Raw genomic sequence first — 55,637 nt, 5'->3', positions numbered from 1 at the left:
ATGCTGGCCGCGTGCGACGCGCTCGGCGTGCCGCCCGCGCGGGCGGTCGCGATCGGCGACTCGGAAAACGACGCGCGCGCAGCGCGCGCCGCCGGGCTCGCGACGTTGACCGTGCCATACGGCTACAACCACGGCCAACCTGTACAATTGATCGACTCGGATGGTATAGTGGACTCGCTGCTGGAGGCGGCCCGCCGGGTAACGGCACCGTACGCCGCGCAGTAGCTTCCATCCCAGGGTATCCGCTACCATCGTCATGTTTCTGAACAGAAAACGCAGTCTTGGCAGTATCGACCGGGGAGCCTGGCCCTGGCGCCGCTGGCACGCCTAAGCGCGATCCCGCGCCGAAGCCCGTTGCTTGCCGGGTTTCGATTTCTCCCGTTTTTTGTTTTCGTTGTTGCTCCCAGCATCGCGGCGGTGTCCGCGATGCGCGCCGTGTAGCACCGCCGCGTCCCGGTACGTCGGCTTTGGCACCTACGCTGCGGCCGGGCCGCGACATCGGCTCCGTGTATGCCGCGCCGTGCACGGAGCGCCAACAGGACTTGCCAACATGACCGAGCTCGAATTCCAGTCCCTTGCCAACGAAGGCTACAACCGCATTGCGCTGATTGCCGAGGCGCTCGCCGACCTCGATACGCCGCTGTCACTGTATCTGAAACTCGCTCAACCCGAACGAGGAGGCGCAAATTCGTTCCTGCTCGAGTCGGTGGTCGGCGGCGAACGCTTCGGCCGCTATTCATTCATCGGCCTACCCGCCCGCACCTTGTTGCGCACGCGGCAAGCCGACGGCACCGGCATCACCGAAGTGGTGCGCGACGGCCAGGTCATCGAAACGCACGAAGGCGATCCGTTTGCATTCATCGCGCAGTTCCAGGCGCGCTTCAAGGTCGCGCTCCGGCCCGGCATGCCCCGTTTCTGCGGCGGCCTGGCGGGCTACTTCGGCTACGACGCGGTGCGCTTCATCGAGAAGAAGCTCGCACATTCAACGCCGAAGGACGATCTGGGCCTGCCGGACATCCAACTGCTGTTGACTGAAGAAGTAGCGGTAATCGACAACCTAGCTGGCAAGCTCTACCTCATTGTCTACGCCGATCCGGGTGCCCCGGAAGCGTACCCGCGCGCCAAGCAGCGGCTGCGCGAATTGCGCAACCGGTTACGCAGCCCGGCCCAGCCTCCGGTCACGTCGCCGACGGTGCGCACTGATACCTATCGCGAGTTCGCCAAGGATGACTATCTGGCCGCGGTGAGCAAGGCCAAGGAATACATCGCCGCCGGCGAACTGATGCAGGTGCAGGTCGGGCAGCGGATGACAAAACCGTTTCGCGACAATCCCCTATCGCTGTATCGCGCGCTGCGCTCGCTGAACCCGTCGCCGTACATGTATTTCTACAACTTCGGTGACTTCCACGTGGTCGGCGCGTCACCTGAAATCCTGGTACGACAGGAAGCGCGCGGCGACGAGCAGATCGTGACGATCCGTCCGCTGGCCGGCACGCGCGCGCGCGGCAATACGCCGGAGCGTGACGCGCAGTTGGCGACGGAATTGCTGAACGACCCGAAGGAGATCGCCGAGCACGTGATGCTGATCGATCTCGCACGCAATGACGTCGGCCGCATCGCGCAAACGGGCTCCGTGGTCGTCACCGACAAGATGGTGATCGAGAAATACTCGCACGTGCAGCACATCGTCAGTTCGGTCGAGGGCAAGCTTAAGCCTGGCACGACGCCCTTCGATGTGCTGCGCGCCACGTTCCCAGCCGGCACGCTGTCCGGCGCCCCAAAGGTGCGCGCGCTGGAGTTGATCGATGAACTCGAGCCGGTCAAACGCGGCCTGTACGGCGGCGCGGTCGGCTATCTGTCATTTTCTGGCGAGATGGATCTGGCAATCACGATCCGCACCGGCGTGATCCACGGCGGCAACTTGTACACGCAGGCAGCCGCCGGCATCGTCGCCGATTCGGTACCTGAAGCAGAATGGCAGGAAACCGAGAACAAGGCACGTGCAGTATTGCGCGCCGCCGAGCATGTACAGGACGGCCTGGATGCGCCATTCTGATAGGGCGGCTCCCAGCGCAAGGAGATTGCCGATGCCGTTGACAGATTCAGCCGTCGCCAACACGCCCGAACCGCTCGATGCGGGTCCCGTGGTCTTTGCTGTCGCTCGCGCAGCCGGTTGCGTGGACAACGTGCGCCCAGCGCGCGCCCGCGTTCATGTTCGCGCCCGTTTGCGTCGGGCGCCTGGGGCGACCCCATGCCGGGCCGCACCGCGCGGGTCCGCGGGCCAGCGGCCTCATCGCGGCGACTTTTCGTTCAATATCAGTCCATTGGGTGCCGTATGCTGCTGATGATCGATAACTATGACTCGTTCACCTACAACCTTGTCCAGTATTTCGGCGAGTTGGGTGAGCAGGTGCGGACCTACCGCAATGACGAAATCACCTGCGACGAGATCGCCGAGCTGGACCCCCAGCATATCTGCCTGTCACCCGGACCAAGCAATCCGCAGCATGCCGGCGTGACGCTCGCGGTAATCCAACGCTTCGCTGGCCGCATCCCGATGCTCGGCGTATGCCTGGGACACCAAGCGATCGGCGAGGCGTTCGGCGGCCGCATCGTGCGCGCCAAGACGATCATGCATGGTAAGGTCAGCGAAATCGAGACCGACCGGCGGGGGGTCTTCGCCGATCTGCCGCACCGCTTCAAGGTCACACGATACCACTCGCTGTCCATCGAGCGCGACACGCTGCCCGACTGCCTGGAAGTCTGCGCATGGACCGACGATGGCGAAATCATGGGCGTGCGCCACAAGACGCTGCCGATCGAGGGTGTGCAGTTCCACCCGGAATCGATCCTGTCCGAGCATGGCCATGCGCTGCTGAAGAATTTCATCACTCAAAGCCGCACTGCGGCGCTTGCCCGATGAGCGCGTCCCCTACTGGCGCGACGCCCCTGTCGGCGCCGCTCACTGGCCTGACCCGCACGGAGAACCGGATGCCCATCACCCCCCAGGAAGCGCTGCAGCGTACCATCGAGCACCGCGAGATCTTCCATGACGAGATGCTGCACTTGATGCGGATGATCATGCGCGGAGAAATGTCGCCGGTCATGGCGGCCGCCATCATCACCGGGCTACGCGTGAAGAAGGAAACGGTCGGTGAGATCGCCGCGGCGGCAACCGTCATGCGCGAGTTCGCCCACCACGTGCAGGTAGCCGACAACCGGCACTTTGTCGACATCGTGGGCACCGGTGGCGACGGCTCGCATACGTTCAATATCTCCACGGCGACGATGTTCGTGACCGCCGCAGCCGGTGCAAGGGTCGCCAAGCACGGCAATCGCGGCGTGTCATCCAAGTCCGGCAGCGCCGATGTGCTCGAGGCGCTTGGCGTCAACGTCAACCTAACGCCGGAGCAGGTGGCGCAGTCCATCGAGGCGACCGGCATGGGGTTCATGTTCGCGCCGAACCACCATCCGGCGATGAAGAACGTCGCGCCGATCCGTCGCGAAATGGGGATACGCACGATCTTTAATATACTGGGACCGTTAACCAATCCGGCTGGGGCGCCGAACCAACTGCAGGGCGTGTTCCACGAGGATCTGGTCGGCATCCAGGTCCGGGTGATGCAACGGCTTGGCGCAAACCACGTGCTGGTCGTCTACGGGCGAGATGGGATGGACGAGGTATCGCTCGGCGCGGCGACGCGGGTCGGCGAGTTGCGCGATGGCCAGGTGCACGAATACGAGATCCATCCCGAGGACTTTGGCCTGCAAATGGTGTCGAATCGCTCCCTGAAGGTCGCCAACGCGGACGAATCGAAAGCGATGCTGCTCAGCGCACTAGACAATACGCCGGGCGTCGCCCGCGAGATCGTCGCGCTCAATGCCGGTGCCGCGCTGTATGCGGCCAACGTCGCCGCCTCGATCGGCGACGGGATCCAGCAAGCGCGCGAGGCAATTGCCAGCGGGGCCGCCCGTGCAAAGGTCGATGAACTTGTCCGTTTCACGCAGCAGTTGCGTCATTGAGCCAAGCAGAGCACCACCATGACTGATATCCTCGATCGCATCATTGCCGTCAAGCGCGATGAGATTCGTGCCGCGCAGGCGAGTGCGCCCCTGGCAGAATTGCAACTGAGCGCCCACGCGCGGCGCGGCGACCTGCGTGACTTCGTTGCTGCGTTGCGTGCCAAGCACGCGCTCGAACAGCCGGCGATCATCGCCGAGGTGAAAAAGGCCAGCCCCTCCAAGGGCGTGTTGCGCGAAACCTTCGTGCCAGCCGACATCGCCCGCTCGTACGCGCAGCACGGCGCCGCATGCTTGTCGGTACTCACGGACGCACAGTTTTTCCAGGGCAGCGCGCGCTACCTCCAGCAGGCTCGCGATGCATGCACGCTGCCCGTGCTGCGCAAGGACTTCATCATCGACCCGTACCAGGTGCTGGAGGCGCGTGCGATGGGTGCGGACTGCATTCTGCTGATCGCCGCCGCGCTGGAGCCAGCGCAGATGCGCGAGCTGGAAGCGTACGCGCATTCGCTGGGGCTCGCGGTGCTGGTGGAAGTGCACAACGCGCACGAGCTGGACGTGGCGCTGACGCTGAAGACACCGCTGATCGGCGTCAACAACCGCAACCTGCGCACGTTCGCCGTCACGCTGGACACCACGCTTGGGCTCCTCGGCAGCATTCCCGACGAACGTATCGTAGTCACCGAGTCGGGGATTCTGACGCGCGACGACGTGGACCGGATGCGTGCAGCCGGCGTGCATACCTTCCTGGTCGGTGAGGCATTTATGCGCGCGGACAACCCCGGTGCCGCGCTCGCCGACATGTTTTTCGGACCGCAGCGTCCATGACGACGATGAGCATCGAACGGGAAATCAAGCTTGCGCTGCCGGCGTCGCGGGTCGAGGCCGCCCGCGCGCTGCTCGTTGAGTTGAGCGGACAGGCCGGCCAACCGGTCGCGCTCGCCAGCCTCTACTTCGATACGCCCGACGGCGGGCTCGCGCGCGCCGGCGGTGCGTTGCGATTGCGACGCACGCCCGATGGCTGGCTACAGACCTTCAAGTTTGGCGGTGGCGCGTCGGGCGGCGTGCACAGCCGCCATGAATGGGAAATGGCCGTGGCCGGTGAAGCGCTCGAACTCGACGCGCTGCTCGCCGCGTGCGGCGACGCACAAGCGCGCGCGCTCGTGCGCGACGCTGCGGCGACGCTCGTGCCACTGTTTCGCACCCACTTCACGCGCACGCTATGGCCGCTTCACTGGACCGGCACACTCATCGAAGCCGCGTTGGACATTGGCGAAGTGCAAGCCGAGGTGGACGGCGCTTTGCGGCGCGCACCAATCTGCGAAATCGAGCTTGAATTGAAAGATGCGCCAAACGCCCGCGCGCATGCAGCCCTCGACGCGCTCGCCGACGTCATCCAGCAGCGCTTGCCGGGCACCACATCCGAAGACGTCAGCAAGGCCGAACGGGGTTATCGGTTGCGTAGCGGCCAGTAAGCCATCCGTTGTGGCCGGGCGCCCCACTCTTTTCTCTGCCTTTATCGCGATCATGGCTTCCCGCACTAAAAACTCCACCACCACCGCATTGCGCGGTGCCAGCGAGCAGCGAACCGAGCGCCCGCCGGCGCCAGCCGAGCACCGGCGGGCGTCGGCCGAGCACGGGCAATCATCGTTGCCCGGCAACGCGTTGGCCGACGCTTGGCAACCATCGTTGTTCGACAATCCGCTGTCACCACCGCGTGAGTGCGCGGCGGCACCATCGTCCCGGTCAGGCCCTCCATCTTGCGCGGCGCTCACCCTCGAACAACAATTCGATAACCTGCCACCGGCGTGGCGCGCACACCTGGCGCCGTTCATCGGCAGTCCGGCATACGCGCGCCTGTGCGAGTTCGTCGACCACGAGCGCAGCAGCGGCAAGACGGTCTATCCGACGGACGTATTCCGCGCGTTGCATCTGACGTCGCCGGATGACGTCAAGGTGGTCATCCTAGGTCAGGATCCCTATCACGGCGAAGACAACGGCGTGCCACAGGCGCACGGACTGGCGTTTTCCGTGCCCCCCGGCGTCCGGCCTCCCCCATCGTTACGTAATATTTTCAAGGAAATTGCCGCGACCTTCGACCATGCGGTGCCACGCCATGGCTGCCTGGATGACTGGGCTCGGCAAGGGGTGCTGCTGCTCAATACGGTATTGACCGTGGAGCGCAACCGGGCAGCTAGCCATGCAAAGCGTGGCTGGGAGCCATGCACGGACACACTGATCGAGCACCTTGCCACGCAGCACGAAGGCCTCGTGTTCATGCTGTGGGGCTCGCATGCGCAAGCCAAACGACAGTTACTGCACGGCCGCGGCCACCAGATCCTCGAAGCGCCGCATCCGTCACCGCTGTCGGCGCACCGTGGCTTCCTCGGTTGCCGCCACTTCGCGCTCGCCAATGAACATCTGCGCCAGGTGGGTCGCGAGCCGATCGATTGGCGCGTGCCGTGAGCCGATTGGGGTCTGCTGCCGGCAACTGCGCATCACACGGCGGCAATCGCCTCGCGTGCCGCCGCCAGGCCGCTTTGCTTGGATTGCTCACCGAGGTTCAGCCCTTCGGCGAAGATGAACGTGACGTCGGTCAGGCCGATAAAGGCGAGGAACGTTTTCAAATAAGGCGTCTGCAAATCCGCCGGCGTGCCGAGGTACTTACCACCGCGCGCGGTCACGACATACACCTTCTTGCCTGTGATCAGTCCTTGTGGACCCTGCGCCGTATAGCGGAAGGTCACGCCGGCACGCGCGACGTAGTCAAAATACGCTTTCAACTGGCTCGAGATACCAAAGTTGTACATCGGCGCGCCGATGACAATGATGTCGGCAGCCTTCAACTGCGCCACCAACGCGTCGCTGCGAGCGATGATCGCCTGCTGCTGCGCATTGCGCTGTTCTGCCGGCGTGAAGAAGGCGCCCAGTACCGCCTCGTCCAGGTGCGGCAAGCTGTCGGTCAACAGATCGCGCACGACGAGCGTGGCATCCGGATGCGACTGTTGCAGCTTCGCCACCAATTCATTGGCCAACAGCGTGGATTGCGCGTCCTTGCGCGCAGCGGAATTAATCTGCAGAATCGTAGTCATTTTGGGGCTCCGTCAGGTTCAGTTCGGGCGTCATGCCCGCTTCAGGAGCCATCCTAGTTTTTTGGCGCAGTGCGAAAAAGGGCGTTGCGCGACACAGTTTGTTGCACTGGCGGAACGATCACCGGCCGGCATGCAACCACGCGTCGCGTGCGCGCTTGGCCGATGCAGGAATGGGCCGCGCCGTAAGCGTGTAGTGCGCGACCTCCGGTGCATCCAGCTTGAGTCGTACAGCGCGCAACTCATCTCGACGAAACGCGTGCACCTGCACCATGTCGCCGGGCCGATAACGGGCCAGCAGCGCATCGGGTCCGCTGCCGGGCACCCGCAACCCATCGATCGCCACCAACACGTCACCCGCGGATAAGCCGGCCTTTTGCGCCGCGCCACCATCGTAGACGCTCGCGAGCGTACAGTCACTGCCGGTACGCCAGCGCGCCCCCAACGAGGGTCTGCCGTTCGTGTCGGCAGCAGCCAATTCCACACCGAACGGCGCGAGCAGTGCGTCCAGCGGCAAGTCGCGCGTGCCGTTCACCGCATCACGAAAGAGCCGGCTCAAGTCCGCGCCGCTCGCCTCGGCAAACAACGCCGGAATATCGGCCGCCTCGACGCCGGTTGGCCGCCCTGTGTAGAAGTCGCGTCCGTAGCGTTGCCACAGCAGACGCATCACGTCATCGAGCGACTTGCGATGGCGCGTTTGTGCCCGAATCGACAAGTCGAACGCCAGCGCGATCAGCGATCCCTTCGTGTAGTAACTGACGATCGCATTGCCCGCATTCTCGTCCTGCCGGTAGTACTTGATCCATGCATCGAACGAGCTTTCGGCCACGGTTTGACGCAATCGCCCGGCGCCGCGCAGCACGGAGCCGATTGTCTTGCCCAACTGTGCGAGGTATTCGTCCTGTGAGATCAACCCTGCTCGGACCAGCATGAGGCTTTCGTAGTACGACGTGAACCCCTCGAACAGCCAAAGCAGCGGCGTATAGTTTTCCTGCGTCAGATCGTACGGCGCAAACGCCGCCGGCTTGATCCGCTTCACGTTCCAGGTATGAAAGTACTCGTGACTGCACAGGCCGAGATACGAGCGATAGCCATCCGTGGTCTGCGGCTTGCCCTTTGCCGGCAGATCATCGCGCTTGCAGATCAGCGCGGTCGACGCGCGATGCTCAAGCCCACCGTATCCGTCGCCCACCGCCAGCGTCATGAACACGTACCGATCCATCGGCGCACGTTTCGTGCGGGGTTCAAACAGCGCAATCTGCGCTTCGCATATCCGCTTCAAGTCCGCGCACAACCGCGGCATGTCCAGCGCCTGTACTCTGCCTGCGATCACGACGTCGTGCGGCACACGGTGCGCATCGAAGCGGGCCAGCTCGAACTCGCCGACCGTGACCGGATGGTCGATTAATTCATCATAGTCCTGAGCGACGTACAGGCCGAATGCATAACGACGCGTGCCGCGCGCCTCGCGCAACGCGGTGGCCACCCGCCAGCCGCGATACGCGTTGCCTTCAGGACGCCGAATCTCCACCTCACACGGCTCCTGCTCGCGTCCGGCCACGGCCAGGAATACGCTGGTACCGTTGAAAAACCCGACCGACTCGTCTAGATGCGCGGCGCGCACCGACAGGTCCCACGCGTAGACCTCGTAGGTCAGCGTCAAAGGGCCATCCACGGCGGCCGCACGCCACGTGTTCTTGTTCAGCTTGACGACGGCGACCTTGCGGCCAGCCTGGTTCGTGGCCCTCAGCGTCACAATATTGCGTGCAAATTCGCGAACCAGATAACTGCCCGGTATCCAAACCGGCAGCATAAACTGCTGGCCCTGCGGATCCGGATCCGTCACAGTCAACGTGACCTCGAACACGTGAGCGGCCGGGTGCTTCGGGATAATGGAATAACGAATCGGCTTCATCGAGATACGCAGGTAGGCGCCGGCCTGCTGGCCGGACAAATCAGGGTCACAGGCCGCCAATCAGCAAACCGTCAATGCTGCACGGACAGGGCCTTATCGAGCTGCTCGGCCGGCACTGCGCCGGGGAGCCGGCGTCCGTCGGCCAAGATGATCGTCGGCGTGCCGCTCACGTTCAACTTCTGGCCCAGCGCCAGGTTTTTCTGCAGCGCGCTGGTGTCGCAATTGCCGGCCCCGCTCGGTGACTGATGATCGAGCATCCACGCCTGCCACGCCTTCGCACGGTCCGCCGAACACCAAATCGCCTTCGCCTTCATGTCGGAGTCGGGCGAAAGTACCGGATACAGGAAGGTGTAGACGGTGATATTGTCGAACCCCTTCAGCGTCGTCTCCAGCCGCTTGCAGTATCCGCAATTCGGATCAGAGAACACCGCGAGCTTGCGCGCGCCATTACCCTTGACGACCTTGACGGCGTTGGCCAGGGGCAGGCTCGCAAAATCGACCTTGTTCAACTCGTCGTTGCGCGCCTGCGTCAGGTTCTTCCGCGTGCGAGTCTCCACCAGGTCGCCCAGCACCAGGTAATCGGCATGAGCGTCGCTATAGACGATTTCCTTGCCAAGATTAACCTCGTACAGTCCGGCGATCGGCGTCTTGGCCACGCCCTTCACGCTCGCGTCGGAACCGAGCCGGCTTTGCACCGCGGCCTTCACGCTGTTCAGGCTCGTATCGGCGAATGCGGAGTAGCTGGCCAACGCGGCGGCGGCCAGCAGCGTGCCGACCACCGAGGTCAGCGCGATCGTGCGAATTTGAAATGTCATCGTGGTTCCTTGCTGAATTGAGCGTACACGCGTCAGCCAAGCGCGGCCGACACCAGCCAGCGCTTGATGAAAGGCTGCGCACCGACCATCGCCATCCCGACATTGCGGATGCCGCGGGCCAGCCCGCCCGGCAGCGCAAACAACCGCTGCAGCCCATCGGTCGCGATGGTCAGCTTCTGAATGTCCTCGCGACGCGAACGCTCGTAACGTCTAAGCAGTGTCAGATCCCCGAGATCACGAAACGGTTCCTTGCGATTCACCACGTCCAGCAGCGCGGCAACATCGCGCAGTCCAAGGTTGACTCCCTGCCCCGCGAGCGGGTGAATCAGATGAGCCGCATCGCCGACGAGCGCCACGCGCGGCGCAATCAACCGATCCACCGTCTGCAGCGCAAGCGGAAATCCTTGCGTGGGGGACACGCCTTCGAGCGTGCCGACCTGACGCGAACTAGCACCGCCTGTGGCGGCCTCGATCCGTTCGGCCAGCGCCGGCAAATCCAGTTGCAGTAACGCATCCGCGTGCTCGGTGCGAGCGGACCAGACCAGCGACACGTGTGAGTCCGGCAACGGTAGCAACGCAAGGATCTCGCCGCCGATAAACCATTGGAATGCGGTTTCATGATGCGGCTTGCTACACCGGAAGTTCGCCACGACGCCCGTTTGCCGATAGTCGCGCCGTTTCACCTTCGCGCCGACCTGCTCCCGCACCCACGAGTATGCGCCATCCGCGCCGACAACCAGGTCGGCGGACAACACCCGCGCATCATCCAGCGTCACGCTGATGGCTTCAGGGTGATGTTGCAGCGCCTGGGCTCGCGATTCGCACCAAGTCAGTAGCGGCTGGAACCACAATGCGGCGTCGAGCGCGCGTTCAATCAAGCTCGATTCGACGATCCACGCCAACTGCGGGACCGCCGCCTGAAATGCAGAAAAATGCAATTGTGCATGCGCATCGCCGAACACACGCATGTCGTACACTGGGCACAACCGCGCCGAGTCAAGGGCTTGCCAGACCCGTAGCCGCTCCAGCAACGCTTGTGAACTGGACGACAACGCATAGATACGCGTGTCGAACCGATGTTCGCTTGGCGCGGGCGCGCGCTGCGCGAGCAACGCGACGCGCAGGCCGGTCTGGGTCAGCGCGAGCGCGGCGGCCTTGCCGACTAGCCCGCCGCCGATCACAATGACTTGATGGTTCGAGTGTGCGGAATTCATTGGCACATTATAGCGGCCGGGGCCATGCCCCTTTGGCGTGAAATGTCTCACAAGCGGGTCACCATTCACGCCGGTTCGAAACACGCAGCGTTTGTGCCGGCGCAGCCGGGGCAGTGGGGCGCAGCGGCAACGTTGGTGAGCGGTCCGCATCGCTTTCCCGGTGTGTCAGGGCTTGAGTAACATGCCTTACCGTGTCATCACTTGTTCACGTTAAAAACAGTACGCGGTTACTGGTGTCTTTTTTTATTTATTTAGCGTCTTTTTTCAAAAAAGCCTTCAACACATTGAGATGTCGACTTCGCATCCACTGACTCCGAATCGCGCAACCCAATTCATATTTAGATCAAAGTCGCTAAGGTTCGAATTCCTTCAAATTTGGCAGCCTAGCAGTATGCAATCGACGATTCATAACAGCTCATCAGCAATAGGACGCTTTGGTGCAACTGACAATCAACAATGGGCCAATAAATCAACCGGCCCCTCAAGCGCGAACACACCTGCCAAGCCCTCCGAAATGGCCGTACGAATTGCGTTTGAGCTAAAAAAACGAAGATCGAATTTGGGATCCGATTCCAGCTCAGAATCCTCCTCCATATTGGACACACATATCGCTACCAAGCAATATGCGCCAGTCAACTTGAGAGGCAACGCTAATGCAGCGTCACCCGCAAGCTCCAGTGGGAGCGAATGGGACGCCGATGACGAAAATATCGCTACCAGCGACAGTATCGTTAGCCTCCGTCCCATTTCGGTCCAACAAGATCTTCATCGTGCTGCCGAGGCTGCGCAGGATCCGCGCGCCGACAGTCCTATCAAAAAGGACGAGCAGTCCGGCATTTCCGACACGCGCTTGCAGCAAACCGTCCCCCCCTCCTCACAAAAGAAACGGTTAATTTCTGGCATAGACAAGGATAAATTTGAGGCTGCGACAAAAAATATGTCCCGCCTCAATACGCCTCCCCAGCTATTCAAATCCTCGCAAGCAAGTGCCGGAGGTCAGGACACTCGCAACAAAATCAAGGTGGTGGAGCAGCACAGCGAAGCGGAACCATTTTCGCCCAATCTGCGTACAGAGATACAAAAACAGAAGGAAGTAATAGAGAAACTAAAAAAAGAACTTGCAGAACTTAAAGAAGCCAGCAATGAGATAAAGAGTACATCGATTAAAGCGAGGAGTCCGAACCCGTCGCCAACATTGTCCACGCCGGAACTGCCCGAGCCGCCGCAGTCACTGCACGCCGAAAGCATAAGATCTTCAATGGAGTATAGGTCCTACGAGCCATGGAACCCGACGCCGCTCCCCACTGCTAAGCGGCCGGGCAGGCTCAAGCGATTATTCGGCAAGCTTCGCCTCACGCAGATCGCGCAAGCCACGCAGGTTGATACTGGACACAGCCCTTTCAAACTGGAAAAAGTCGATACGAGGACGAACGCCACTATTAAGAGCAATAAATCCACCAAATCGACGCTTAGCACCCGGACTATTGAAGGAATGAAAAATTTAAAGCGAAAGTTCAGCCTCCGGCGACAGAAGTCTAGCACCGCCCACCAGTCCGCAACCGCCTGATACAGTCGCAGGCTCGTTAGATTCAGGGTACTCCTCGCGAACGTGCCGCCACGCGGGGATCACCCTGTGCAGGATTCGAATGCCCAATCCCCGTCGATCAGCGCCCGCTCCCGGGCTGCGCCTCCAAGCATTACCCCGACCAGCGGCCCGGACGGAACAAGGAGATAGAACCTTCCATTATCGTGGCTCGCACGGAACGACTGCTGCCAGCGTGATTCTAGGGGGCTAAACGCGTTGCCAATTACGGTGTCCAAACGCGCTACAATTAGTATCTTTAGAGTACCGAGCCAGTACGGAATCGCGCGTCAAATGAGCACGTTCGTCCGGCTTGTCTCGCCCCCCGAATGCATCCTGCGGCTGCCGCGACCCAGCGACCGGGATCGCAAATGACACGGCAACTAGCCGCAAACAGTTGATCCAAAAAGGTTTTCCATGAGCCTCAAATGCGGCATCGTCGGCTTGCCCAACGTCGGCAAGTCCACGCTCTTTAACGCGCTGACCAAGGCGGGCATCGCCGCCGAGAACTATCCGTTTTGCACGATCGAGCCGAATGTCGGCGTGGTCGAGGTGCCGGATCCGCGGCTCGACGCTTTGGCCCAGATCGTCAAGCCTGAGCGCGTGCTTCCGGCAGTCGTCGAGTTCGTCGATATCGCCGGGCTCGTCGCTGGGGCGAGCAAGGGCGAAGGCCTAGGTAATCAGTTCCTCGCCAACATCCGCGAAACGGACGCGATCACGCACGTGGTTCGCTGCTTCGACGACGACAACGTGATTCACGTCGCCGGCAAGGTGGACCCGCTCGCGGACATCGAAGTGATCCATACTGAGTTGGCGCTGGCCGACCTGGCAACCGTCGAGAAGGCGCTCGCACGCTATTCAAAGGCAGCAAAATCGGGCAATGACAAGGAAGCGGTCAAGCTAGCCGCCGTGTTGGACAAGGTGCGTGCACAACTGGACCAGGCACGCCCGGTCCGTGCGATGGATCTGTCCGACGACGAGCGCGCGTTGATCAAGCCGTTCTGCCTGATTACTGCGAAGCCGACGATGTACGTAGCCAACGTGCGAGAGGACGGCTTCGAGAACAATCCGTACCTCGATGCGGTGCGTGGCTACGCAGCGCAAGAAGGCTCACCGGTCGTCGCTGTGTGCGCCGCCATCGAGGCGGAAATCGCCGAGTTGCCGGACGATGAAAAAGGCATTTTCCTGTCCGACATGGGCATGGATGAGCCTGGGCTGAATCGCGTGATTCGGGCAGGCTTCAGACTACTGGGGCTACAGACGTACTTTACCGCCGGCGTCAAGGAAGTCCGCGCGTGGACCATCCACGTCGGCGATACGGCGCCACAAGCGGCCGGTGTCATCCATACGGATTTCGAGCGCGGTTTCATCCGCGCTCAGACGATCTCGTACGATGACTACATCGTCTACAAAGGCGAGCAAGGCGCGAAGGAAGCGGGCAAGATGCGGGCCGAAGGCAAGGAGTACGTGGTCCAGGATGGAGATGTGATGAACTTCTTGTTCAACGTCTAACTGTTCAACGTCTAACGCGCTGTTGCCGGCGCGCGCTCCAGTAGCGCTGCTTTCACAACACCATGCCGCTGGTCGGACGCCGGCCACGCACCGCCGACATCATTGAACGCCCGCCGTGCCAGCCCCGCCCATGGCGGGCACACGCGAACGGAACGGTCCCGTCGTCAATGGCGAGATGTCCGCGGCTCGCTTCGTGACTCACGCATCGCCACCTCCACTGCCACCGCAGTACCCGACATTGCACCGCGGCAAGCTGCGCGCGTCACCCACGGCCATGTCCGTGCATTGTGGTCCCTGCGCCGCTACTCAGGCAACGGCAGCGACACCTCGGCATCCGGCACGCCGGCGGCCGAGGCCTGCCGGCGCCCCACCGCCGCACCAGTGGCGTCCCCTCCTCGCGTCAACGCCAGCGCCTGGCGCTCGAACAACCGCCGGTAGAAGCCGCCCTCCACGCGAATCAATTCATCGTGGCTGCCTTCCTCGACAATCCGCCCCTTATCCATCACGAGCAGCCGGTCCAGTGCTCGGACCGTCGACAGACGGTGCGCGACGACCAGCGTCGTGCGCCCCATCATCAGTCGCTCCATCGCCCGCTGGATCAGCACCTCGCTCTCGCTGTCCAGGCTGGAGGTCGCCTCGTCTAGGATGAGGATCGGCGCGTCGGCGAGGAAGGCACGCGCGATCGCCACCCGCTGGCGCTCGCCGCCGGACAGTTTGACGCCCCGCTCGCCAACCAACGTCTCGTAGCCGTCGGGCAGCGCGGTGATGAAGTCGTGAGCGCTGGCCAGCTTCGCCGCCTGCTCAATTTCCGCGCGGCTTGCGCCGGGCTTCGCATACGCGATGTTTTCGGCCAGCGAGCGATGGAACAGCAGGGGCTCCTGCTGCACGATCGCGATCTGGCTGCGCAGCGACGCCTGCTGGACGTCGGCGATGTTCTGCCCGTCGATCATGATCTGCCCGCTGCTTACGTCGTGCAGCCGCTGGATCAGCTTAATGAACGTCGTCTTGCCCGAGCCTGAATGGCCGACCAGGCCGACACGCTCGCCGGGGGCGATGCGCACAGAGAAATCCTCATACAGCGGTGTTGTGTGAGCGCCGTATCGGAACGTCACGTGCTCGAAGCAGATCTCGCCCCGGCGGATCACGATACGCCCCGCGCCCGGTTTGTCGTCGATACCCAAGGGCTGCGCCTGCAACGACACCAGTTCCTCCATGTCGTTGACTGAACGCTGCAGGTTGCGGATGTGCATGCCCACTTCGCGCAGATACCCCTGCAACATGAAGAACAGGGTCAGCGCAAAGGTGATGTCGCCCACGCTGGCCAAGTCGCGAACCCACAGCAGCAGGGCCACCCCGAGGATCGCTGCCTGCATCGCGACCAGCATGCCACCCTGCACGCCACCGTTGAGCGTACCGCGGATCCAAGTACGGCGCGTGCGTTGTCGCCACTTGACGATTACACGGGCAAGGCGCGCGTCCTCGCGCTGTTCGGCACCGAACGCCTTCACCACAGCGTTGCAGCTGACCGCGTCGGCCAACGCGCCCCCCATCCGCGTGTCCCACGCATTCCCCAGCCGCGCGGCCGGCGCCACGTAACCAAGCGATAGCACCACAGTGACCGCGACATACACAATTGATCCGATGCCAACCACGATGCCCATCACCGGCCACTGCACGCCGAGCAGTACGGTGGCACCGACGAGCATGACCAGCGACGGCAGCAGCGCGATCAGCAACGTGTCGTTAAGCAGGTCCAGCGCCCACATACCGCGCGTGACCTTGCGCACCGTCGAGCCGGCAAAGCTGTTTGCATGCCAGTCGGCGGAGAAACGCTGCACGCGATAGAACGCGCTGGACGCAATCTCGCTCATCATCTTTAGCGTGAGCACGATGATGTTCAGGAAACCAAACTGGCGCATCAACATGCCACCCAACCCTAGCGCCGCCAGGGTCCAGAAGGCCGAAACCGCCGCGCGCCATGCGGCCTGCTTGCCGGCGGCGCCGCTCGCGCTGGTGGTAAGCGCGTCGATCAGGCGTCCCGCATAAAGCGGCGTCAGCACATCGGCGAGCGCTGACAGCAACGCCAGTGATGCGATCGCCGCGATCCGCCAGGGCTGCTTGCCCCAATGCGAAAAGGTGAAACCGAGGACAGCCTTGAAGGCTTGTCCGCCAAAGTCGATTTTTTTTCGAACCATTTGCAACGGCCCGCGACTCGCTGGTCGCAGGACTGCCCAAGAGAGAAACAGAAACGGACAGACGATGCGGGCCGGATAAAACCGGCGACAAGCAGCGGATCTGTCGGGAAACCGCGCGCGGGTGCTCGGCAACCCGCGCCGGCAGCGCCTAACGGTGTTGTGGCGCCACGTGTGGGACGGCGATCTGCAGTATCAACATCACTGCGCCTCCCTCGGTGCCGGTTGATCAGAACAGGAAAGAAAAGTGGGACATGCCCGAAACCGGATCGTAGCAGCAGCGCAATGCAACTGCAAACTACGGCAATTTAGCATGCGGTGGCCACGAACGGGCGGTGTCGCGCCGCAGCACATCCCACGGCGGCATCCTGACGCATCGTAGCGGCGCATCGCCCCTCGCCTCCGGCGCACCTTGCCTCATTCTATAGCACCGTTCGCACGTCGGCCAAGCCACCACACGGCCAATGCGATCCGCCATCGGCGCCCGGAGCCGTACAATAGTGGTTTTAGGCAGCCGCGCACGCGCTTTGCGCCCGTGCCAAGCTGCCCCCTCCAGCTTCGTCTCCGTTACGCAAACCCGATGGCTCAATACGTCTTTACCATGAACCGGGTCGGCAAGATCGTGCCGCCCAAGCGACATATCCTGAAGGACATCTCGCTGTCGTTCTTTCCCGGCGCGAAGATCGGCGTGCTCGGCCTGAATGGCTCGGGCAAATCGACCTTGCTGAAAATCATGGCCGGATTGGACAAGGACATCGAGGGTGACGCAACCCCGATGTCCAACATCCAGATCGGCTACCTGCCACAGGAGCCACAACTCAACCCGCAGCACACGGTCAAGCAAGCGGTCGAGGAAGGCCTTGGCGAGCTGTTCCACGCGCAGCAGCGGCTTGATGAAATCTACGCGGCCTATGCGGAGCCGGACGCCGACTTCGACGCGCTAGCCGCCGACCAGGCCAAGTACGAGGCGATCCTGGCCACCGCCGAAGGCGGTAGCGCTGAGCAGCAACTCGAGGTGGCAGCCGACGCGCTGCGACTGCCACCATGGGACGCCCGGATCGAGCACTTATCCGGCGGCGAGAAACGCCGTGTCGCGCTGTGCAAGCTGCTGCTGCAAAAGCCCGACATGCTGCTGCTCGACGAGCCGACGAACCACCTCGACGCGGAATCGGTCGAGTGGCTCGAACAATTCCTGGTGCGCTTCCCGGGCACGGTCGTGGCCGTCACGCACGATCGCTACTTCCTGGATAACGCAGCGGAGTGGATTCTGGAGTTGGACCGGGGCCACGGCATCCCATGGAAAGGCAATTACAGCAGTTGGCTGGACCAGAAGGAAACTCGCCTGAAGCAGGAAGAGGCGGCGGAGTCCGCTCGTCAGAAGGCGATCCACAAGGAACTGGAGTGGGTACGCCAGAATCCGAAGGGCCGCCAGGCCAAGTCCAAGGCGCGTATCGCCCGCTTCGAAGAATTGAACAGCGTCGAATACCAGAAGCGCAACGAGACGCAGGAGATCTTCATCCCGGTGGGCGAGCGTCTCGGCAACGAAGTCATCGAATTTCAGAACGTCAGCAAAAGCTTCGGCGACCGCCTACTGATCGACAATCTAAGCTTTTCGGTACCACCCGGCGCGATCGTCGGCATCATCGGGCCGAACGGTGCGGGCAAGTCGACGCTGTTCCGGATGATCACGGGCCGCGAGCAACCGGACTGCGGCACCGTCAAACTCGGACCCACGGTCAAGCTCGCCTATGTGGACCAAAGCCGTGATGCGCTGGCCGCCGACAAGACGGTGTTCGAGGAAATTTCCGGCGGCGCGGACGTGCTGACGGTCGGCCGCTACGAAACGCCATCGCGTGCGTACATCGGCCGCTTCAATTTCCGCGGCGCCGATCAGCAAAAGCAGGTCGGGAACCTGTCCGGGGGCGAACGCGGACGGCTGCACATGGCCAAGACGCTGATCGCCGGGGGTAACGTGCTGCTGCTAGACGAACCGTCAAACGACCTGGATGTCGAAACGTTGCGCGCGCTCGAGGATGCGCTGCTCGAATTCGCGGGATCAGTGATGGTGATTTCGCACGACCGCTGGTTCCTGGACCGGATTGCCACGCACATCCTCGCGTTTGAAGGCGACTCGCAGGTGGTGTTCTTCAATGGCAACTACCAGGAATATGAAGCCGACAAGCGAGCGCGGCTTGGCGACGAGGCAGCCGCACCAAAGCGGCTGCGGTACAAGCCGATCACGCGTTGACATCAGATCGCGGGCCGCTTGTGCGGCTCAGATCGGCAGCCCCAGTTGCCCAATTGGCGCAGGCGTTGGCACGTCGATGCGGCATCCATGTGATGCGCGCCGCGCCAGCCGATCGCGTCGGCCGCCTGCGCGTTGTACTGGTTGTCGTCGATGAAGGCGATTTCACCCAGCTGGATGTCCGGCAGAGGCGGGGTGGGACACGGCGCGGTCAACCGGAAGATCCGCGGTTCCGGCTTGGCCGGCTTCAGGCGCCCAGAAATCGCGATGTAGCGTTAGATTGCCGTGGTGCGGGTCTCGAGCCACGCCTTCGCGTCGCCGCTCAGATGCTTGCCGACCCGCTCACGCACTTGCGCGTGATAGGCATTGAGCCAGGCCACTTCATCTTCACGCAGCAACGACCGCTCGATGCAACGGGTATCGATCGGACACAGCGTCAACGTCTCAAAGCAGAGGAACTCGCCGAACTCGCTCGTGCGCGCCGGCTGGCTCAACAGCAAGTTTTCGATGCGGATGCCCCACTGGCCGGGACGGTAAACACCAGGCTCGTTCGACGTGATCATGCCTTTTTCCATCGCCGTGTAGGACTCGGCCGGCGCGTAGTGCGAAATCACCTGCGGTCCTTCATGCACGTTCAGGAAGTAGCCGACCCCATGGCCCGTGCCGTGTCCAAAGTCCATGCATGCGTCCCAAATCGGCGCCCGTGCGATTGCATCCAGCATCGGCGAGCGCACGCCCCGCGGAAACGTCGTGCGCGACAACGCAATCATGCCCTTGAGCACCAGCGTGAAATCGCGCCGCTGCTCGGCGCGGATCCGGCCCACCGGCACAACGCGTGTGATATCGGTGGTGCCGCCCAGATACTGGCCGCCGGAGTCGATCAACAGCAGACCGTCGCCCTCGATTAGCGCATGCGACTGCGGCGTCGCGCGATAGTGCGGCATCGCGCCATTGGCGTTGAACGCGGCGATCGTCGGAAAGCTAAGGGACACGAAGCCGGGGCGGCGTGCTCGCGCGGCGGTAAGCTTTTCGTCGATTGTCAATTCGGTGAGGCGCTCGCGCCCGAGTGCCTGTTCGAACCACGCAAAAAATTCCGCAAGCGCAGCGCCGTCCTGCTCCATCGTCGCGCGCACATGGACGGCTTCCGCTTGCGTCTTGCGCGACTTTGCGAAGGTCGACGGATTCACCGCCTCGACGAGTTTCACACCAGGCTGCACGGCTTGCATCAACCCATACGTGACGCGGCGCGGATCGATCAGCAGCGTGCTATCGGGCTCAATCGCGGCTAGCGCCGCCGGCGCATCCCTGTAGGGGGCAACGTGCACGCCGTCCTGCGCCAACCGCTCGCGCAACACCGCGTCGATCTTGCCGTCGGCCACGTACAGCGTCGCGTGCTGCGGCCCAATTAACGCGTGCGCGACAAAGACCGGGTTGTAGCCCACGTCGGCGCCGCGCAGGTTGAAAATCCATGCGATGTCATCCAACGTGGAGACGAAATGCCAGTGTGCACCCTTGTCGCGCATCGCGCTGCGCACCTGATCAAGCTTTTGCGCGCGGGTCACGGGCGCGTAGGAAAGATCGTGCTCGTACACCGGCGTCCCAGGCAGCGTCGGTCGGCCGTCCCAGATTAGCTCGAGCAGGTCCACGTCGGCGCGCAGTTGCACACCAGCCGCCTGCAACGCGTCCTGCAACACACGGGCGGCGGCCAGGCCCAGCGTGCTGCCATCCACGCCGACCTGCGCACCGGGTTCCAGGTGCGTGGCGAGCCAGTCCACATGGGGCTGCGTCTGCCCCGCCTGAATCCTCATCAACTCGATGCCGCTGTCGGCCAGTTCCGCGGCAGCCTGCACCCAGTAACGGCTGTCGGTCCACAGTCCCGCAAAGTCCGACGTCACGACCAACAGACCCGCCGAGCCAGTGAAGCCAGACAGCCACGCACGGCCCTGCCAGCGTTGCGGCAGGTACTCGGACAAGTGCGGATCAGCGGACGGCACGATATACGCGGCCAGATCGGCACGCTTCATCGCATCGCGCAGCCGCGCTAGCCGCTCGGGGAAGGAGACCGCCTGATCGGCGGCGGTTTGTCGGGCGTTCATTGAGTTCACCGGCAAAAAGGATGTGAGCCAAGCGAGACGGTCACGGCCACGGCCGTCATCGCGCCAAGCACGCACAGCGACCATTCGAGCACCTCGCCATCCTCGAACAGCCCACTCGCGTTGCCGGCCAGTTTAACCGCACCGGCGGCCAACGCGCCGAGATAAGCGCGGGCAGTGCCGCCGTGCGGCGTGCCGGATGGCGCCGGCAGCCGGGGGTGGCCAACGGCCAAAAAAGTTATAATGATGGGCTACTTTTGACGGCAACCATGCACCTGCTCACCATCGGGATCAACCACCACACCGCGCCGGTCGCATTGCGCGAGCGCGTGGCGTTTCCGCTCGAGCAGATCAAGCCAGCCTTGCACACGCTCAAGGACGCGTGGGCGCGGCGCGATGAGGCGCACATCGCGGCCCCCAGTGCCGCCACGCGTATCGCGCACGCACAGCAAGCACTGGCGGAGGCCGCGATACTGTCAACCTGCAACCGGACCGAACTCTACTGTGCGACCGACGACCGCGCCGCGCGCGAACATGCGATCGCGTGGCTGTCGAGCTATCACCGGATCTCGGTCGAGGAGCTTGCCCCGCATATCTACGCGTTGCCGCAGTCCGAAGCAGTCCGTCATGCGATGCGAGTGGCATCGGGCCTAGACTCGATGGTACTCGGCGAAACCCAGATCCTGGGCCAGATGAAGGACGCCGTGCGCACCGCGTCGGAAGCCGGTGCACTCGGTACCTACCTGAACCAGTTGTTTCAGCGCACGTTCGCGGTGGCCAAGGAAGTGCGCGGGCAGACGGAGATCGGCGCGCATTCGGTATCGATGGCTGCCGCGGCAGTGCGGCTGGCACAACGCATTTTCGAGAACATCGCCGGGCAACGCGTGTTGTTCATCGGTGCCGGCGAGATGATCGAGTTGTGTGCGACGCATTTCGCCGCGCAGAATCCGCGTGAGCTGATCGTCGCCAACCGCACCGTGGAGCGGGGCAGCAAGCTAGCCGAGCGCTTCGGCGGCAAGGCGATCATGCTCGCCGAGCTGCCGTCGCGGCTGCACGAGTTCGACATCGTCGTGTCATGTACCGCGTCTACCCTGCCGCTCATCGGCCTGGGCGCGGTAGAGCGCGCGCTCAAGGCACGCAAGCACCGGCCAATGTTCATGGTGGACCTGGCGGTGCCGCGCGACATCGAGCCCGAAGTGGCCGAGCTGGACGACGTGTTCCTTTATACGGTGGACGACCTTGGCTCGATCGTGCGGGAAAGCAATGCCATCCGGCAAGCCGCCGTCGCGCAGGCCGAGGCGATTATCGAGACACGCGTGCAAGCCTTCATGCACTGGCTCGAGCAACGCAGCATCGTGCCGGTGATCCGTCACATGCACACGCAAGCCGACCGGCTGCGCCGCGTGGAGTTGGAGCGCGCCCAGAAAATGCTGGCACGCGGCGACGATCCCGCCGCCGTGCTCGAGGCACTGTCGCAGACGCTGACCAACAAGTTCATCCATGGTCCGACGCATGCGCTGACCCACGCGGCCGGCGGTGATCGCGACAAGCTGGTCGACCTGATGTCCGGCTTCTACCAGCACGCCGGCCCCTCTGAGCGTTAGTGGCGCTCGCCCCCGCCGGCACGCGCGTATCGTCGAGCGTGCCTTCGTTTTCCATTGAATGCGACCCCGTTCGCGCCCTTTGCCAGATGCGCCGATGAAACCGAGTATGCAAGCCAAGCTGGAGCAGCTTACCAAGCGACTGCCGGAGTTGAACGAACTGCTTTCGCGCGAAGATGTCACGTCCGATCTCGACCAGTACCGCAAGCTGACCCGCGAGCACGCGGAACTCGCGCCAGTGGTCGAGCAATATGCGCAGTGGAAAACCGCGCGCAACGATGAGGCGACCGCTCAGGAATTGCTGACCGATCCATCGATGCGGGATTTCGCGGAGGACGAACTTAATGCGGCGCGCAGCCGGATGGAGCAACTGGAGCGCGACTTGCAGAAAATGCTACTGCCCAAGGACCCGAACGACGAGCGCAACATCTTTGTGGAAATTCGCGCCGGCACCGGCGGCGACGAGAGCGCGCTATTCGCCGGCGATCTGCTGCGCATGTACCTGCGCTATGCGGAACGCCATCGCTGGCAGGTCGAGATGATGTCGGAAAGCGCGTCGGACCTGGGCGGTTATAAGGAAGTGATCGTTCGTATCATCGGCCAGGGCGCCTATTCGCGGCTCAAATTCGAGTCAGGCGGGCATCGCGTGCAGCGGGTGCCGGCCACCGAGACGCAGGGGCGTATCCACACGTCGGCTTGCACGGTCGCCGTGATGCCAGAAGCGGACGAGATCGCCGAAATCGAGCTTAATCCAGCCGATTTGCGCATTGACACGTTCCGCGCGTCTGGCGCCGGCGGCCAGCACATCAACAAGACCGACTCGGCGGTGCGCATCACGCACCTGCCAACCGGCATCGTAGTGGAATGCCAGGACGATCGCTCGCAGCACAAAAACAAGGACCGCGCGATGAAGGTGCTGGCCGCCCGCATTAAGGACAAGCAATATCAGGAGCAGCATGCGAAGGAGGCCGCCACCCGCAAAAGCCTCGTGGGCTCGGGCGATCGCTCCGAGCGCATTCGCACCTACAATTTCCCGCAGGGCCGGCTGACCGACCACCGGATCAACGTGACGCTGTACAAGCTGGAACAGATGATGGACGGCGACCTAGACGCGCTCATCGACGCGCTTGTCTCGGAACATCAGGCCGAGCTGCTCGCCGCGATGGGCGAGATCGAGTAAGCGCATCATGACTTGCGTCGCGCAACTGCTGCGAAACTCGCCGCTGGCCCCGCTGGAAGCCCGGATTCTGCTCGCCCACGTGCTGGATTGGCCGCGTACCGCGCTGATCACGCGTGCTGACGACACGCTGCCAAACGCGTTGTCGGCGCGCTTTCTGGCGTTGCAGGCCCGGCGAGTCGAGGGCGAGCCGATCGCGCAACTGGTCGGTTCGCGCGAATTCTTCGGGCTCGACTTCGATGTGACGCCGCACGTGCTGATCCCGCGTCCGGAGACGGAGCTGCTGGTTGAGTGCGCGCTGAACGCGGTACAGACAATCCCGTCCCCCCGCATACTCGATCTTGGCACTGGCAGCGGCGCCATCGCGATCGCGATCGCCCATACGCGCCCGGATGCGCGGATCGTCGCCACGGATCGCTGTGCTGGCGCGCTGGACGTCGCGCGGCGCAATGCGCGGCGCCTGCTCGGCGACGCGGCGCTTGCGCCGGCACTGCCGGTATCGGCCGCGCGTCATGATTTCGTCACGTCGGGCACACCGACGCAGCCCCGTCTCGCACTGCGCCACGGCACTTGGTTCGACGCGCTGAGCGAGCCGCATCGCCTCGCCCCGGCACGCTTTGACGCCATCGTCAGCAATCCGCCCTATATCGCCGCGTCGGACCCGCATCTGCGCGAGGGCGACCTGCGCTTTGAGCCGCTGGACGCGCTGACCGACCACGCAGACGGGCTCAGCGCGATTCGCGCGATCGTCACCGGTTCCGTCGCGTGGCTGGCGCCGGGCGCCACACTCTGGCTGGAACACGGGTACGACCAGGCTGAAGCCGTGCGCGCGCTGCTCGATGCGCACGGCTTTGACTCGGTACGCTCCGTGCGAGACCTGGCCGGCATCGAGCGCGTCACCTGCGGCAGCCGATAGCAGGCCGCAACGCCGGCCCGGGCAGACGAAATCCGCTATCATCTAATCCAAACCGCATTTAAAGCAAGGTCAGCCATGGATACCCAAGAGCGCATCAAACAAATCGTTAGCGACCACCCGGTCGTGCTGTTCATGAAGGGCACCGCGCAATTCCCGATGTGCGGCTTCTCCGGCCGAGCCATCCAGGTCCTGAAGGCATGCGGCGTCGATTCGGTGCATACGGTCAATGTCCTCGAGGACGAGGCAGTGCGGCAAGGCATCAAGACGTTCTCGAACTGGCCCACGATCCCGCAGTTGTACGTGAACGGTGAATTCGTCGGTGGCTCGGACATCATGATGGAGATGTACCAGTCCGGAGAATTGCAGCAGTTGTTCACGAATGCCTCATGACGCGCGGCCGTCGACACGACGGCTAATCGTCGCGATCACCGGCGCCACCGGCGCCGCCTATGGCGCCGGCGTGCTGCGCGCGCTGCGTGAGTTGGACGGCGTCGAAAGCCATCTGGTCGTCTCCAGTGCCGGCTGGCTCAATGTACGACACGAATTAGGCATCGAGCGCGCGGCGCTCGAACAGTTGGCGCATTACGTGCACAATCCGCGCGACATCGGCGCAACCCTCGCCAGCGGCTCGTTTCAGACGGACGGCATGATCGTGGCACCGTGCTCGATGAAAACGCTGGCCAGCATCGCGCATGGCCTGTCCGACAACCTAATTGCCCGGGCTGCCGATGTCACACTGAAGGAGCGGCGCCGGCTTGTGCTGATGGTTCGCGAAACGCCGCTCAATCTCGCGCATCTGCGCAACATGACGGCCGTCACTGAGATGGGTGGCATTGTGTTCCCACCGGTGCCGGCGTTCTACCACCGCCCCGCGACGATCGACGAATTGGTGGCCGATACCGTCGCGCGCGCGCTAGATATGTTCGGCCTCGCGGCAGCACGCTCGCGGGCATGGACGGGACTGGCACCGGCGCGGGATTGACAACCGGCACGACACAATCCGTTTCCCGCTGTCGCATTTATTAGACGGGCGCGCGCCCTTATAGTCGCGGTATGACTTGTTTTGCACGCCAGATGCGTGCCTGCTGCGATGCCCCGTCTACCTACCGTCTTCCTGTCCCATGGCGCGCCGACGCTGCCGATCGACCCGTCGATGCCGCGCGTCGGGTTCGCCGCCTTGGCCACGCGCTGGCCGCGTCCGCGCGCCATTCTCGTGTTGTCCGCGCATTGGACCAGCACCGAGCCAGTCGCCAGCCTCGCAACGGCACCAGAGACCCTTCACGACTTCTATGGCTTCCCCCGCGCGCTGTACGAACTGACGTATGATGCGCCCGGCGCACCGGACGTCGCGCAGCGCGCCATCGAATTGCTGATGCAAGCTGGCATCGCGGCCAGCGGCGCCGTACGCGGGTTGGATCACGGCGCCTGGGTTCCGCTGCTGTTGCTGTATCCCGCGGCCGATATCCCGGTGGTGCAGATGTCGATTCAGCCGCACCGCGATCCGGCACATCACTATCGGGTCGGGCACGCGCTCAGGCCCCTGCGCGATGACGGCGTGCTGATCGTCGGCTCCGGACAAATCACGCACAATCTACAGGCCGCGGACTTCTCGGCACGGCCCGGTGATGCAGATCCGCACGTGGCTGAGTTCACCGGATGGTTTGAAGCGAGGATGGCCACGCATGATCTGGGCGCCTTGCTCGACTACCGGCAGCAGGCACCCTACGCCGTGGCGATGCATCCGAGCGACGAGCATCTGCTACCTGTGTTTGCCGTGCTGGGCGCAGCCGACGACGACTACAAGCTGGATATCCACGCGCAAGGCACCTATCAGCGCTCGCTGGCGATGACCCATTACGTGCTGTAGCGCCGCATAAGCAATGGGGCAGCGGCCTGCGGGATGCGAGCCCGTGACACGCACCGCGTCATCGTCGCGCTGAGGCGGCTGCTTCGCGCACGGTCGCCCCATCGCGACGCATGGCATAATCGGCGCTCGTTTTCCCCGACATACGCGGACCCGGCGCCGACACCTGCCACCCGCCCCCATCCTGCCATTGCCCACACCGCGATGATGGTCGCCGTGGCTTGGTGGGCAGCCCGCCGACCGCTCCAGCCTTGATGACTATCCAAGCATTGCATCCACTTTCCGTCGCCGCCCGCGAAAACACGGCCACAACCTGTGAAGTTGCTTCGCCCATCGCCGATGCCTCGCCCCTCGCCGTTGCGCGAGCGCGCCCACGCATGGTCGTCAACCGGAGCGCGGCCCGATGACCTCGTCTCTGTCCATCATGCAGATGACCATCGCCGCCATCCAGGACGTGCTGTTCGCGATCGCCGCAGGCTCGATACTGTGCGGCGCGACGCTGGCCACCGTGTTCGCTTCGTCTCGCGACGCCGCACGGCTGCGACTACGTGGCTCGATCAAGCAAGCCATGCCTGGCATCCGATTGCCGGCCATCCTATGGTTTTCATTGTGCGCGCTGGGCATCACTCAGTTGGTGTACCTGTGGCTGCAGGCCGCCACGATGAGCGGCTCGACACTGAGCACCGCGCTGGGCATTGTGCTGCGACAGTCGCATGACGGCGCCGCATGGCTGACCGGGGCGGCTGGTATCGCGGTGGCACTCGCCGCCTCGCGCGTGCAGTTGCGCGGCAGCCAAGCACGAGGCGGCCCGCCCCCCGGGCCGGGCAGCGCCCCACCCCGTTGGCCGGTGCGCATCACGGTGCTGGGCCTCGCGCTGTATGCGGCAGGCAAGGCCGCGGCCAGTCATGCGGCAGATGCGGGCGACTTCAGCCTCACGCAGGCCGTGTACTGCGTCCATGTCGGAGCGAGCGCTGCATGGGCTGGCGGCGTGAGCATCGCAGCATTCGTGTTGCCAACGTTCGCATTGCAGACACGCGCCGACGGCGGGCGGCATCTGGCGTTTTGTGAACGACTGTCCCGCGCGTGGGCGATCGCCTTGGCGTTGGTCGCGCTCACCGGCCTATACAATGTCGCCTGGATCTGCGCCAACGCACCCGCCCCGCTGGCCGGCACCTACTATGGCCGATGGCTTGGCGCCAAGCTCGTCATCGTGGCGGCGGCCGCATTGCTCGGGATACTGAACCGTGCTGTATGGTTGCCGCGGCTGCGCGATGCGCAACGCGCTCATGGCGGAGAAAGCAATACGTTGTCGCCGCGTTATTCAGTCACGGCCGCCCATCTTGGCAGAACACTGTGGGTCAAGTCAGCACTGCTGGCGGCCGCGCTGATTACGGCGGCGACGCTATCGCACCTGCCGCCGGCGTAACGCAGTGTAGCGGCGCGAGCCGGCACGCGTGCCTCGGTGTCAATCCACGCCGATGCACGCGACGGCACGCCGATACCGATGCCCCACGCTCAAATACCGACGCCTTCCAGGATTTCCTCGCGCTGTTCCCGCTCGTCCAGATACGCGGTGCGCCAGCCGCTAGACACCCCCCACTGATAGAACCCGAGCGAGGTCACCGCGACGACCGCCATGTCCCAGCCATAGGGGAGGTAGCCGAGCCCGCCGAACGGCTTGCTGCCAATGTACGACAGCACCGCCATGACCGGCAGGTAGGTGACCATCCACCAGGCTGAGCGCCAGTCCTTAGAAAATCCTTTCCAGCCTGCCTTGGCTTGGTAGTAGAAGAAAACCGGCAGCGCAACGACCATCAGCAGAATGATCTCGCCGGTCAGCGGCCATTTTGCCCAATACAGGATCAGCGACGCACAGACAAACGCAAACGGCGCAATCAAGCCCATGCCGGGGATGCGCAGCGGCCGTTCGATGTCCCCGCTGGTGCGGCGCAGCGCCATCAGGCTAATCGGCCCCGTCAGGTACGAGATCACCGTGGCAACCGAGATGACCGCGGCCAGCGAGCTCCAGCCACGAAAAAAGAGCAGGAAGATGAACGAGACGATCAGGTTGAACCACATTGCGGGCCGCGGCACCCCATAAAGCGGATGCACGCTACTGAAAATCTTGGGCAACGTGTTGTTGCGCTCCATCGCGTAAATCATCCGGGTCGTCGTCGCCATGTAAGTGGTACCGGTGCCGCTGGGGCTCACGAACGCATCGACGTACAGCAGCATCGCGAGCCAATTCAGGTTCAGCGCGAGCGCAAGCTCGGCAAACGGTGAACTGAAGTTCAGCTTATCCCAGCCCTTGGCGACATCCGCCGGATTGATAGCGCCAATATACGCGACCTGCAGCAGCACATAGATAACTAGCGCGATCAGGATCGATCCGACCACGGCGAACGGCACGCTGCGATCCGGATTGCGCGCCTCGCCCGCCAGATTCACCGGACTTTGGAATCCATTGAAGGCGAAGACAATGCCGCTGGTGGCCACTGCGGTCAGCACCGCCGACCAGCCATAGGGCGCGAACTGCCCAGTCGCACCGGTCGCGAAGTTATCCGTATGAAAGCCGGTCAGCACGAGGCCCAGAATGGTGGCGCCTGGAATCAGAAACTTGAAGATCGTGATTGCCGAATTCGCGTGCGCGAACAGCTTTACGCCCCAATAATTCAACAGGAAGTACACGATCACGAGCACAGCCGACAGCAGGAGCCCGGGTAAGGTCAGCTCGCCGTGCACGAACAGCGCATGGGCCCAATCATAAGGCCATGAGCTCATATATTGGATCGATGCCTCTGCCTCAATCGGTATCACGGAGACGATCGCGATCCAGTTAGCCCACGCGCTGATGAAGCCGACTAGCGAACCATGGGAGTAGCGGGCATAGCGGACCATGCCGCCCGACTCGGGGAACATCGCACCGAGTTCCGCATAGGTCAGTGCGATCGCCAGGATCACCACCGCCCCAATTATCCATGCAATGATTGCCGCCGGCCCTGCAATTTTTGCCGCCTTCCAGGCCCCGAAGAGCCAGCCCGACCCGATGATCGAGCCCAAGCCGGTCAACATCAGCGCAAAGGGGCTGATGTTTCGCTTGATCGAACTATCCACAACATCTCCTAGGAACATGAGCGCGCCTTACCGCTGTGCCGTTTCCGGCTGGCACGTCTCGTGAGTACGCGTCACGCGTCGGTTGCAACCGGCGCGAAGTTTAACGATGGCACCTTTCAACTGGCCGATCAGTTGCGAATCGACGAAACATGAGGCGACCCGACGAGCGCGGAATTAACGTTGCACGTGGCATCAACCAAATGACAAATGATTAACATAAATCGCCAGCCGCGGCGTAGAAAGCGAACTCTATGCCCATTTTTGATGGCGATGCGTGACGTTGCGAGAAATGGCAGAAAAGACGAATCCGAAGCAATCCCGGTTAGAGCGCATCCGGGAAACTACTGAGTTTGCGAAAAAAACATTGACCGGGTCTGATTTTCGCAATATAAATGTGCATGCAGGATTTCAAGTGGCGAGTGTTGGTGGTTGTTCCTCTGTAGTCTCCCACGACGGTACTTCGGTAGTTCCTCTCACCCTTCCTTGATTTCATGCGCTATCGGGCCTCGGCTCTTATTCATTTTTAAGGATTTGTTTTATGGAAACCGGAACCGTCAAGTGGTTCAACGACGCCAAAGGTTTTGGCTTCATTACGCCGGACGGCGGTGGTGAAGACCTGTTTGCGCATTTCTCCGAAATTCGCATGGATGGCTTTAAGTCCCTCCAGGAAAACCAAAAGGTCACGTACGAAGTGAAGATGGGCCCGAAGGGCAAGCAAGCGGCGAATATTCGCGCGGCATAAGCCCCTCCCGCCTGGCGCGATGCGCCCATGAAAAAACCCCGCTTTATGCGGGGTTTTTTCATCCGGTGTGCGCGTCAATCAAACAGGCGCTGCGCGTGGATCCCCAGTCCGGTGGCAACGCTGGCCAGACGATCACCGAAGACCTTTTCCGCCCGCGGAAACGCGTCGCCGATCGCCTCAGTCACGCAGCGCAACCCGGTTGAGCCCCCGGTGAAGTACACCGCCCCCAAATCGGCGGCCTGCACGCCGGCCTGACGTAGCGTGTCGCGCGCCGCGTTCGCGATCCGGCGGATCTCGTCCTGCGCCACCTCCAGCAGTTCCGGCTCGGAAAAAACCACCGCCAGCTCGGGCTCGACCTGGGACAAGTCGAGCGTCGCGTCACCGCCCGCGGCCACGCCGATCTTCGCGCGCTCAGCCAGCCCGGCCAGCGCATGGCCGAGCCGCGCATCGATGACGCGCATCAATCGGTCGTGGTAGCGGGGCTGTGCATAAACGTACTTGGTCAGCCGCAGCTCGCCCACTCGCTTGGGTGCATAGACGGTGTTGATCAGGTGCCAAGTCGCGAGGTCGAAGTAAATCCGATTCGGCACCTCGCGTCCCTGTTCGTCCAGTGATTGATAGCCCAACTCACGCATGATCGCCACCAGTTCCACGCGCCGATCGAAATCGGTGCCGGCTACGTGCACGCCGTGGTGGCCAAGCACGTCCGCTTGCCGTTCGAGCTTTCGCGCCCGGTCCGGCCCGACCCGCACCAGCGAGAAGTCGGACGTACCGCCGCCGATATCGGCGACCAGCACCAGCTTCTCGGCATCGAGCCGCGCCTCGTAGTCGAACGCCGCGGCAATCGGCTCGAACTGGAACTCGATGTACCGAAAACCCACGGCATGGGCGGCTGTTTTCAACTGGTCCTGCGCCAGACGATCGGCCCGCGGATCGTCGTCGACAAAGAATACAGGACGGCCCAACACCGCCCGCTCCACCGGCCGACCCGCGGCGGCCTCCGCACACTGCTTGAGATGATGTAGGAACAGCGCAATCACATCCAGATAACGCACCGCAGTGCCGTCCCCTAATTCAGTGCTCTGCTCGGCCAGCGGCGAGCCCAGAATGCTCTTCATCGAGCGCATCAGCCGTCCGTCATAGCCATCGATATAGGATTCGATCGCAGCCCGGCCGAACACACGAATGTCCTCGTCCAGATTGAAAAACACGGCCGTGGGCAGGGTCGCATGGTTGCCCTCGACCGGGGCTAGCCGGACGCCATGCGGCGCGGCGTCCCTCGCCGGCAGCGCGACGGCAGAATTAGACGTGCCAAAATCAATTGCACAATAGTTCATTCGATGCTCCTGGGATGGCCAGCTGCAAACTCACGGTTGACACCGCCAACTCGGAAAGGGACAGGTTTTTAGCACGAAGCAGCGCCGCAGGCAAAGCCTGTGTCGCTGCATGGACCCCGTGCTGCTGCCGCCGGACTATGGGTGGCGTCTATGCTTTTTTATCGGTGCCGACTCGGGTTGCTAGTACTACTCATGCGGATGTGGATTCCGGAGAGCCCGCGCTGGCTGCTGACGCATGGGCGGCCCGACAAGGCCCATGCGATCGTCACGGCGATCGAGCAGCAGTTTCGTCGCCGCGGCGTCATGCTCGACTGCGAGGGTTTGCCAACATTGCGCTTGAAGGTGCGCCCCCACACGCCACTGCGGGAAATCTGCCACGCGCTACTCGTGCGGCATCGGCGCCGCTCGCTGGTCGGGCTGGCGCTGATGGCTGCACAAGCGTTCTTCTACAACGCGATTTTTTTCACCTATGCGATATCCGGCGTGCTGCTCGGTCGCCTAATCGATACGCACGAGCGCGCAGCGGTATTCGGCGGCTATCTGATCGGCGCCGCCGCGATGCTCGCCGCGGCCGACGCTGACAAAATCAGAACGGTTTGTTCCATGCACCGGCAAACGCAAGCTCGCTGCCCGCCAAGCGTTGGCGGGGCGCCCATTCGCGCTCCCGCAGCGCCTCATCCAGCAGCGCGGGATCACCCGGATGCCCAATCGCAATCATCGCAATCGGCAGCACGTCGTCGGGAGTCTGAAAGGTTTGCTTGAAGGCATTGACGTCAAAGCCGCTCATCTGATGCGCGCACAGGCCGAGCGCATGCGCCTGCAGCACCAGCGCCATCGCCGCCGCGCCGGTATCGTACTGCGCGCAGGGGTTCGTGTCGCCCTTTGGCGTGGTGGTCTTGGCCAGCACGGCAATCAGCACCGGCACCGGCTTGCTCCAGCCCTGGTTGAACGGCACGAGCGTGGCAAAAGCACGGTCATAGGTGGGCGCATCGGCATGCTTGTCAAAGACGATAAAACGCCAGGGCTGCAAGTTATATGACGACGGCGCCCAGCGCGCCGCCTCGAGAATTTGGTGCTGTATGTCGCGCGTCACCGGCTTGTCGGCATAGGCACGCGGGCTCCAGCGCCCGGCGAGCAGCGGGTGGATATCGACTTCGGTCGGGGCGGGTTTGGGGGTCATCGTCAGGTCTCGCCGTGAATCGTCACCATAGCAGGGAAGAACTCTAAGCATACCGAAAAGCGGGCCGGTCGTTGCAGCGTAGTGCCGCGCCCGTTGAACATTGATGAAAGCGACCGCCGATCCATTTCACTGCTGTATTCATCTGCGCCTGTCCCGTTGGTTCGACCGCAACTTCATGTTACGGGTCAGCAACATGAAGTTGCAATCTTAGTGACTGATCGGTAACATATCAAGGAATGGTATTGCGCTGCCAGACCTCCTGTATCGGTGCAGCGCAGGAAGAGTCATGAGTCGCAGCAATCAACCCTCCCCGCACGGGCGCACGCCGTCCGCCGGCACGCATCGCCGCACCCCAACAGCAGGCGCCGACGCACAGCAACAATTGCTCGACGCGGCGGCGCGGCTGTTCTACGCTCAAGGCATACGTGCGGTGGGCATCGACGCAGTTGTCGAGCAAGCAGGCGTCAACAAAATGAGCCTGTACCGCCAGTTCGCGTCGAAAGACGAGCTTGTGGTCGCGTACCTGAACCGGATGGACGCCGAGTATTGGCAACGGTTCGAGTGCAGTACCGCGCAACATCCCGGGCAGCCGGCACGCCAATTGAAGCAATTTTTTGAAGATTTGACTGCGCGCGCGCGCCGACCCGACTACCGGGGTTGTCCGTTTGTCAACGTATCGTGTGAGTTTTCGGACCGCGACCACCCGGCGCGCCAGATCGTCGCCCGTAACAAGACGGCGTTGCTCGAACGGCTGACCGATCTGGCACGACAGGCCGGCGCACACGAGCCCGCACGGCTCGGTGCATCGCTTGCGTTGCTCGTTGAAGGCGTCTACACCGCCAGTCAGACCTTCGACCCGCGCTGCGACATAATCGACTCGGCGCCGGCCCTGGCCGCCCAATTGATCGACGCGGCCACCGCACCCTGTGATGCCGATGCACGATAAACGCCAGGGCCGCGCCGCCGTCATCGGCGCCACAGTGCAATGGCTCGAACGGGCCGTCATTGGCCTGAATCTGTGCCCTTTCGCGAAGGCCGTCCACGTCAAGCAGCAGATCCGCTACACGGTCAGCGACGCCTGCACCGCCGCCGACGTGCTGGCCGCACTCGATGTCGAACTGCAAACGCTGGTCGACGCGGATCCGCAATCGATCGATACGACGTTGCTGATATTGCCGGACGCATTTGCCGACTTCTACGCGTTCAACGACTTCCTGCCACGCGCGGACAAGCTTTTGCGTCGGCGCGCGCTGGAAGGCAGCGTGCAGATCGCAAGCTTTCACCCACTGTTCCAATTCGCCGGCACCGGCGAGCACGACATCGAGAACTATACGAACCGTGCGCCGTATCCGATCCTGCATCTGCTGCGAGAAGCCAGCGTGACGCGGGCTGTTGATGCGTTTCCAGATGCGGCGCACATTTACGAACGCAACGAGCAAACGATGCGCGCACTCGGTCACGCGGGCTGGCGCCGCCTGCTGGAGGCGCACGACGAGCGTCGTTGATCACGCCGGATCGGCGATCCGCTGCTCGCTGTCGCGGGCCAGCGCCGGGATGAAGAAACGTTGCGCGAGTTCTTCTAGCCCGAGTTCGGCCAACATCGCCGTCAGCCGCTCGGACGGCTTGCGGCGTGGCAGGTTTTTGTACGTGGCAATAATCAGTTCGTTTTTCAGCGAGTGTTGCCAGCCGACCAGCTCGGTCACGCTAACGTGATACCCATGCGCCTCCAACTGCAGGCAGCGCAGCACGTTGGTCAACTGGCTGCCGAATTCGCGCGTATGCAGCGGATGGCGCCATAGTTCGCTCAACGCGGTGCGTCCGAGCGCCTTCGCCTTGTTGCGCCTCAATACGGCCGCCACCTCCGCCTGGCAGCATGGCACCAGCACGATATGGCGGGCCTGCTTGGCCAGCGCAAAGCGGATCGCATCGTCGGTCGCCGTATTGCAAGCATGCAGCGCAGTGACGATGTCCACCGCTGACGGCAGTTGGTCCGATGAGATCGATTCTGCTACGGATAATTTCAGGAACGCCATCCCAGGAAACCCGAGCCGGGCGGCCAGGTCGGCGGATTGGGTCACCAGTTCGTCGCGCGTCTCAATACCGTACAGGCGCGAGTTGTCGCCCAGGTTCTTGAAAAACAGATCGTACAGGATGAAACCGAGGTACGACTTGCCGGCACCGTGATCGACCAGCGTCACGTCGCGGCCCTGTTGCTTTAACTCGGCGAGCAGTGGTTCGATGAATTGGTACAGGTGGTAGACCTGCTTGAGCTTACGCCGGCTGTCCTGGTTAAGCTTGCCCTCGCGCGTCAGGATATGGAGTTCCTTGAGCAATTCGATGGATTGGCCGGGGCGGACGTCATACTTCTCGGACATAGCAGGTCGAAACACAGGTTCAAGCGCCACGCCGACAAGCGCGGTGGCGCACAGTTGTCACCAATCGGCCGGTAGCACAATCCGTGCTACCGGCCGATTGGTGACAGTGTACCGAAAAAGCCTGCGGCACCGCCGAGATCCATCGCCTATGGCAGCCGCGACGCCATCCGGCCGAAACTGGCCCGCTTATGCGTAAGCTATGGTATGTGGCGCTTCGATGCCCTGCCAGGCGCGCGATGAAACGACGCCGGGCCGCAACGCACAAGGCTTCCGGCACACCAGGGCGGGATTGCCGGAACCGCTGGTGCACAACGCACCGCAGTCCCAAGCGGCACGCCCGACCAGAAGGAATCAAACCCCACCGACGCACAAGTATTTAAGCTCGAGATACTCATCGATCCCGTACTTGGACCCCTCGCGCCCCAGCCCTGACTGCTTCACACCGCCGAACGGGCCGATCTCATTCGAGATCAAGCCCGTGTTGATTCCCACCATGCCGTACTCGAGCGCTTCCGCCACGCGCCACACGTGCCCCAGATCTCGGCTATAGAAGTACGCAGCCAGCCCGAATTCTGTCTCGTTGGCCAGACGGATCACTTCATCATCGGTACTGAACCGGAACAGCGGCGCGACGGGTCCAAACGTTTCCTCGCGCGCGATGCGCATGGCCTGGGTCACGCCGGCCAATACCGTCGGCTCGAAGAAAGTGCCACCCAACGCGTGCCGCTTGCCGCCTGAGAGCACGCGCGCGCCGTGGGAAAGCGCGTCGGCGATGTGCGACTCAACCTTGTCCACCGCGGACTGGTTGATCAACGGTCCCTGCGTGACCTCCGCGTCGAACCCGTTGCCCACCTTGAGCCGGCTGACCGCATCGGCAAGCTTGCGCGAGAATGCGTCGTACACCGAGTCGTGCACGTAGAAGCGGTTCGTGCACACGCAAGTCTGGCCCGCATTGCGGTACTTCGAGGCGAGCGCCCCCTCCACGGCCGCGTCCAGATCCGCATCGTCGAATACGATGAACGGCGCATTGCCGCCCAACTCCAGCGACAGCTTTTTGATCGTCGGCGCACACTGGGCCGCGAGCAGCCGTCCGACCGGCGTCGAGCCCGTGAACGACAGCTTACGCACGAGTGGATTGGACGTCATTTCCGCGCCGATCGTCTTCGGATCGCCCGTGACCACGCTAAACACACCCGCCGGCACGCCGGCGCGCTCGGCCAAGGCGGCCAGCGCGAGCGCCGACAGCGGCGTGGCTTCCGCCGGCTTGAGCACGATCGTACAGCCGGCCGCCAACGCGGGGCCCACCTTGCGCGTGATCATCGCCGCCGGGAAATTCCAGGGTGTGATCGCCGCACATACGCCCACCGGCTCCTTCAGCACGACGAGCCGCTTGTCGCCGGCGGGGCTCGCCAACATGTCGCCGTTCACCCGCTTAGCCTCTTCCGCAAACCACTCGAGGAACGATGCCGCATAGCCGATCTCGCCTTTCGCCTCAGCAAGCGGCTTGCCTTGTTCGGCCGTCATGATCATGGCCAGGTCGTGCGCATTAGCCAGCATCAAATCGTGCCAGCGACGCAGTACCGCGGCACGCTCTTTACCCGTCTTCACACGCCATGCGCGTTGTGCAAGCTGCGCCGCATCGATCGCGCGACGCGTCTCGGCCGCGCCCATCGCCGGAACGGCCGCTAGCGTGCGGCCCGTCGCCGGATCGATCACCTCGAACGCGCGCCCATCATCCGCGCCGACCCATGCCCCGTTGACGTAGGCCAGATCGCGCAGCAGTGACGAATCCTTCAACGATAACGTCTGATTGTCCGATCCCATGCTCCTGTTCCTATGCTTGCGCGACGGTGCCGTGCGTCGGCGCATGTTCAAGTATGTCCAGCTCCTCATCCAGCACTGCCGGCTCGATCGTCAGCGGGAAAAGGCAGCGAAACACATTACCATGTACGCTGCATAAGAGCAGCAACAGGCCACCTTCGAGGCATGCTGCTGGACTCGCTTTGTGAGTCAAGCACTGCATGCGCCGCCGCGCAGGCGAGCAGATTGCCCGCGTAGGTGCCCCGCCCGCCGGGTTCCACAGCATCCATCAGCGCGGCCCAGCTGACCACGCCGGACAGCGGCATGCCGCCGCTCAGGCTCTTTGCCATCGGCATCCGGGTCCGGCTGACATCGAAGCGCTGCATCGCGAACAATGTGCCGATGCGCGCAAAACCAGTCTGGATCTCATCGGCAAACAACACGATCTCATGCTCGTCGCATAGCTTGCGCAAGCCGCGCGATTTTCACCGCATTCTCAACCGCTTCGGCGCCGGTCGTAAAAAACGCGCTCTTTTCGGGCCGCTGATCGGTGCCAAAACGTTGGTTTTCTCGGCCAATTCGTTGATCTTCTCAAACGTACGACGCGTACGGAACCACCTGATACGCGGTATGCATCAAGCCTTTGTCTAATTGCCGGCGTATCGCGACTCCCCCTCGGATGACGATGGCCGGTGCGTGCGAGCCAACTTGCGCACCGACGGCAATTGCGCGCCGGCGCGAAGCCGATGTTGTTCGATCGTGTGGTCGTGTGGTCGTGTGGTCGTGTGGTCCAGTACAGTTTGGGTGACAAACAATAAAGTTAGGAGCACAGTTGCAAACTATATCTGTCCGTCGGTGACCGGGCGGCGATAGAGTGGGACAACGACTCAAGGAGCGACCATGACTTCATCCGATATCACTGGCGATCTGTCGAACTTCTGGATGCCATTCACCGCCAATCGCCAGTTCAAGGCCGCGCCGCGCCTGCTGACGTCAGCCAAGGGCATGTACTACACGGCCAGTGATGGCCGCAAGGTACTCGATGGCGTGGCCGGCCTGTGGTGCGTGAATGCGGGTCACGCGCGCGAGGAGATCGTCTCTGCAATGCAGCAATCGGCCGGCACGCTCGACTATGCGCCGCCGTTCCAAATGGGCCATCCGCTCGCTTTCCAGGCGGCGACCAAGGTGGCCCGCGTCATGCCGGACGGGCTGGACCGCATCTTTTTCACCAACTCGGGATCGGAGTCGGTCGATACCGCGCTGAAGATCGCGCTCGCCTACCACCGGGCGCGCGGCCACGGGCAGCGCACCCGGCTGATCGGCCGCGAGCGCGGCTACCATGGAGTCGGTTTCGGCGGCATCTCGGTAGGCGGCATTGTCGCCAACCGTAAGGCATTCTCCGGCGCGCTGCTGCCTGCAGTCGACCATCTGCCGCACACCCACGATCGGGCAAGGAACGCATTTTCCCGCGGACAGCCCGAACATGGCGCGCATCTGGCCGACGAACTCGAGCGGCTGGTCGCTCTGCACGACGCGTCCACGATCGCAGCCGTGATCGTCGAACCGGTGGCCGGCTCGACTGGCGTGCTGATTCCGCCAAAAGGCTACCTGCAGCGGCTGCGGGAGATCTGTTCCAAGCACGACATTTTGCTGATTTTCGACGAGGTCATCACCGCGTTCGGGCGGCTCGGCCGCGCGACGGCCGCTGAGTTCTTCGGCGTCAAGCCAGACCTGATCACGATGGCCAAAGCAATCAATAACGCCGCCGCGCCGATGGGCGCGGTAGCCACGGACAGGAAGATTTACGACACGATCGTGAATGCCAGCGCGCCGGGTGCTATCGAACTGTTTCATGGCTATACGTACTCGGCTCACCCGATCGCGGCGGCAGCGGCAGTTGCAGCGCAGGACCTGTATCAACGCGAGGGATTGTTTGAACGGGCGGCAAAGATCGCGCCTTTTTTCGAGAACGCGATCCACGCGCTGCGCGATGCGCCGTACGTGAAGGATGTACGCAACCTGGGGTTGGTCGGCGGCGTGGAACTGGAATCGCGCGACGGCGCGTTCGGCGCGCGTGCCTACGAAGCGTTCGTCAAGTGTTTCGAGCTTGGCGTATTGATCCGCTATACCGGGGACACGCTCGCATTCTCACCACCGCTGATCATCTCCGAGCAACAAATCACGCAAGTCTTTGACACGGTGCGCAACGCGTTGCAGACGCTAAAGTAACGACACCAGTCGCTGCGCAAAAAAGGAATGGACGGCCATCGTGGTTCGTCTATGCCGGACACTAAGTAGTCTTCCTCGGAATCGCATATTGGGTACGAACTGCAATCCCTAGCTGGCCATTGCCGGCACGCTCGCGGCCAGCTACCTGGTATGCCTCAAGCGCTCAAGCCGACCGAGCCCCTGTCTAACGACGGATATCAGCAACCGCACTAGTTGCCGCACAATCTGCAGAAGGCTTGACGCTGCTGGAGGCATGTGAGCCGCTGGCCGCGGTCCTGAGCAAGGAATTCGTCAAGGCTTACCTTGCGTGGAAGAAAACAGAGTACGAAGTGTTCTTCTACGTGATCAGTTCATGGGAACACAAGCACTTGCTGTTGCACGTATGACGGACATCCGACGACGTTCTCGCCCGATATTATCTTTTCAGCCACTCGCCCCATCACTTCCGACACCCACAGTGTCGGCGCGTTGCGTTTTTCTCGCTCCTCTTTCGCATGCGTGCCGGCCCCGGCGAACAAGCCTCGCTATAGTCTGAAAGTGCCGGACATCCCAAGCCGGCAGAGACGGCGGGGGGCGATAGACTCACCTGTCTGATATCTATTCGCTGTTGCTGCGGCCTCGATTGCGACATGCCAACCGACGATTTGACAAGATTTATCACTTCCGCGTTATGCCGCGGATATGATTGTCCATACAACAAAAACAATGCATCGATACGGGGTAGTCATGTCGCTAGCTAACGACAGTCAATTCACCATTTCTCGAAAACTCGTCTACTGGACGCGCGAGCCGCGTCGGGACCTGCGACAACACTTATCCCGACGTAACTGGCTCGTATCGGTCGTCGACGATGGGCAGGCCGTCCGGCACGCACTACAGCATGTCGTTCAAGCAGGCGGGATCCTCGACCTGAGCACGGTGCCCGACACCGAATGGCTCGACGCGCTGTCGCGCTGCCAGGCGTCATCGGAGGTAGCCTGGGTCGGTCTAGTCGAGCCACGGCAGCTCAGTATCGCGGCAGTCAAGGCGGTGCTTCGTGACTATTGTTTTGATTATGTAACGCTTCCCGCGTCGCAGGAGCGCGTTGCCGATGCGCTCGCACACGCGTACGGTATGCTCATGCTGCGTGCGTCTCAGGGCCCGTCACGCTCACGCGAGGGCCGGATGATCGGTACCTGCGAGACGATGCTAAAGCTGTTCGACAAGATCCCAAGGATCGCGCGCACCGACGCGCCGGTGCTCATTTCCGGCGAGTCCGGCACCGGCAAGGAGCTAACCGCGATCGCGATCCACGAGCGCTCACCGCGTGCAAATCGGCCGTTCGTCGCGATCAACTGCGGGGCAATACCATCTCACCTGGTCCAGTCCGAGTTGTTCGGCTACGAGCGCGGCGCGTTCACCGGAGCGTTGTCGCGCAAGCTCGGCCGGATCGAAACGGCCCACCACGGCACATTGTTCCTCGACGAGATCGCGGACCTGCCGCTGGAGAGTCAGACCAGTCTGTTACGCTTCCTGCAAGAGCGCACGATCCAGCGCCTGGGTGGGCGTGACACGATCCACGTTGACGTGCGAGTCATTTCAGCCACGCACGCGAACCTGGAAGAGGCGGTCAATGCCGGACGTTTTCGCGCCGATCTCTACCATCGGCTATGCGTGCTACGCGTGGAGCAGCCCGCGTTGCGCACGCGCGGCAAGGACATCGAGGTGCTCGCGCAATGCATGTTTGAACGATACAAGTCCGATGCGCCGCACGTGAAGGGTTTTTCCCCGTCGGCCATGGCCGCCATGCGTCGCTATCCGTGGCCCGGAAACGTGCGCGAGTTGATCAACCGCGTACGGCGCGCCTTGGTGATGACGGATGGCACCATCCTGACGGCTCGCGATCTGGAACTTGAGCAGTGGGTGCCGCCGGAGGCCGTGCCGATCATCAAGCCGCCCATGGTCGTCGATGACCATTTGATCGACCAGGCGCTGAAGCGGCACCGCGGCCGGCAAACCGAAGCGGCACGAGAGTTGGGTATTTCCCGCTCCACGCTGTACCGCCGACTGCGCACCCAGCGCCTTGCGGAGATGGCTACGGACGCGGGGTAACTCCCAGAGCCGGGGCGGTCATCGCGGTGCGGCGCTAGACGCCGCTCTGCCGACGCATCAAACAACCGCAACCCGCTGTCGAAACCACGCTGCAAGTTGTCCCTCATCAATCTCGCCGGAGGCAACGCCTTCCATCGTCCTAACCGCGTCAGCCGGATCAAACTGCATGCGATAACCATTGTCAGCAAGAAACAAGCGCGCGGCAATCCATGCAGTGCGCTTGTTGTCATCCGCAAAACCATGATTCCGAGCCAAGCCATACGCATACGCGGCCGCCAGTGCCGCAACGTCCGCCTCGCCGTATGTATCGAGGTTCTGCGGCTGCGCCAATGCCGACTCCACAGCGCCTATGTCGCGCACGCCATCAAGACCACCATGCTCGGCTAGCTGGCGATCATGCACGGCATAGATTAGATCCGCGCGAACCCATCGCCAAGCGGTCACTTGGCAAGCGCCCGCAAGATATTGCGGTCGTCATGCATGATCTCTTCCGCCAGCCTCATTTGACGCTCGAAATCGGGATCATAGGGTGTAATCCGATAGCCCCCCTCCGGCGCCTCCGTCAAATACACCGTATCCCCCTTCTTCACCTTGAGCCGTGCCATCGCTTCCTTGGTGAGGATGAAGCCAGCTGACGCCCCGACTGTCGTGACCTTGAACGTAAGCATTGCATTCTCGGGATTCTTTATAATTTTTATTACGTACCAGACCCTCTACCTTAACCGTAACTCAATCAGCGGCCAACCAGCACGCGCCAACCGCGTCGCAGCAAGTCACCGCGGCGCAGTTGTTAGCGTCAAAGTAATACTGACTCTTTCACACTTTGTGTGAACTGGCAAGCCAGCGGCGTGCCTGAAATGTGGTGATTAGCGGCAGGTCTCGGCCACGACTATGACGCAGCACTGCTGCCCCTACAGTAACGGTATCGTCGAAAGCTATGTCAATCGGCTCAAGTTTCTCAAGCGACAAATGTATGGCCGCGTCGACTTTTAGCTGCTTTGTACTCGCGTGTTGAATCGATGCTGATTTGTGACGTGAAACTTTACACAAAGTGGGAAAGAGCCACTTCTAAGTTGCTGTTGACACCATCGGAAACGCACATCACAAAGGCTAACCGAGCATGCCAGTGAGTTCATGAAAACCACTGACTTAAGCGAAGCCGGCGGGCAAGGAGGAGACTGCGCTTTCTGAGCCAACGTTATGAGTATTCGACACAAAACTAGCCGATGGCCGCTCGCAGTCGCGTTTAGGCATTCGTTCTTCGCTAGCCTGCTGCCCAGCAGGCAGTGAATCACCGTATGATCCGCCCTCGTCCGTCCCACGGCGGCCCATCTGTGCCCAGCTACACCCTACGCTCATCCTGGCCTCAGCGCCAGGGGCCTTCTCGCCCTGATCACCCGCTTTATGGCCCATATCTGACTCCCGGAATTGTCGATGGACTTTAACGACGCATTGGATACTGCCCCCATCGCTATTTATGCGATGAACGAACAAGCCCACCAAGCGTCGCCCGCTGCACCGCCTACGGGCGCAAAACGATCAGCGGACACCACATTCGACGCACGCCCCAAAAAGCCCAGAATCTACGACACTTTGCCAGGCGAAGTGATTCTGGAGGTCGCACGCTACCTACCGTTGGATCATATCCCCGAGTTTTCACGTGTCAATCGCAACACCTATGCCCTGATGGAGGAAAGACGATGGGCGTGGCGCTGTTACCAGCAAGCAGACAGCGTCTCCGATCTCGCGTCGCTACAACAACTGATAGGCGAGATTGAGCAGATTCAGGCCGAACCGGATCTGCGGGCCGAACCGCTCACCGCCCTGTGGGAACGGTCCCAATCAATGGAACTATCGCCAGCACACAAAACCCGCTGCGCGGCTGCGTTGAAGTCAAACGCGGCCTGCCCTCTGGCTATTGCCACGGTATTAGAGTCTTCTACTCGCTGGATGCACTCTGTTATCTGGAAAAGGGGGACGCTAAATGCCAAACGGCACACGCGCATCCAAGTGTGACAAAGCAAACCACATCATCGAATCCCAGACAGCTACGGCACAATTTTGTTTGTAAGCGATGTGTGTAAGTACGCCTGGTTATAGCTCAGATAGCGAGAGTTCTTCGTCATGCTTGGCGCTGTCGCGCTCATTGCCGGATGATATGTCCCCGTTTATCCAAGTAGGCAAGCTTGGCAAGTGTGCGTCAACCTTTTTCATTCACCTCGCCAAGATGGGCATTATCGCATCGCCAACTCAGCCGTGCTCTTATCCAATCGCCGATCGACCGGTGACGCTACCTGCATGGTCAGCCGCCTTCTGTGAGCTGGGATGGTAACCGGCTGCTGCTTCTATTGTCGGCAGGTCATGCAGCACCAACCAGCGTTAAGTGCTTCGCTGCCAGTTGGCCCTTCGGAGCGCGCTACGCGGCCTCCGCCTTGTCAGCAAAAGTAATTTTGTAGAACAAAGCGGGTTTTGTAGAACAAAAAAAAGCGGGCCCCATTCGCTGGGACCCGCGTCAGTATTGGTGCCGGCTGCAGGACTCGAACCCGCCACCTGATGATTACAAATCAACTGCTCTACCAGATGAGCTAAGCCGGCATAGCTAAACAGTATACTACAGCCTGGGTCTGCGGCAAAAGATCACTTGATCACTTTCAGATGCTTGCGACTATTGTCCTTCCGACCCTCGCCCCCGGCATCGGCAGCGTCGGGCTCTTGCACAGCCTGACCCTCTGAGTGCTGGCCGCGCTGCATGTCGCGGCCGACTACGGCCGGCCCGCTCTGTCCCACTTGCTGCAACACACGCTCTCGTAGGATGCGCTGCTTCTCCTGGGGCGTCATATCGTAAAATTCGTCTGCCGCAAGGGCCTCGAACTCGGGTGCGCCTTCGACCGGCTCATCTGGAATCCCTTCGACCGGGAACACCATTCCCTGCCCGTTCTCGCGCGCATAAATGGCCAGGACGTTGGCCACCGGCACCTCAATCTTGTGCGATTTGCCGGAGAAGCGCGCGAGGAATTCGATCACATCGTTGCCCATTTGCAACTGGCTGGTCGCATCGAAGCTGATATTAAGCACAATTTCGCCGTCACGCACGAACTGTCGCGGGACACGCGTGTGGTTGTCGACCTTTACCGCGATATGCGGCGTCAATCCATTGTCCGTGCACCACTCGTAGAGCGCGCGCAACAAATAGGGCTTGGTGGAAATCTCTTGCATTATTGTTCCTCGACCTGCCGACGCGTCGCGCCCGGCACGCGGGCGTCACACCGGCAAGCAGTTACGACTGGGGACTCAAGCCCGCCGCCGCTTAACGACGCATCACCTTCTCGGAGGGCGTCAACGCCTCGATATAGGCCGGCCGGCTAAAAATGCGTTCCGCATATTTCATCAGCGGCGCCGCGTTCTTGGACAGCTCGATGCCATAGTGATCCAGACGCCACAACAGCGGCGCGATCGCCACGTCAAGCATCGAGAACTCTTCGCCCAGCATGTACTTGTTCTTAACAAAGATCGGTGCCAATTGCGTCAGCCGGTCACGAATCGCCGCACGCGCGCGCTCGTGCGCTTTCTCGGCCGTCTTGCCCTTCTCGTTCTCGAGCGTGCCAACGTGCACGAACAGCTCTTTCTCAAAATTGAGCAGGAACAGCCGTGCACGAGCACGCTGGACCGGATCAGCAGGCATCAATTGCGGATGCGGGAAGCGCTCATCGATATACTCGTTGATGATGTTCGACTCGTATAGGATCAGATCGCGCTCCACGAGGATCGGCACCTGCCCGTACGGGTTCATCACCGAGATGTCCTCCGGTTTGTTGAACAGGTCGACATCGCGGATCTCGAAGTCCATGCCCTTTTCGAACAGCACCAGCCGGCAACGCTGGGAGAATGGGCAAGTGGTACCGGAATACAAAACCATCATTTCTACTTTCCTCAAAAAACCGAAGGGCCAGCGCTGAGAAGACCGCCCCATGCCGGTCTTCTTGGCTGCCAGCCCCACACCGCGAACGGCGTGCTTACTTGATATCTTTCCAGTACGCGGCGTTGAGCCTCCAGGCGCACAGAGTCAGTACGCCGAGAAACAGCAGCACCCACACGCCTACGCGCTCGCGCGTCTTGCGTGCCGGCTCTGACATCCAGGCAAGGTAGGAGACAAGGTCGGCGACAGACGAATCATAGTCTATCGGCGCAAGCGTCCCGTTGCTCACCTGGGTAAAGCCGTCGAACTGGTGCGTCACCTCACCGTCCTCACCTTTTTGTTCAATAAATTTCGCATCGCGCACGCCCTGCAGTTGCCACAGTACATGGGGCATTCCGACATTCGGGAACGCGAGGTTGTTCCACCCGGTTGGCCGCGTCGGGTCGCGATAGAACGTGCGCAAGTACGTGTACAGCCAGTCCACGCCTCGCGCGCGCGCCTCGAGCGACAAGTCCGGCGGCGCGACGCCGAACCACTCCTGCGCATCGGCCGGGCGCATCGCCACAGTCATCGTGTCACCGACCTTGCCGCCGCTAAAGAGCAGGTTGTCCTCGATTTCCTTCTGCGGGATGCCGATCGACTGGAGCTTGCTGTAGCGCAGCATGCTCGCACTGTGGCAGTTCAGACAGTAGTTCACAAACAACTGCGCGCCACGTTGCAGCGACGCAAGATTGTTGGTGCGGTCCGGCGCGCGATCGAGGACGATATCCTCCTCCTGGGCACGGGCCACGCCCAGCGTGCCAGCCAGTGTCGCCGCCAGCAGCGCAAGTATCGAAAGCCATTTCTTCATTGGTATTCTCCGTTCGCGTCCGATTCCCGCGTTCAATGCGGCTTGAAGGTCACGCGCTCGGGCGGCTGCTTGAATGTGCCCAGGCGGGTCCAGAACGGCATCCCGAGGAAGAAGGCGAAATACACTAGCGTGCAGGCCTGCGCGATCACGGTCGCGGCCGGCGAGGGGGGCCGGGTGCCAAGAAAGGCCAGTGTCAGGAAGACGACGACGAAGATTCCATAGAAGAATCGATGAAAACCCGGACGATAGCGGATGGACTTGACCGGGCTGCGATCAAGCCACGGTAGGAAAAACAACGTGAGGACGGCGCCACCCATGACGATGACGCCCCAGAACTTGGCCTGGGTGCTGGCCATTGCGAGAATCACGAGCACGGCAGCCACGACCGAGCCCGTCTTCTTCACGCCTCCGCGGGCCTTGATTAAGCCGAGCATGCCGAGCAGCCCGACCACGATCATCAACGCGATCTTAAAGTCGTCCGTCGTCGCACGCAGCATTGCGTAGAACGCGGTGAAGTACCAGACCGGCGCAATTTCGGTCGGCGTCTTGAGCGGGTCGGACGGCACGAAGTTGTTCGCCTCGAGGAAATAGCCGCCCATCTCGGGCGCGAAAAAGATAATCGCGCAAAATACGAGCAGGAAGACGCAGACGCCGAAGAAGTCGTGCACCGAGTAGTACGGATGGAATGGGATACCATCGAGCGGAATGCCTTTTGCGTCTTTCTTTGCCTTGATCTCGATGCCGTCCGGGTTGTTCGAGCCCACTTCGTGCAGCGCGACGATATGAGCGACGACCAGGCCGATGAGCACCAGCGGGATCGCGATCACGTGAAACGCAAAGAAGCGGTTCAACGTGACATCCGACACGACGTAGTCACCACGGATCCACAGTGCCAGGTCCGGACCGATAAACGGAATCGCGGAGAACAGGTTCACGATGACCTGTGCACCCCAAAACGACATCTGGCCCCACGGCAATAAATAACCGAAGAACGCTTCGGCCATCAGGCACAGGAAGATCAGGCAGCCGAAGATCCACACCAGTTCGCGTGGCTTGCGATAGGAGCCGTACAACAGCCCCCGGAACATGTGCAGATAGATGACGACGAAAAACATCGATGCGCCGGTCGAATGCATGTACCGGATCAGCCAGCCCCACGGCACTTCGCGCATGATGTACTCGACCGACGCAAACGCCAACTGCGAGTCAGGCTTGTAGTTCATCACCAGGAAAATGCCGGTGACGACCTGGATCACCAGCACGAGCAGGGCCAGTGAGCCGAAGAAATACCAAAAGTTGAAGTTTTTTGGTGCGTAGTACTCGGATACGTGCGCCTTCCATGTTGAACTTAGTGGAAAACGGCGATCGATCCAGCCGAGCAGACCTGTGCCTTCATCAGAGTTGTCCGTCGTCGCCATTTACGCCTCTCCCTTCTCATCCTGGCCAATCACGAGCTGCGTGGCCGTCTTGAACATGAACGGCGGTACATCCAGGTTTTGCGGTGCGGGCTTGTTCTTGAACACGCGGCCGGCCAAGTCAAAGGTCGAGCCATGGCACGGACACAGCCAACCGCCCGGCCAGTTGGCCGGCAGGTTCGGCTGGGGACCCGGTAAAAAACGCGGGCTCGGCGAGCAGCCCAAGTGCGTGCAGATGCCCACGAGCACGAGGATGTTCTTGTGCTCGGGACGGGAGCGGTATTCGTTCTGGCAATACTCGGGGAGCGGGATCGAAAATGGATTCTGCGTATGCGGATCGGCCACCTCGCCGTCAGCCTTGGTGACCTCGGCCAGCATCTGCTCGGTACGATTGATGATCCACACAGGCTTGCCACGCCATGCAACAGTCATCATTTCGCCGGGCTTCAAGGTACTAATGTCCACCTCAACCGGCGCACCTGCGGCCCTGGCCTTTTCGGACGGTGCCAGCGATGCAGCAAACGGCACCAGGGTTGTCATGCCTCCCATTCCACCCGCTACTGACGTCGCTATCAGCCAGGTACGGCGGCTGCCATCGACGCGATTGTCTTCCTTGTCTCGCATCACACGCCCCACTTCTTGGTTGGACTCCAGTCTTCCTTCGGCTACCCATTCATAGTGTGCGGGAATGCAGGCGCCATTTACAAGCCTAGGTTGCGGCCTGCCGCGTAAAGGCTTGCTACGCAAGGGTTTGGCGGCACCGATTCGTATAGCACGGCCTCTTATATTAAGCAACTACTTAACAAAAATCACGAAATCGACGTCACACGGGATCCGCGGGGGCACTGCGGCTGACGGGCGCACCCCGCTGTGGAGTCCAGCCCGGCAGTGCGATGTGCCGAATGCAGGAGCGCGATGCGCCGAATGCGGCGGCGCGATATATCAATGCGGGGCGCGATGCGCTGAATGCGGACGGTACGATGTGCCGAATGCGGGCGTTGCGGTCTGCGCAGGTGCGCGCCGCCCCTTGGCTTGGCTTGGCACGGATGCGGCACGGCACGGCACGGCACGGCACGGCACGGCACGGCACGGCACGGCACGGCACGGCACGGCACGGCACGGCACGGCACGGATGCGGCAATACGTCGCACCATTTGTTCCCCGCCGACGCATACGGATTTGTCGGCGTAGATATCGACGCAGCCCGACTAGACCGGATTGTCGATGTCGATGAATAGATGCTCCAAACCGAATGCGTCGGCCAAGTGGGCTCCGATAGCCTGCACGCCGTAACGTTCGGTCGCATGGTGGCCGGCCGATACATACGCCACGCCGGACTCCGCCGCCAAGTGGGTGGTGGGCTCGGACACTTCGCCGCTCAGGTAGACATCGGCGCCGGCCCGGATCGCCTCGTCGAAGTAGCCTTGCGCGGCGCCGGTACACCACGCGACACGGCGCACCTTGCGATCAGGATCGCCCAGCACAAGCGGCGCGCGCCCGAGCGTATTGCCGACCTGTGCGGCCAGATGCGACAGCGACGTGGGCATCGGCAGCGTGGCGAGGAAGCCGAGATCGTTGTCACCGAACCGCGCGTCGGCCTGCCACCCCATCCGCGCGCCGAGCTGCGCGTTGTTGCCCAGTTCCGCATGTGCGTCCAGTGGCAGGTGGTAAGCCAACAGGTTGATGTCGTTCTGGATCAAAAGGCGCAGTCGCCGATACTTGTGGCCCGTGATTTGCGGCGCTTCGTTTTTCCAAAAATACCCGTGATGCACGAGCACCGCGTCAGCTTTCCAGTCGATCGCCGCCTCGAGCAACGCCGCGCAAGCACTCACGCCGGTGGCGACCTTCTCGATCCGGCGACGACCTTCAACTTGCAACCCGTTGGGGCAATAGTCCCGGAACCGCGAGGTTTCGAGCAACCCGTTCAAGTACAATTCAAGTTCATTTCGATCCATGCAAGCCCCATAAGTTCAGATGCTTAGACGCTTTTGGCTGTTCTTTGCGCAGGCGGTGACGGTACTGCTCGCGTTGATGTTTATCGTCGCGACGCTGAAGCCGCAGTGGCTGCAGCGCCAAGGGAATCTCGGGCAACAGCTGGCGTCCCCCATCGTCGCGCTGCAGGAGGTCGCCCCGGGCATGGCGGGCCACGGACTGGTCACGTCATACGCAGACGCCGCCCAGCACGCGATGCCGGCAGTGGTGAACGTATTTTCCAGCAAAGACGGCTCTCAAATGCCGGATCCGCGCGCCAACGACCCGCTGTTCCGCTATTTCTTCGGCGACCGCAACTACGAGCGCAAACGCCAGGAGCCCGCGTCCAACCTCGGCTCCGGCGTCATTGTGAGCTCGGAAGGCTACATTCTAACGAACCAGCACGTGGTGGACGGCGCCGACGAGATTGAGGTCGCGTTGGCCGACGGGCGCACGGCGAGCGCGAAAATGATCGGCGTAGACCCGGAAACGGATCTGGCGGTGCTCAAGATCAGTGTACCCAATCTGCCGACGATCACGCTCGGACGGATGGAACATGCGCGCGTGGGCGACGTCGTGCTGGCGATCGGCAATCCGTTCGGGGTCGGCCAGACGGTGACGATGGGCATTATCAGCGCACTCGGACGCAATCACCTGGGGATCAACACCTTCGAAAACTTTATTCAGACCGATGCGCCAATCAATCCGGGTAATTCCGGCGGCGCACTGGTCGATGTAAACGGCAACTTGCTCGGCATCAATACCGCGATCTATTCGCGCAGCGGCGGCTCACTGGGAATCGGCTTTGCCATTCCAGTGTCGACGGCGCGCAGCGTGCTTGAGAGCATCATCACAACGGGCACGGTCACGCGCGGCTGGATCGGTGTCGAGCCTCAAGACGTGACGCCAGAAATCGCGGAATCGTTCCGTCTACAGCAGAAATCGGGCGCGATCGTGGCGGGCGTGCTGCGAGGCGGACCGGCGGACAAGGCCGGTATCAAGCCGGGCGATATCCTCGTGAAGGTCAACGATGAGGATATCACCGACACGACGCGTCTGCTCAACGTGATCGCGCTGATTCAGCCCGGCACGGTCGCGAAGGTGCACCTGTGGCGCAAGTCGCACGAAATGGACATCGACGTGACGATCGGCAAGCGCCCGCCGCCGCCCAAGCAAGCGCTGGACAACGGCGACGACGATGAATGACGAGCGCCGCCGATAATGGCGACGACGAAGTAACGGGCGCCGCCGCGCGGCGCTCAGCATAAAGGCACGTAGCACAGCCCGCCGTGCCGCTATTTTGCCTCTTCGCTTTCGGGCTCGCTGTCCGGCTGCCGAGTAACCAGCAGCCGTGCCGCAATGATCCCGAGCTCGTATAGCACGAGCAGCGGCACCGCGAGGATGAGTTGGGAGAAAACGTCGGGCGGCGTCACGATAGCGGCGACCACGAACGCGCCGACGATCACGTACGGACGCACTTCCTTGAGCTTGTTTACCGTCACCATATTCAGCTTCGCGAGCAGCACGACGACGATCGGCACTTCGAACGTCACGCCGAACGCGATGAACATCGTCAACACAAAGCTCAGGTAATTGTCGATATCCGTTGACATCTCGGCGCCGAGCGGCGCATTGTAGTGCGCCATTACGCGAAAGATGGTCGGAAAAACAACAAAATACGCGAACGCCATCCCGCACAGAAACAACACGTAGCTGCTTGAAACCAGCGGCAGCACGAGCTTTTTCTCATGTTGGTACAGGCCCGGCGCAACAAACGCCCAGATTTGGTACAGCACCACCGGCAGCGCGATCACGAACGCCACCAGCATCGTCACCTTCATTGGCACGAAGAACGAGCCTGTGACGTCGGTGACGATCATCTTGCCGCCCTTGGGCAGGTTCGCCATCAGCGGATGAGCCAGCAACCGGAAAATGTCCGGCGCCCAATAGACCAGCGACACGAACACCACCAGCACCGAGACGGCAGCGCGGATCACCCGCGTGCGCAACTCGATCAAGTGCGAAATAAACGTTTCTTCGGTGTCTTCGTTCTGCGGATTGTGCGGAGCTTCGCTCACAGCGGCCTGGGACGGAGAAAAGAAGTGGACAGGAAACGGGACAGGATCACAGGAAACGGATCGGCCGCCGCAGGTTTGGCGGCGTATGCCGCGCCACGCGAGCCGCGCCCGACTGCACATGGGTACGACGTGCAGCGACCCGTTTGTACCACACCGGTGTCGCCGTGCGCTTGACCCGCCAGTTTTTGCGCGACGATGCTCGCACCGCGCCACTGGGCGAGTCGTGCCAAATCGAATTCGGCGCGCCGGCGCTGACGCCTTGCTCGGCGCTGTCCGTGTTCGGGCCGGTGCCGTCGCGCCAGCCCTCGGTCAGCTCAGTTTGCGCTTGTTGCACGTGTTCGTGAATCGAGGTTTGCATGTTTCGCGCGGCATCCTCGAAGTCGGACTTCATCTTGCGCAACTCGTCCAACTCGATCTCGCGCATCACCTCCGCCTTGACGTCGTTCACATAGCGCTGGGCACGGCCGAACAGTGCGCCCGCGGTGCGCGCCACACCGGGCAGCTTCTTCGGGCCGATCACGATCAGCGCAACAACGCCGATCAACGCCATCTTACTGAGGCCTAAGTCGAGCATCGCGGTGAGCCGGTCAACGTGTGAGCCGGGCGCTCAACGCGCATCGTGCGAACCGGACTTTTCCTTCGCATCGACGTCGATCATGCCGGAGCGTGGCAGTTCCTTGTGCGAATCGGCGTCGGTCCCTTCCGCGTCGCGCATGCCGTCCTTGAAACCTTTGACCGCACCGCCGAGATCGCTGCCGATGTTGCGCAGCTTTTTCGTGCCGAACACCAACGCCACGATCAATAGCACGATCAGCCAGTGCCAAATACTGAATGAGCCCATAAAAACTCTCCGATTTCGATTGCGTGGGATGTCAGCCCATACGCAGCCACGGCCGCGGGCCGGCAAGGATATGCGCGTGCAGGTGGTAGACCTCCTGCCCGCCCCCCGGCCCGGTATTGATTATGGTCCGGAAACCGGTCTGCCCCCCGGTGTACGCGCAACCCAATTGCTCGGCCAGGCGCGCGACCAATATTGTCATTCTACCAAGCAGCGGCGCATCGTCTTCCGTGCAATGGGACAGTGTTTCAATATGTTTTCGAGGAATGACGAGCACGTGCACGGCAGCTGCCGGCCGCAGATCGTGGAACGCGACGAATTCGTCGTTCTCGAACACCTTTTTGCTCGGCAGTTCACCGCTCGCGATCTTGCAAAAGATACAGTCGGATTGCGTCATATCACGTTTCCAAACAGTCCACCGTCATACCGCCGCCCGCTGTCGCACCGGCAACGGCTTGTTGTCGTTCAGATACAGCCATCCCTTGATGATCCGGTAAAGCACCCAGACGCCGGCGGCAAACCAGATGGCGAAACCGATCATGATCACCATTGTGGCGAAACCCACGCCGCCCCACACTAATCCCCACCAGAAGGTGCGGATCTGCCAGGCGAAATGCGCGGCGTACGGCGTGTGCGCGACATCGTCGCGCTTGATGTAGTTGACGATGACAGCGATCAAGGCCGACACGCCGCCAGTAAACCACAACAACGCATAGAGCGCGTACAACAGATGGGTCAGCGTTCTGAGCGAACGCAGTCGCTGTTCGTCCAGCGGCACACGCTGGAGCGTGCGCACCGCACGCTCGTTGTCATCTAACGGATCATTCATCGCATCGCTCCACAGTACTGCCGCACGGCTCAATCACCATTCTGTTCGCGCTCGCGCCGTTTGCGCAACGCCTTTTCTTCAATGCCCGACAGGCCCTCGCGGCGTTGCAGTTCGGTCAGTACGTCATTGGGCCCGACACCATAATGCGACAACATGATAAGACAATGGAACCACAGGTCGGCCACCTCGTTCACCAGCGTCGCGCTCGAGCCCCCGTGACGCGCATCCTTGGCCGCCATCACGACTTCGGTCGCCTCTTCACCGATCTTTTTCAAAATCGCGTCGTCGCCCTTGTGAAACAGTCGCGCGACATACGAGGCCTCGGGGTCGCCCCCCTTGCGGCCGTCGATCGTCGCCGCCAGCCGCAACAGCACGTCACGCAGAGCATCGTTCGCGTCCCGCGGACTCATGGCGTCAGCCGTCCGCTGCAGCGCAGGTTGAGTATGGTGAATCATGGATAGATGCTTTTCGGATCTTTCAGCACGGGGTCGATCGATATCCATTCTCCGTCGTCCACAGTGCCTTCGAATTTTTGAAAAAAACACGAATGCCGGCCGGTATGGCAGGCCATGCCGGATACCTGCTCGACCTTTAACAGCACAACATCCTCGTCGCAGTCCAGCCGCACTTCGCGCACGTGCTGCACATGGCCGGATTCCTCGCCCTTGAACCACAGCTTGTTACGCGAGCGGGAAAAGTAGACGGCGCGCCCCAGCTCAATGGTCTTAGCTAACGCTTCACGGTTCATCCACGCGAACATCAACACATCGTTGCTCGACGCTTCCTGCGCGATCACCGGCACTAAGCCGTTCGCATCCCATTTCACCTTGTCCAGCCAGTCATTGCCGCCCATTACTGCCTCACTGCAATGCCACGTTCGGCCATGAACCGCTTCACGTCGCCGACCGTGTATTCGCCGTAGTGGAAAATGCTAGCGGCCAGTACCGCGTCCGCATGGCCATCGGTCACCCCATCGGCCAAGTGCTGCAGCGAGCCCACGCCGCCCGAGGCGATGACCGGCACCGACACCACATCCGATACCGCACGCGTGAGCGCCAGATCGAATCCACTCTTGGTACCATCCCGGTCCATGCTAGTCAGCAAGATCTCGCCGGCCCCGAACTGCGCCATCCGGCGCGCCCATTGCACCGCGTCGAGTCCAGTCGCCTTGCGGCCGCCATGCGTAAACACCTCCCAACGCGGCACCTCATGCGAGTCGCCGACCTGCTTCGCGTCGATCGCAACGACGATGCACTGCGAACCGTAGCGCTCGCTCACATCGCGGACGAACTGCGGATTGGCCACCGCGGTGGAATTGACGCTGACTTTGTCGGCGCCTGCGTTGAGCAACCGTCGTACATCCTCGGTGGTACGCACGCCACCGCCGACCGTCAGCGGGATGAACACCTGTGCGGCGACCGACTCGATGATCGGCAGAATCAGGTCGCGCCCGTCGGACGTCGCGGTAATGTCCAGGAACGTGAGTTCGTCAGCCCCCTGCTCGTCGTAGCGCCGCGCGATCTCGACCGGATCGCCGGCATCGCGCAGTTCGACGAAATTGACGCCCTTGACGACCCGTCCGGCGGTCACGTCAAGACACGGAATGATGCGTTTCGGTAAAGCCATGAAAGTAGGTGCTGAAAAGTGAAACGCGTGTGACCAGCGCGCTGGCGGGGCACGGGCAGCCGGCCCGCGGTGCGCGACGCAGCCTCAGGCGCGAGACTCGCGCAGCGAATCGGCAAGGTTCTGCGCGGCCGTGAAATCAAGCTCGCCGGAATAGATCGCGCGCCCACAAATCACACCTTCGATCCCTTCGTCCTCGACGGCGCACAGCGCATCGATGTCGGCCAGATTCGACAGCCCGCCGCTGGCGATCACCGGAATTTTGACCGCCTGCGCGAGACGCACGGTCGCCTCGATGTTGATGCCCTGCAACATGCCGTCGCGGCCGATATCGGTATAGACGATCGCCTCGACGCCGTAATCCTCGAACTTGCGCGCCAGGTCGATCACCTCGTGCCCGGTCAGCTTGCTCCAGCCGTCCGTGGCCACTTTGCCGTCCTTCGCGTCCAGCCCGACGATGATATGGCCGCCGAATGCACTGCACGCATCCCGCAGGAATCCCGGGTTCTTCACCGCGGCCGTGCCGATAATCACATACGACAATCCATCGTCCAGGTACCGCTCGATCGTATTGAGGTCGCGAATCCCGCCACCGAGCTGCACCGGCATCTCCTCACCGACCTCGGCGATGATCGAGCGGATCGCTTCTTCGTTCCTCGGCTTGCCGGCAAACGCGCCGTTTAAGTCGACCAGATGAAGCCGACGCGCACCGTTGTCCACCCAGTGACGGGCCATGGCCGCCGGGTCCTCGGAAAAGACCGTCACCTGGTCCATATCGCCTTGTTTCAGGCGCACACATTGACCGTCCTTGAGGTCGATGGCCGGGATGAGCAACATAACTATCGCGTGTCAGTCTGGGTGAAAAATTCATTGGGCTGCCATCACGTTGCGTTGCGGTGTGACGGCAGGTTTTCGCTAGTTTAGTACAAGTTGTCAGGCGGACCTGGCCGGCGCGCGGCCCAGTGCCGAAGGCTACGCCACCGGACCCGGACCCCGGACCCCGGACCCCGGACC

55 protein-coding genes, 1 tRNA gene and 3 pseudogenes (1 of these 59 running past the window's edge) are annotated in these 55,637 nt (G+C 62.1%); 27 read left to right on the top strand and 32 right to left on the bottom strand.

Annotated features, from left to right (window positions below):
• The 7 genes from KPG66_RS05230 to KPG66_RS05200 all read left to right on the top strand — a co-directional run.
• Window positions 1-225: the final stretch of a phosphoglycolate phosphatase gene (locus KPG66_RS05230; protein WP_272907034.1), read on the top strand. The gene continues 516 nt to the left of window position 1, outside the view; only the last 225 of its 741 coding nucleotides appear in the window; the start codon falls outside the window, past its left edge; its stop codon occupies window positions 223-225.
• 325 nt (window positions 226-550) lie between these two features.
• Window positions 551-2,056, top strand: a complete 1,506-nt coding sequence (trpE, locus tag KPG66_RS05225) for an anthranilate synthase component I (protein ID WP_237070194.1) — start codon at window positions 551-553, stop codon at window positions 2,054-2,056.
• A 279-nt stretch (window positions 2,057-2,335) separates the two neighbouring features.
• Complete coding sequence (locus KPG66_RS05220; protein ID WP_237070193.1) at window positions 2,336-2,923, top strand: anthranilate synthase component II; 588 nt, start codon at window positions 2,336-2,338, stop codon at window positions 2,921-2,923.
• Window positions 2,924-2,991: 68 nt separating this feature from the next.
• On the top strand, window positions 2,992-4,023 hold the full coding sequence (trpD, locus tag KPG66_RS05215) for an anthranilate phosphoribosyltransferase (protein ID WP_237070206.1): 1,032 nt from the start codon (window positions 2,992-2,994) through the stop codon (window positions 4,021-4,023).
• A gap of 18 nt (window positions 4,024-4,041) precedes the next feature.
• Window positions 4,042-4,848 carry an indole-3-glycerol phosphate synthase TrpC gene (gene trpC / locus KPG66_RS05210; RefSeq protein WP_013434925.1) on the top strand — a complete coding sequence of 269 codons (807 nt, stop codon included), beginning with the start codon at window positions 4,042-4,044 and terminating at the stop codon, window positions 4,846-4,848.
• A gap of 5 nt (window positions 4,849-4,853) precedes the next feature.
• A complete protein-coding gene (locus KPG66_RS05205; RefSeq protein WP_237070205.1) occupies window positions 4,854-5,495 on the top strand; it encodes a CYTH domain-containing protein in 642 nt (213 codons plus the stop codon).
• Window positions 5,496-5,547: 52 nt separating this feature from the next.
• Complete coding sequence (locus tag KPG66_RS05200; protein WP_237070192.1) at window positions 5,548-6,486, top strand: uracil-DNA glycosylase; 939 nt, start codon at window positions 5,548-5,550, stop codon at window positions 6,484-6,486.
• 32 nt (window positions 6,487-6,518) lie between these two features.
• Here KPG66_RS05200 and KPG66_RS05195 read toward each other — a convergent pair whose 3' ends face one another.
• The 4 genes from KPG66_RS05195 to KPG66_RS05180 all read right to left on the bottom strand — a co-directional run bounded on the left by KPG66_RS05195 (window position 6,519) and on the right by KPG66_RS05180 (window position 11,053).
• The gene (locus KPG66_RS05195; RefSeq protein WP_013434922.1) at window positions 6,519-7,112 is read right to left on the bottom strand and encodes an FMN-dependent NADH-azoreductase; all 594 of its coding nucleotides are present in this window, start codon (window positions 7,110-7,112) and stop codon (window positions 6,519-6,521) included.
• 118 nt (window positions 7,113-7,230) lie between these two features.
• On the bottom strand, window positions 7,231-9,024 hold the full coding sequence (locus KPG66_RS05190; RefSeq protein ID WP_237070204.1) for a M61 family metallopeptidase: 1,794 nt from the start codon (window positions 9,022-9,024) through the stop codon (window positions 7,231-7,233).
• A 71-nt stretch (window positions 9,025-9,095) separates the two neighbouring features.
• Window positions 9,096-9,839: a DsbC family protein gene (locus KPG66_RS05185; protein WP_013434920.1), complete on the bottom strand. Its 744-nt coding sequence runs from the start codon at window positions 9,837-9,839 to the stop codon at window positions 9,096-9,098.
• Between the two features lie 32 nt (window positions 9,840-9,871).
• Complete coding sequence (locus tag KPG66_RS05180) at window positions 9,872-11,053, bottom strand: UbiH/UbiF family hydroxylase (protein ID WP_237070191.1); 1,182 nt, start codon at window positions 11,051-11,053, stop codon at window positions 9,872-9,874.
• 391 nt (window positions 11,054-11,444) lie between these two features.
• Here KPG66_RS05180 and KPG66_RS05175 point away from each other — a divergent pair, with 391 nt between their 5' ends.
• Window positions 11,445-12,620 carry a hypothetical protein gene (locus tag KPG66_RS05175; protein ID WP_237070190.1) on the top strand — a complete coding sequence of 392 codons (1,176 nt, stop codon included), beginning with the start codon at window positions 11,445-11,447 and terminating at the stop codon, window positions 12,618-12,620.
• Between the two features lie 432 nt (window positions 12,621-13,052).
• The gene (gene ychF / locus KPG66_RS05170) at window positions 13,053-14,147 is read left to right on the top strand and encodes a redox-regulated ATPase YchF (protein WP_237070189.1); all 1,095 of its coding nucleotides are present in this window, start codon (window positions 13,053-13,055) and stop codon (window positions 14,145-14,147) included.
• A 302-nt stretch (window positions 14,148-14,449) separates the two neighbouring features.
• Here ychF and KPG66_RS05165 read toward each other — a convergent pair whose 3' ends face one another.
• Window positions 14,450-16,342 carry an ABC transporter ATP-binding protein gene (locus KPG66_RS05165; protein WP_237070188.1) on the bottom strand — a complete coding sequence of 631 codons (1,893 nt, stop codon included), beginning with the start codon at window positions 16,340-16,342 and terminating at the stop codon, window positions 14,450-14,452.
• Between the two features lie 577 nt (window positions 16,343-16,919).
• Between KPG66_RS05165 and ettA the strand changes: the two genes are divergently transcribed.
• On the top strand, window positions 16,920-18,587 hold the full coding sequence (gene ettA, locus KPG66_RS05160) for an energy-dependent translational throttle protein EttA (protein ID WP_237070187.1): 1,668 nt from the start codon (window positions 16,920-16,922) through the stop codon (window positions 18,585-18,587).
• 2 nt (window positions 18,588-18,589) lie between these two features.
• Here ettA and KPG66_RS05155 read toward each other — a convergent pair whose 3' ends face one another.
• Genes KPG66_RS05155 through KPG66_RS05145 form a run of 3 tightly spaced genes read right to left on the bottom strand, consistent with a single transcriptional unit; the run spans window position 18,590 to window position 20,910 of the window.
• A complete protein-coding gene (locus tag KPG66_RS05155; RefSeq protein WP_237070186.1) occupies window positions 18,590-18,799 on the bottom strand; it encodes a hypothetical protein in 210 nt (69 codons plus the stop codon).
• 60 nt (window positions 18,800-18,859) lie between these two features.
• Window positions 18,860-20,680, bottom strand: coding sequence for an aminopeptidase P family protein (locus KPG66_RS05150; RefSeq protein ID WP_237070185.1), 1,821 nt, complete (start codon window positions 20,678-20,680; stop codon window positions 18,860-18,862).
• A gap of 5 nt (window positions 20,681-20,685) precedes the next feature.
• A complete protein-coding gene (locus KPG66_RS05145) occupies window positions 20,686-20,910 on the bottom strand; it encodes a hypothetical protein (RefSeq protein WP_013434912.1) in 225 nt (74 codons plus the stop codon).
• Window positions 20,911-20,946: 36 nt separating this feature from the next.
• Here KPG66_RS05145 and hemA point away from each other — a divergent pair, with 36 nt between their 5' ends.
• From hemA to KPG66_RS05110, 7 genes are all read left to right on the top strand, one after another.
• On the top strand, window positions 20,947-22,281 hold the full coding sequence (gene hemA, locus KPG66_RS05140; protein ID WP_237070184.1) for a glutamyl-tRNA reductase: 1,335 nt from the start codon (window positions 20,947-20,949) through the stop codon (window positions 22,279-22,281).
• Between the two features lie 94 nt (window positions 22,282-22,375).
• Window positions 22,376-23,458 carry a peptide chain release factor 1 gene (gene prfA / locus KPG66_RS05135; protein ID WP_237070183.1) on the top strand — a complete coding sequence of 361 codons (1,083 nt, stop codon included), beginning with the start codon at window positions 22,376-22,378 and terminating at the stop codon, window positions 23,456-23,458.
• 7 nt (window positions 23,459-23,465) lie between these two features.
• On the top strand, window positions 23,466-24,371 hold the full coding sequence (gene prmC, locus KPG66_RS05130) for a peptide chain release factor N(5)-glutamine methyltransferase (RefSeq protein WP_041753315.1): 906 nt from the start codon (window positions 23,466-23,468) through the stop codon (window positions 24,369-24,371).
• A gap of 75 nt (window positions 24,372-24,446) precedes the next feature.
• Window positions 24,447-24,761, top strand: coding sequence for a Grx4 family monothiol glutaredoxin (gene grxD / locus KPG66_RS05125; RefSeq protein WP_013434908.1), 315 nt, complete (start codon window positions 24,447-24,449; stop codon window positions 24,759-24,761).
• A complete protein-coding gene (locus KPG66_RS05120; RefSeq protein WP_013434907.1) occupies window positions 24,751-25,353 on the top strand; it encodes a UbiX family flavin prenyltransferase in 603 nt (200 codons plus the stop codon). Before grxD ends, KPG66_RS05120 begins: the two co-directional genes overlap by 11 nt.
• A 108-nt stretch (window positions 25,354-25,461) precedes the next feature.
• Window positions 25,462-26,238, top strand: a complete 777-nt coding sequence (locus KPG66_RS05115) for a DODA-type extradiol aromatic ring-opening family dioxygenase (RefSeq protein WP_237070182.1) — start codon at window positions 25,462-25,464, stop codon at window positions 26,236-26,238.
• A gap of 400 nt (window positions 26,239-26,638) precedes the next feature.
• The gene (locus KPG66_RS05110; protein ID WP_237070181.1) at window positions 26,639-27,661 is read left to right on the top strand and encodes a CopD family protein; all 1,023 of its coding nucleotides are present in this window, start codon (window positions 26,639-26,641) and stop codon (window positions 27,659-27,661) included.
• 89 nt (window positions 27,662-27,750) lie between these two features.
• On the opposite strand, the gene KPG66_RS05105 is transcribed toward KPG66_RS05110, so the two are convergent.
• Window positions 27,751-29,349: an APC family permease gene (locus KPG66_RS05105; RefSeq protein ID WP_237070180.1), complete on the bottom strand. Its 1,599-nt coding sequence runs from the start codon at window positions 29,347-29,349 to the stop codon at window positions 27,751-27,753.
• Window positions 29,350-29,887: 538 nt separating this feature from the next.
• Between KPG66_RS05105 and KPG66_RS05100 the strand changes: the two genes are divergently transcribed.
• Window positions 29,888-30,091 carry a cold-shock protein gene (locus KPG66_RS05100; RefSeq protein ID WP_013434901.1) on the top strand — a complete coding sequence of 68 codons (204 nt, stop codon included), beginning with the start codon at window positions 29,888-29,890 and terminating at the stop codon, window positions 30,089-30,091.
• Between the two features lie 74 nt (window positions 30,092-30,165).
• On the opposite strand, the gene KPG66_RS05095 is transcribed toward KPG66_RS05100, so the two are convergent.
• Window positions 30,166-31,428, bottom strand: a complete 1,263-nt coding sequence (locus tag KPG66_RS05095; RefSeq protein WP_237070179.1) for an Hsp70 family protein — start codon at window positions 31,426-31,428, stop codon at window positions 30,166-30,168.
• 109 nt (window positions 31,429-31,537) lie between these two features.
• Between KPG66_RS05095 and KPG66_RS05090 the strand changes: the two are divergent.
• Window positions 31,538-31,905: pseudogene (locus KPG66_RS05090) on the top strand (MFS transporter); the annotation flags it as partial.
• Between the two features lie 109 nt (window positions 31,906-32,014).
• Here the strand turns inward: KPG66_RS05090 and KPG66_RS05085 are convergent.
• On the bottom strand, window positions 32,015-32,608 hold the full coding sequence (locus KPG66_RS05085; protein ID WP_237070178.1) for a nitroreductase family protein: 594 nt from the start codon (window positions 32,606-32,608) through the stop codon (window positions 32,015-32,017).
• Window positions 32,609-32,894: 286 nt separating this feature from the next.
• Here KPG66_RS05085 and KPG66_RS05080 point away from each other — a divergent pair, with 286 nt between their 5' ends.
• On the top strand, window positions 32,895-33,554 hold the full coding sequence (locus tag KPG66_RS05080; RefSeq protein ID WP_013434897.1) for a TetR/AcrR family transcriptional regulator: 660 nt from the start codon (window positions 32,895-32,897) through the stop codon (window positions 33,552-33,554).
• On the top strand, window positions 33,544-34,113 hold the full coding sequence (locus tag KPG66_RS05075) for a DUF1415 domain-containing protein (protein ID WP_041754173.1): 570 nt from the start codon (window positions 33,544-33,546) through the stop codon (window positions 34,111-34,113). The genes KPG66_RS05080 and KPG66_RS05075 overlap by 11 nt, the downstream gene beginning before the upstream one ends.
• Here KPG66_RS05075 and KPG66_RS05070 read toward each other — a convergent pair whose 3' ends face one another.
• From KPG66_RS05070 to KPG66_RS05060, 3 genes and pseudogenes are all read right to left on the bottom strand, one after another.
• The gene (locus KPG66_RS05070) at window positions 34,114-34,983 is read right to left on the bottom strand and encodes a class I SAM-dependent methyltransferase (protein WP_237070177.1); all 870 of its coding nucleotides are present in this window, start codon (window positions 34,981-34,983) and stop codon (window positions 34,114-34,116) included.
• A gap of 351 nt (window positions 34,984-35,334) precedes the next feature.
• Window positions 35,335-36,807, bottom strand: coding sequence for an NAD-dependent succinate-semialdehyde dehydrogenase (locus KPG66_RS05065; RefSeq protein WP_237070176.1), 1,473 nt, complete (start codon window positions 36,805-36,807; stop codon window positions 35,335-35,337).
• A gap of 10 nt (window positions 36,808-36,817) precedes the next feature.
• Window positions 36,818-37,477 (bottom strand): annotated as a pseudogene (locus KPG66_RS05060) (aminotransferase class III-fold pyridoxal phosphate-dependent enzyme); the annotation flags it as partial.
• Window positions 37,478-37,683: 206 nt separating this feature from the next.
• Here KPG66_RS05060 and KPG66_RS05055 point away from each other — a divergent pair.
• From KPG66_RS05055 to KPG66_RS05045, 3 genes and pseudogenes are all read left to right on the top strand, one after another.
• Window positions 37,684-39,012: an aspartate aminotransferase family protein gene (locus KPG66_RS05055; RefSeq protein ID WP_237070175.1), complete on the top strand. Its 1,329-nt coding sequence runs from the start codon at window positions 37,684-37,686 to the stop codon at window positions 39,010-39,012.
• Between the two features lie 79 nt (window positions 39,013-39,091).
• Window positions 39,092-39,398 (top strand): annotated as a pseudogene (locus KPG66_RS05050) (glutamine synthetase); the annotation flags it as partial.
• 340 nt (window positions 39,399-39,738) lie between these two features.
• Entirely contained in the window at window positions 39,739-41,103 is a 1,365-nt protein-coding gene (locus KPG66_RS05045; RefSeq protein WP_237070174.1) for a sigma-54 dependent transcriptional regulator, read from the top strand.
• Between the two features lie 57 nt (window positions 41,104-41,160).
• On the opposite strand, the gene KPG66_RS05040 is transcribed toward KPG66_RS05045, so the two are convergent.
• Window positions 41,161-41,547, bottom strand: coding sequence for a type II toxin-antitoxin system death-on-curing family toxin (locus KPG66_RS05040; protein ID WP_013434886.1), 387 nt, complete (start codon window positions 41,545-41,547; stop codon window positions 41,161-41,163).
• Entirely contained in the window at window positions 41,544-41,771 is a 228-nt protein-coding gene (locus KPG66_RS05035) for an AbrB/MazE/SpoVT family DNA-binding domain-containing protein (protein WP_013434885.1), read from the bottom strand. Before KPG66_RS05035 ends, KPG66_RS05040 begins: the two co-directional genes overlap by 4 nt.
• A gap of 766 nt (window positions 41,772-42,537) precedes the next feature.
• Here KPG66_RS05035 and KPG66_RS05030 point away from each other — a divergent pair.
• Window positions 42,538-43,119, top strand: coding sequence for a hypothetical protein (locus tag KPG66_RS05030; protein ID WP_237070173.1), 582 nt, complete (start codon window positions 42,538-42,540; stop codon window positions 43,117-43,119).
• A 503-nt stretch (window positions 43,120-43,622) separates the two neighbouring features.
• On the opposite strand, the gene KPG66_RS05025 is transcribed toward KPG66_RS05030, so the two are convergent.
• The 6 genes from KPG66_RS05025 to petA all read right to left on the bottom strand — a co-directional run bounded on the left by KPG66_RS05025 (window position 43,623) and on the right by petA (window position 47,908).
• A tRNA-Thr gene (locus tag KPG66_RS05025) sits at window positions 43,623-43,698 on the bottom strand.
• Between the two features lie 42 nt (window positions 43,699-43,740).
• Window positions 43,741-44,319 carry a ClpXP protease specificity-enhancing factor gene (locus tag KPG66_RS05020; RefSeq protein ID WP_013434881.1) on the bottom strand — a complete coding sequence of 193 codons (579 nt, stop codon included), beginning with the start codon at window positions 44,317-44,319 and terminating at the stop codon, window positions 43,741-43,743.
• A 91-nt stretch (window positions 44,320-44,410) separates the two neighbouring features.
• Window positions 44,411-45,022 (bottom strand): glutathione S-transferase N-terminal domain-containing protein, encoded by a 612-nt coding sequence (locus KPG66_RS05015; RefSeq protein ID WP_041753298.1) that lies wholly within the window; start codon window positions 45,020-45,022, stop codon window positions 44,411-44,413.
• 94 nt (window positions 45,023-45,116) lie between these two features.
• A complete protein-coding gene (locus KPG66_RS05010; RefSeq protein WP_041753297.1) occupies window positions 45,117-45,869 on the bottom strand; it encodes a cytochrome c1 in 753 nt (250 codons plus the stop codon).
• A gap of 32 nt (window positions 45,870-45,901) precedes the next feature.
• Window positions 45,902-47,287 carry a cytochrome b gene (locus KPG66_RS05005; RefSeq protein ID WP_013434877.1) on the bottom strand — a complete coding sequence of 462 codons (1,386 nt, stop codon included), beginning with the start codon at window positions 47,285-47,287 and terminating at the stop codon, window positions 45,902-45,904.
• Complete coding sequence (gene petA / locus KPG66_RS05000) at window positions 47,288-47,908, bottom strand: ubiquinol-cytochrome c reductase iron-sulfur subunit (protein ID WP_041753295.1); 621 nt, start codon at window positions 47,906-47,908, stop codon at window positions 47,288-47,290.
• 278 nt (window positions 47,909-48,186) lie between these two features.
• Here petA and KPG66_RS04995 point away from each other — a divergent pair, with 278 nt between their 5' ends.
• Entirely contained in the window at window positions 48,187-48,522 is a 336-nt protein-coding gene (locus KPG66_RS04995; protein WP_237070172.1) for a hypothetical protein, read from the top strand.
• Here KPG66_RS04995 and KPG66_RS04990 read toward each other — a convergent pair.
• A complete protein-coding gene (locus KPG66_RS04990) occupies window positions 48,493-49,239 on the bottom strand; it encodes a Nif3-like dinuclear metal center hexameric protein (protein WP_237070171.1) in 747 nt (248 codons plus the stop codon). The genes KPG66_RS04995 and KPG66_RS04990 overlap by 30 nt on opposite strands.
• A 19-nt stretch (window positions 49,240-49,258) precedes the next feature.
• On the opposite strand from KPG66_RS04990, the gene KPG66_RS04985 reads away from it, so the two are divergent.
• On the top strand, window positions 49,259-50,461 hold the full coding sequence (locus KPG66_RS04985; protein WP_237070170.1) for a Do family serine endopeptidase: 1,203 nt from the start codon (window positions 49,259-49,261) through the stop codon (window positions 50,459-50,461).
• A gap of 89 nt (window positions 50,462-50,550) precedes the next feature.
• On the opposite strand, the gene tatC is transcribed toward KPG66_RS04985, so the two are convergent.
• From tatC to hisA, 9 genes are all read right to left on the bottom strand, one after another.
• Entirely contained in the window at window positions 50,551-51,453 is a 903-nt protein-coding gene (gene tatC / locus KPG66_RS04980) for a twin-arginine translocase subunit TatC (RefSeq protein ID WP_272907032.1), read from the bottom strand.
• Window positions 51,380-51,907: a Sec-independent protein translocase protein TatB gene (gene tatB, locus KPG66_RS04975; RefSeq protein ID WP_237070168.1), complete on the bottom strand. Its 528-nt coding sequence runs from the start codon at window positions 51,905-51,907 to the stop codon at window positions 51,380-51,382. Before tatB ends, tatC begins: the two co-directional genes overlap by 74 nt.
• Window positions 51,908-51,940: 33 nt before the next feature.
• Complete coding sequence (gene tatA, locus KPG66_RS04970; protein ID WP_237070167.1) at window positions 51,941-52,174, bottom strand: Sec-independent protein translocase subunit TatA; 234 nt, start codon at window positions 52,172-52,174, stop codon at window positions 51,941-51,943.
• A 31-nt stretch (window positions 52,175-52,205) separates the two neighbouring features.
• Complete coding sequence (locus KPG66_RS04965) at window positions 52,206-52,568, bottom strand: histidine triad nucleotide-binding protein (RefSeq protein WP_237070166.1); 363 nt, start codon at window positions 52,566-52,568, stop codon at window positions 52,206-52,208.
• 24 nt (window positions 52,569-52,592) lie between these two features.
• Window positions 52,593-53,000, bottom strand: a complete 408-nt coding sequence (locus KPG66_RS04960; protein WP_237070165.1) for a DUF4870 family protein — start codon at window positions 52,998-53,000, stop codon at window positions 52,593-52,595.
• Window positions 53,001-53,029: 29 nt separating this feature from the next.
• Entirely contained in the window at window positions 53,030-53,410 is a 381-nt protein-coding gene (locus KPG66_RS04955; RefSeq protein ID WP_041754169.1) for a phosphoribosyl-ATP diphosphatase, read from the bottom strand.
• 41 nt (window positions 53,411-53,451) lie between these two features.
• Window positions 53,452-53,853, bottom strand: a complete 402-nt coding sequence (gene hisI, locus KPG66_RS04950) for a phosphoribosyl-AMP cyclohydrolase (protein ID WP_237070164.1) — start codon at window positions 53,851-53,853, stop codon at window positions 53,452-53,454.
• Entirely contained in the window at window positions 53,853-54,626 is a 774-nt protein-coding gene (gene hisF, locus KPG66_RS04945; protein WP_237070163.1) for an imidazole glycerol phosphate synthase subunit HisF, read from the bottom strand. Before hisF ends, hisI begins: the two co-directional genes overlap by 1 nt.
• An 84-nt stretch (window positions 54,627-54,710) precedes the next feature.
• Window positions 54,711-55,460, bottom strand: coding sequence for a 1-(5-phosphoribosyl)-5-[(5-phosphoribosylamino)methylideneamino]imidazole-4-carboxamide isomerase (hisA, locus tag KPG66_RS04940; RefSeq protein ID WP_237070162.1), 750 nt, complete (start codon window positions 55,458-55,460; stop codon window positions 54,711-54,713).
• Between the last annotated feature and the right edge of the window lie 177 nt (window positions 55,461-55,637).

Source organism: Mycetohabitans sp. B2, assembly GCF_021733735.1.
Taxonomy (GTDB): domain Bacteria; phylum Pseudomonadota; class Gammaproteobacteria; order Burkholderiales; family Burkholderiaceae; genus Mycetohabitans; species Mycetohabitans rhizoxinica.
The sequence above is the reverse complement of the archived record's forward strand: the minus strand, read 5'-3'. Positions and strand labels throughout refer to the sequence as shown.

Bases quoted from the DNA above. Each gene is read 5' to 3' on its own strand.
- KPG66_RS05065 (WP_237070176.1), bottom strand. From the start codon at position 36,807: ATGGGATCGGACAATCAGACGTTATCGTTGAAGGATTCGTCACTGCTG.
- KPG66_RS05165 (WP_237070188.1), bottom strand. From the start codon at position 16,342: ATGGTTCGAAAAAAAATCGACTTTGGCGGACAAGCCTTCAAGGCTGTC.
- KPG66_RS05185 (WP_013434920.1), bottom strand. From the start codon at position 9,839: ATGACATTTCAAATTCGCACGATCGCGCTGACCTCGGTGGTCGGCACG.
- ychF (WP_237070189.1), top strand. From the start codon at position 13,053: ATGAGCCTCAAATGCGGCATCGTCGGCTTGCCCAACGTCGGCAAGTCC.
- KPG66_RS05035 (WP_013434885.1), bottom strand. From the start codon at position 41,771: ATGCTTACGTTCAAGGTCACGACAGTCGGGGCGTCAGCTGGCTTCATC.
- KPG66_RS05100 (WP_013434901.1), top strand. From the start codon at position 29,888: ATGGAAACCGGAACCGTCAAGTGGTTCAACGACGCCAAAGGTTTTGGC.
- KPG66_RS04955 (WP_041754169.1), bottom strand. From the start codon at position 53,410: ATGAGTCCGCGGGACGCGAACGATGCTCTGCGTGACGTGCTGTTGCGG.
- trpC (WP_013434925.1), top strand. From the start codon at position 4,042: ATGACTGATATCCTCGATCGCATCATTGCCGTCAAGCGCGATGAGATT.
- KPG66_RS05005 (WP_013434877.1), bottom strand. From the start codon at position 47,287: ATGGCGACGACGGACAACTCTGATGAAGGCACAGGTCTGCTCGGCTGG.
- KPG66_RS05120 (WP_013434907.1), top strand. From the start codon at position 24,751: ATGCCTCATGACGCGCGGCCGTCGACACGACGGCTAATCGTCGCGATC.
- ettA (WP_237070187.1), top strand. From the start codon at position 16,920: ATGGCTCAATACGTCTTTACCATGAACCGGGTCGGCAAGATCGTGCCG.
- KPG66_RS05220 (WP_237070193.1), top strand. From the start codon at position 2,336: ATGCTGCTGATGATCGATAACTATGACTCGTTCACCTACAACCTTGTC.
- prmC (WP_041753315.1), top strand. From the start codon at position 23,466: ATGACTTGCGTCGCGCAACTGCTGCGAAACTCGCCGCTGGCCCCGCTG.
- KPG66_RS05045 (WP_237070174.1), top strand. From the start codon at position 39,739: ATGTCGCTAGCTAACGACAGTCAATTCACCATTTCTCGAAAACTCGTC.
- KPG66_RS05150 (WP_237070185.1), bottom strand. From the start codon at position 20,680: ATGAACGCCCGACAAACCGCCGCCGATCAGGCGGTCTCCTTCCCCGAG.
- KPG66_RS05190 (WP_237070204.1), bottom strand. From the start codon at position 9,024: ATGAAGCCGATTCGTTATTCCATTATCCCGAAGCACCCGGCCGCTCAC.
- KPG66_RS05010 (WP_041753297.1), bottom strand. From the start codon at position 45,869: ATGAAGAAATGGCTTTCGATACTTGCGCTGCTGGCGGCGACACTGGCT.
- KPG66_RS05195 (WP_013434922.1), bottom strand. From the start codon at position 7,112: ATGACTACGATTCTGCAGATTAATTCCGCTGCGCGCAAGGACGCGCAA.
- KPG66_RS05095 (WP_237070179.1), bottom strand. From the start codon at position 31,428: ATGAACTATTGTGCAATTGATTTTGGCACGTCTAATTCTGCCGTCGCG.
- KPG66_RS05110 (WP_237070181.1), top strand. From the start codon at position 26,639: ATGACCTCGTCTCTGTCCATCATGCAGATGACCATCGCCGCCATCCAG.
- KPG66_RS05020 (WP_013434881.1), bottom strand. From the start codon at position 44,319: ATGCAAGAGATTTCCACCAAGCCCTATTTGTTGCGCGCGCTCTACGAG.
- KPG66_RS05030 (WP_237070173.1), top strand. From the start codon at position 42,538: ATGGACTTTAACGACGCATTGGATACTGCCCCCATCGCTATTTATGCG.
- tatA (WP_237070167.1), bottom strand. From the start codon at position 52,174: ATGGGCTCATTCAGTATTTGGCACTGGCTGATCGTGCTATTGATCGTG.
- hisI (WP_237070164.1), bottom strand. From the start codon at position 53,853: ATGGGCGGCAATGACTGGCTGGACAAGGTGAAATGGGATGCGAACGGC.
- trpE (WP_237070194.1), top strand. From the start codon at position 551: ATGACCGAGCTCGAATTCCAGTCCCTTGCCAACGAAGGCTACAACCGC.
- petA (WP_041753295.1), bottom strand. From the start codon at position 47,908: ATGCGAGACAAGGAAGACAATCGCGTCGATGGCAGCCGCCGTACCTGG.
- KPG66_RS05075 (WP_041754173.1), top strand. From the start codon at position 33,544: ATGCACGATAAACGCCAGGGCCGCGCCGCCGTCATCGGCGCCACAGTG.
- tatC (WP_272907032.1), bottom strand. From the start codon at position 51,453: ATGTGCAGTCGGGCGCGGCTCGCGTGGCGCGGCATACGCCGCCAAACC.
- KPG66_RS04965 (WP_237070166.1), bottom strand. From the start codon at position 52,568: ATGACGCAATCCGACTGTATCTTTTGCAAGATCGCGAGCGGTGAACTG.
- hisA (WP_237070162.1), bottom strand. From the start codon at position 55,460: ATGTTGCTCATCCCGGCCATCGACCTCAAGGACGGTCAATGTGTGCGC.
- KPG66_RS05200 (WP_237070192.1), top strand. From the start codon at position 5,548: ATGGCTTCCCGCACTAAAAACTCCACCACCACCGCATTGCGCGGTGCC.
- KPG66_RS04985 (WP_237070170.1), top strand. From the start codon at position 49,259: ATGCTTAGACGCTTTTGGCTGTTCTTTGCGCAGGCGGTGACGGTACTG.
- KPG66_RS04990 (WP_237070171.1), bottom strand. From the start codon at position 49,239: ATGGATCGAAATGAACTTGAATTGTACTTGAACGGGTTGCTCGAAACC.
- prfA (WP_237070183.1), top strand. From the start codon at position 22,376: ATGAAACCGAGTATGCAAGCCAAGCTGGAGCAGCTTACCAAGCGACTG.
- grxD (WP_013434908.1), top strand. From the start codon at position 24,447: ATGGATACCCAAGAGCGCATCAAACAAATCGTTAGCGACCACCCGGTC.
- KPG66_RS05070 (WP_237070177.1), bottom strand. From the start codon at position 34,983: ATGTCCGAGAAGTATGACGTCCGCCCCGGCCAATCCATCGAATTGCTC.
- hisF (WP_237070163.1), bottom strand. From the start codon at position 54,626: ATGGCTTTACCGAAACGCATCATTCCGTGTCTTGACGTGACCGCCGGA.
- KPG66_RS04960 (WP_237070165.1), bottom strand. From the start codon at position 53,000: ATGAATGATCCGTTAGATGACAACGAGCGTGCGGTGCGCACGCTCCAG.
- KPG66_RS05015 (WP_041753298.1), bottom strand. From the start codon at position 45,022: ATGATGGTTTTGTATTCCGGTACCACTTGCCCATTCTCCCAGCGTTGC.
- hemA (WP_237070184.1), top strand. From the start codon at position 20,947: ATGCACCTGCTCACCATCGGGATCAACCACCACACCGCGCCGGTCGCA.
- KPG66_RS04995 (WP_237070172.1), top strand. From the start codon at position 48,187: ATGCAGGAGCGCGATGCGCCGAATGCGGCGGCGCGATATATCAATGCG.
- tatB (WP_237070168.1), bottom strand. From the start codon at position 51,907: ATGCTCGACTTAGGCCTCAGTAAGATGGCGTTGATCGGCGTTGTTGCG.
- KPG66_RS05175 (WP_237070190.1), top strand. From the start codon at position 11,445: ATGCAATCGACGATTCATAACAGCTCATCAGCAATAGGACGCTTTGGT.
- KPG66_RS05115 (WP_237070182.1), top strand. From the start codon at position 25,462: ATGCCCCGTCTACCTACCGTCTTCCTGTCCCATGGCGCGCCGACGCTG.
- KPG66_RS05180 (WP_237070191.1), bottom strand. From the start codon at position 11,053: ATGAATTCCGCACACTCGAACCATCAAGTCATTGTGATCGGCGGCGGG.
- KPG66_RS05205 (WP_237070205.1), top strand. From the start codon at position 4,854: ATGAGCATCGAACGGGAAATCAAGCTTGCGCTGCCGGCGTCGCGGGTC.
- KPG66_RS05080 (WP_013434897.1), top strand. From the start codon at position 32,895: ATGAGTCGCAGCAATCAACCCTCCCCGCACGGGCGCACGCCGTCCGCC.
- KPG66_RS05085 (WP_237070178.1), bottom strand. From the start codon at position 32,608: ATGACCCCCAAACCCGCCCCGACCGAAGTCGATATCCACCCGCTGCTC.
- trpD (WP_237070206.1), top strand. From the start codon at position 2,992: ATGCCCATCACCCCCCAGGAAGCGCTGCAGCGTACCATCGAGCACCGC.
- KPG66_RS05055 (WP_237070175.1), top strand. From the start codon at position 37,684: ATGACTTCATCCGATATCACTGGCGATCTGTCGAACTTCTGGATGCCA.